The 53780-nt window shown below is 70.1% G+C and carries 43 protein-coding genes; 25 read left to right on the top strand and 18 right to left on the bottom strand.

The features are described from left to right. Nucleotides 1-289 precede the first annotated feature (289 nt). The 6 genes from glnII to G5C60_RS18690 all read left to right on the top strand — a co-directional run bounded on the left by glnII (nt 290) and on the right by G5C60_RS18690 (nt 7217). Nucleotides 290-1318 carry a glutamine synthetase gene (gene glnII / locus G5C60_RS18715; RefSeq protein ID WP_165260669.1) on the top strand — a complete coding sequence of 343 codons (1029 nt, stop codon included), beginning with the start codon at nt 290-292 and terminating at the stop codon, nt 1316-1318. Between the two features lie 358 nt (nt 1319-1676). Continuing rightward, nucleotides 1677-2237 (top strand): winged helix-turn-helix domain-containing protein, encoded by a 561-nt coding sequence (locus tag G5C60_RS18710; protein WP_165260667.1) that lies wholly within the window; start codon nt 1677-1679, stop codon nt 2235-2237. Nucleotides 2238-2315: 78 nt separating this feature from the next. Further along, a complete protein-coding gene (locus G5C60_RS18705) occupies nt 2316-3308 on the top strand; it encodes an SDR family oxidoreductase (RefSeq protein ID WP_165260665.1) in 993 nt (330 codons plus the stop codon). A gap of 186 nt (nt 3309-3494) precedes the next feature. Further along, nucleotides 3495-4778, top strand: coding sequence for a sensor histidine kinase (locus tag G5C60_RS18700; protein WP_165260663.1), 1284 nt, complete (start codon nt 3495-3497; stop codon nt 4776-4778). After that, entirely contained in the window at nt 4763-5416 is a 654-nt protein-coding gene (locus G5C60_RS18695) for a LuxR C-terminal-related transcriptional regulator (RefSeq protein ID WP_165260661.1), read from the top strand. The genes G5C60_RS18700 and G5C60_RS18695 overlap by 16 nt, the downstream gene beginning before the upstream one ends. 250 nt (nt 5417-5666) lie before the next feature. After that, entirely contained in the window at nt 5667-7217 is a 1551-nt protein-coding gene (locus G5C60_RS18690) for a DUF1996 domain-containing protein (RefSeq protein WP_165260659.1), read from the top strand. A gap of 88 nt (nt 7218-7305) precedes the next feature. Here G5C60_RS18690 and G5C60_RS18685 read toward each other — a convergent pair whose 3' ends face one another. Continuing rightward, complete coding sequence (locus G5C60_RS18685; RefSeq protein WP_206439688.1) at nt 7306-7761, bottom strand: hypothetical protein; 456 nt, start codon at nt 7759-7761, stop codon at nt 7306-7308. A 217-nt stretch (nt 7762-7978) separates the two neighbouring features. On the opposite strand from G5C60_RS18685, the gene G5C60_RS18680 reads away from it, so the two are divergent. From G5C60_RS18680 to G5C60_RS18665, 4 genes are all read left to right on the top strand, one after another. After that, a complete protein-coding gene (locus G5C60_RS18680; RefSeq protein WP_165260681.1) occupies nt 7979-8509 on the top strand; it encodes a tetratricopeptide repeat protein in 531 nt (176 codons plus the stop codon). Continuing rightward, nucleotides 8506-9048 (top strand): MOSC domain-containing protein, encoded by a 543-nt coding sequence (locus G5C60_RS18675; protein WP_165260657.1) that lies wholly within the window; start codon nt 8506-8508, stop codon nt 9046-9048. The genes G5C60_RS18680 and G5C60_RS18675 overlap by 4 nt, the downstream gene beginning before the upstream one ends. Nucleotides 9049-9122: 74 nt before the next feature. Next, on the top strand, nt 9123-11054 hold the full coding sequence (locus G5C60_RS18670; protein ID WP_165260655.1) for a hypothetical protein: 1932 nt from the start codon (nt 9123-9125) through the stop codon (nt 11052-11054). 86 nt (nt 11055-11140) lie between these two features. After that, a complete protein-coding gene (locus G5C60_RS18665) occupies nt 11141-11836 on the top strand; it encodes a TetR/AcrR family transcriptional regulator (protein ID WP_206439687.1) in 696 nt (231 codons plus the stop codon). Nucleotides 11837-11883: 47 nt separating this feature from the next. Here the strand turns inward: G5C60_RS18665 and G5C60_RS18660 are convergent, their stop codons facing one another. The 7 genes from G5C60_RS18660 to G5C60_RS18630 all read right to left on the bottom strand — a co-directional run bounded on the left by G5C60_RS18660 (nt 11884) and on the right by G5C60_RS18630 (nt 20758). Then, complete coding sequence (locus tag G5C60_RS18660) at nt 11884-12240, bottom strand: 5-carboxymethyl-2-hydroxymuconate Delta-isomerase (RefSeq protein ID WP_165260653.1); 357 nt, start codon at nt 12238-12240, stop codon at nt 11884-11886. A gap of 28 nt (nt 12241-12268) precedes the next feature. Beyond that, nucleotides 12269-13942 carry a fused response regulator/phosphatase gene (locus G5C60_RS18655; RefSeq protein ID WP_165260651.1) on the bottom strand — a complete coding sequence of 558 codons (1674 nt, stop codon included), beginning with the start codon at nt 13940-13942 and terminating at the stop codon, nt 12269-12271. A 195-nt stretch (nt 13943-14137) separates the two neighbouring features. Further along, on the bottom strand, nt 14138-15514 hold the full coding sequence (locus tag G5C60_RS18650) for an alpha-amylase (protein ID WP_165260649.1): 1377 nt from the start codon (nt 15512-15514) through the stop codon (nt 14138-14140). 132 nt (nt 15515-15646) lie between these two features. After that, nucleotides 15647-17341: a glycoside hydrolase family 13 protein gene (locus tag G5C60_RS18645; protein ID WP_165260647.1), complete on the bottom strand. Its 1695-nt coding sequence runs from the start codon at nt 17339-17341 to the stop codon at nt 15647-15649. A 74-nt stretch (nt 17342-17415) separates the two neighbouring features. Further along, complete coding sequence (locus tag G5C60_RS18640) at nt 17416-18327, bottom strand: sugar ABC transporter permease (RefSeq protein ID WP_165260645.1); 912 nt, start codon at nt 18325-18327, stop codon at nt 17416-17418. Nucleotides 18328-18340: 13 nt separating this feature from the next. Further along, complete coding sequence (locus G5C60_RS18635) at nt 18341-19345, bottom strand: carbohydrate ABC transporter permease (RefSeq protein WP_165260643.1); 1005 nt, start codon at nt 19343-19345, stop codon at nt 18341-18343. 141 nt (nt 19346-19486) lie between these two features. Continuing rightward, complete coding sequence (locus tag G5C60_RS18630; protein ID WP_165260641.1) at nt 19487-20758, bottom strand: extracellular solute-binding protein; 1272 nt, start codon at nt 20756-20758, stop codon at nt 19487-19489. 380 nt (nt 20759-21138) lie between these two features. Between G5C60_RS18630 and G5C60_RS18625 the strand changes: the two genes are divergently transcribed. The 3 genes from G5C60_RS18625 to G5C60_RS18615 all read left to right on the top strand — a co-directional run bounded on the left by G5C60_RS18625 (nt 21139) and on the right by G5C60_RS18615 (nt 24035). Beyond that, a complete protein-coding gene (locus tag G5C60_RS18625) occupies nt 21139-22173 on the top strand; it encodes a LacI family DNA-binding transcriptional regulator (protein WP_338145861.1) in 1035 nt (344 codons plus the stop codon). A gap of 108 nt (nt 22174-22281) precedes the next feature. Next, nucleotides 22282-23160: a phosphatase PAP2 family protein gene (locus tag G5C60_RS18620; protein WP_165260637.1), complete on the top strand. Its 879-nt coding sequence runs from the start codon at nt 22282-22284 to the stop codon at nt 23158-23160. A gap of 101 nt (nt 23161-23261) precedes the next feature. After that, a complete protein-coding gene (locus G5C60_RS18615) occupies nt 23262-24035 on the top strand; it encodes a hypothetical protein (protein WP_165260635.1) in 774 nt (257 codons plus the stop codon). Between the two features lie 15 nt (nt 24036-24050). Here G5C60_RS18615 and G5C60_RS18610 read toward each other — a convergent pair whose 3' ends face one another. Then, nucleotides 24051-27047, bottom strand: a complete 2997-nt coding sequence (locus G5C60_RS18610) for a bifunctional [glutamine synthetase] adenylyltransferase/[glutamine synthetase]-adenylyl-L-tyrosine phosphorylase (RefSeq protein ID WP_165260633.1) — start codon at nt 27045-27047, stop codon at nt 24051-24053. A 147-nt stretch (nt 27048-27194) separates the two neighbouring features. Here G5C60_RS18610 and G5C60_RS18605 point away from each other — a divergent pair, with 147 nt between their 5' ends. Continuing rightward, a complete protein-coding gene (locus G5C60_RS18605) occupies nt 27195-27698 on the top strand; it encodes a pyridoxamine 5'-phosphate oxidase family protein (protein ID WP_165260631.1) in 504 nt (167 codons plus the stop codon). Between the two features lie 32 nt (nt 27699-27730). After that, the gene (locus tag G5C60_RS18600) at nt 27731-28180 is read left to right on the top strand and encodes a VOC family protein (RefSeq protein WP_165260677.1); all 450 of its coding nucleotides are present in this window, start codon (nt 27731-27733) and stop codon (nt 28178-28180) included. 56 nt (nt 28181-28236) lie between these two features. On the opposite strand, the gene glnA is transcribed toward G5C60_RS18600, so the two are convergent. Continuing rightward, nucleotides 28237-29598, bottom strand: a complete 1362-nt coding sequence (gene glnA / locus G5C60_RS18595) for a type I glutamate--ammonia ligase (protein WP_165260629.1) — start codon at nt 29596-29598, stop codon at nt 28237-28239. A gap of 384 nt (nt 29599-29982) precedes the next feature. Between glnA and G5C60_RS18590 the strand changes: the two genes are divergently transcribed. From G5C60_RS18590 to G5C60_RS18570, 5 genes are all read left to right on the top strand, one after another. Further along, complete coding sequence (locus G5C60_RS18590) at nt 29983-30645, top strand: DUF3105 domain-containing protein (protein ID WP_165260627.1); 663 nt, start codon at nt 29983-29985, stop codon at nt 30643-30645. A 26-nt stretch (nt 30646-30671) separates the two neighbouring features. Then, nucleotides 30672-31295 carry a DUF305 domain-containing protein gene (locus G5C60_RS18585; RefSeq protein WP_165260675.1) on the top strand — a complete coding sequence of 208 codons (624 nt, stop codon included), beginning with the start codon at nt 30672-30674 and terminating at the stop codon, nt 31293-31295. Nucleotides 31296-31499: 204 nt separating this feature from the next. Continuing rightward, nucleotides 31500-33437: a S53 family peptidase gene (locus tag G5C60_RS18580; protein WP_165260625.1), complete on the top strand. Its 1938-nt coding sequence runs from the start codon at nt 31500-31502 to the stop codon at nt 33435-33437. Nucleotides 33438-33526: 89 nt separating this feature from the next. Next, entirely contained in the window at nt 33527-35281 is a 1755-nt protein-coding gene (locus G5C60_RS18575; RefSeq protein WP_338145860.1) for an NAD+ synthase, read from the top strand. A gap of 210 nt (nt 35282-35491) precedes the next feature. After that, the gene (locus G5C60_RS18570) at nt 35492-36100 is read left to right on the top strand and encodes a DUF4232 domain-containing protein (protein WP_165260623.1); all 609 of its coding nucleotides are present in this window, start codon (nt 35492-35494) and stop codon (nt 36098-36100) included. A gap of 59 nt (nt 36101-36159) precedes the next feature. On the opposite strand, the gene G5C60_RS18565 is transcribed toward G5C60_RS18570, so the two are convergent. The 4 genes from G5C60_RS18565 to G5C60_RS18550 form a co-directional block, all read right to left on the bottom strand. Next, complete coding sequence (locus G5C60_RS18565; RefSeq protein WP_165260621.1) at nt 36160-37377, bottom strand: MFS transporter; 1218 nt, start codon at nt 37375-37377, stop codon at nt 36160-36162. A gap of 91 nt (nt 37378-37468) precedes the next feature. Then, complete coding sequence (locus G5C60_RS18560; RefSeq protein WP_165260619.1) at nt 37469-38509, bottom strand: endonuclease/exonuclease/phosphatase family protein; 1041 nt, start codon at nt 38507-38509, stop codon at nt 37469-37471. Nucleotides 38510-38705: 196 nt separating this feature from the next. Beyond that, nucleotides 38706-39260 (bottom strand): TetR/AcrR family transcriptional regulator, encoded by a 555-nt coding sequence (locus G5C60_RS18555; RefSeq protein WP_420907384.1) that lies wholly within the window; start codon nt 39258-39260, stop codon nt 38706-38708. Nucleotides 39261-39368: 108 nt separating this feature from the next. Next, nucleotides 39369-40961 (bottom strand): MFS transporter, encoded by a 1593-nt coding sequence (locus G5C60_RS18550; RefSeq protein ID WP_165260617.1) that lies wholly within the window; start codon nt 40959-40961, stop codon nt 39369-39371. A gap of 200 nt (nt 40962-41161) precedes the next feature. Here G5C60_RS18550 and panB point away from each other — a divergent pair, with 200 nt between their 5' ends. Continuing rightward, the gene (gene panB / locus G5C60_RS18545; RefSeq protein WP_165260615.1) at nt 41162-42040 is read left to right on the top strand and encodes a 3-methyl-2-oxobutanoate hydroxymethyltransferase; all 879 of its coding nucleotides are present in this window, start codon (nt 41162-41164) and stop codon (nt 42038-42040) included. A gap of 336 nt (nt 42041-42376) precedes the next feature. On the opposite strand, the gene G5C60_RS18540 is transcribed toward panB, so the two are convergent. From G5C60_RS18540 to G5C60_RS18525, 4 genes are all read right to left on the bottom strand, one after another. Continuing rightward, nucleotides 42377-44143 (bottom strand): ABC transporter transmembrane domain-containing protein, encoded by a 1767-nt coding sequence (locus tag G5C60_RS18540; protein ID WP_165260613.1) that lies wholly within the window; start codon nt 44141-44143, stop codon nt 42377-42379. Next, nucleotides 44140-45921: an ABC transporter transmembrane domain-containing protein gene (locus G5C60_RS18535; RefSeq protein WP_165260611.1), complete on the bottom strand. Its 1782-nt coding sequence runs from the start codon at nt 45919-45921 to the stop codon at nt 44140-44142. The genes G5C60_RS18540 and G5C60_RS18535 overlap by 4 nt, the downstream gene beginning before the upstream one ends. Nucleotides 45922-45991: 70 nt before the next feature. After that, entirely contained in the window at nt 45992-47860 is a 1869-nt protein-coding gene (locus tag G5C60_RS18530; RefSeq protein ID WP_165260609.1) for an ABC transporter ATP-binding protein, read from the bottom strand. After that, complete coding sequence (locus G5C60_RS18525; protein ID WP_165260607.1) at nt 47857-49827, bottom strand: ABC transporter ATP-binding protein; 1971 nt, start codon at nt 49825-49827, stop codon at nt 47857-47859. Before G5C60_RS18525 ends, G5C60_RS18530 begins: the two co-directional genes overlap by 4 nt. A gap of 341 nt (nt 49828-50168) precedes the next feature. On the opposite strand from G5C60_RS18525, the gene G5C60_RS18520 reads away from it, so the two are divergent. Genes G5C60_RS18520 through G5C60_RS18505 form a run of 4 tightly spaced genes read left to right on the top strand, consistent with a single transcriptional unit; the run spans nt 50169 to nt 53742 of the window. Beyond that, complete coding sequence (locus G5C60_RS18520; protein WP_165260605.1) at nt 50169-51080, top strand: ABC transporter ATP-binding protein; 912 nt, start codon at nt 50169-50171, stop codon at nt 51078-51080. After that, nucleotides 51077-51814, top strand: a complete 738-nt coding sequence (locus G5C60_RS18515; RefSeq protein WP_165260603.1) for an ABC transporter permease — start codon at nt 51077-51079, stop codon at nt 51812-51814. The genes G5C60_RS18520 and G5C60_RS18515 overlap by 4 nt, the downstream gene beginning before the upstream one ends. 25 nt (nt 51815-51839) lie before the next feature. Continuing rightward, on the top strand, nt 51840-53117 hold the full coding sequence (locus tag G5C60_RS18510; protein WP_165260601.1) for a sensor histidine kinase: 1278 nt from the start codon (nt 51840-51842) through the stop codon (nt 53115-53117). Continuing rightward, nucleotides 53107-53742, top strand: coding sequence for a response regulator (locus tag G5C60_RS18505; protein WP_165260599.1), 636 nt, complete (start codon nt 53107-53109; stop codon nt 53740-53742). Before G5C60_RS18510 ends, G5C60_RS18505 begins: the two co-directional genes overlap by 11 nt. Nucleotides 53743-53780: the final 38 nt, after the last annotated feature.

Raw genomic sequence — 53780 nt, 5'->3', positions numbered from 1 at the left:
AAACTGGGGGCGCAGCCCCCAGTTTCGGGAAGGGGCGGGGCTGGGGAAAGAAAACCCTCCCCACCCCCACCGCCTCCTTGTATACGGCGAAACCTGATCACAAGAGAGCCCGCTCTCAAGGGGTGGAGCCCGACACAGGGGCACCAGGTAACACGGGGTTCACAGTCGGGCAATGATCGGGAAACCGCCTGTTGACAGGCTGCGCCCATCCCCGTGGCGTTCCAGTGCCGCTGCGCCGCGCACCCGCATCGACCTGCGCAATCGAGACCCACCCCGAAGGATGTGGCCCGTGACCTTCAAGGCTGAGTACATCTGGATCGACGGCACCGAGCCGACGGCCAAGCTCCGTTCGAAGACGAAGATTATGGCCGACGACGCCAAGGGTGCCGACCTGCCGATCTGGGGCTTCGACGGGTCCTCCACGAACCAGGCCGAGGGCCACGCCTCCGACCGCGTGCTCAAGCCGGTCGCCTCCTACCCGGACCCGATCCGCGGCGGCGACGACGTCCTCGTCATGTGCGAGGTCCTCAACATCGACATGACGCCGCACGAGTCCAACACGCGTGCCGCGCTGGTCGAGGTCTCGGACAAGTTCGCCGCGCAGGAGCCGATCTTCGGCATCGAGCAGGAGTACACCTTCTTCAAGGGCTCGCGCCCGCTCGGCTTCCCCGAGGGCGGCTTCCCGGCCGCGCAGGGCGGCTACTACTGCGGCGTCGGCGCCGACGAGATCTTCGGCCGCGACATCGTCGAGGCGCACCTTGAGAACTGCCTCAAGGCGGGTCTGGCCATCTCCGGCATCAACGCCGAGGTCATGCCCGGTCAGTGGGAGTTCCAGGTCGGCCCGGTCTCCCCGCTGGAGGTCTCCGACCAGCTGTGGATGGCCCGCTGGCTGCTCTACCGCACCGCCGAGGACTTCAACGTCTCCGCGACCCTGGACCCCAAGCCGGTCAAGGGCGACTGGAACGGCGCCGGCGCGCACACCAACTTCTCCACCAAGGCGATGCGCGAGGGCTACGACGCCATCATCACCGCCTGCGAGTCGCTGGGCGAAGGCTCCAAGCCGATGGACCACGTCAAGAACTACGGCGCCGGCATCGACGACCGTCTGACCGGTCTGCACGAGACGGCCCCGTGGAACGAGTACTCCTACGGTGTCTCCAACCGCGGCGCCTCGGTCCGTATCCCGTGGCAGGTCGAGAAGGACGGCAAGGGCTACATCGAGGACCGCCGCCCGAACGCCAACGTCGACCCGTACGTCGTGACGCGTCTGATCGTCGACACCTGCTGCACCGCCCTGGACAAGGCCGGCCAGGTCTGATCCCGCTTCTCTCTCTGAAGGGGCGCCCACCGATTCGGTAGGCGCCCCTTCGGCGGTTGGGTGGTTGTTTGGGTGCGGGTGGGTGAGGGCTGGTCGCGCAGTTCCCCGCGCCCCTAAAGGGGCGCGCCCCCGACCCCGTCTGCTTCAATGGGGTCATGGCCAGCTTTCGGAAGTACCTCGCGACGGGTCGTCATGACCTCAAGCCCTTCTGGCCTTCCCGTCAGCATCACGACTTCGACCGGGTGTGTCGCCGCGCGATGAACGCGCCGGCCCTCTAAAGCCGTACACCCCCGGCCTTCGGCCAGCGCGCACGACGTACGTCCCTCGACGACCTCTCGCGCGAAAGAGCTGACCTCTCATGGCGAACACCCGATCCTTCTCCACCGCCACTCCGTCCACCGGTTCGGCACGGCACCGGCTGCGTGCCGTCGACCGGGACGAGACGGTGGACGTCGCGGACTTCCTGCCGCCGGGCGCCACCTGGCTGCCCGCTCCCCCGCACACCCTGCCCACCCTGCCGGGCCGGCCGCCGATGGTCGGCTACCTGGTGCTCGTACCGGCCGACCAGCAGCCCGTCCTGCCGGTCGCCGTACCGGACGGGGGCCCGGAGGAGTCCGAGGGCGGTGACTCCCTCGTACGCGTCGACACCGTGCGGCGTACCGCCGAGGTCGACGGGCGGCCGCTCGACCTCACCTACCTGGAGTTCGAGCTGCTCGCGCACCTCGTGGCGCATCCGCATCGCGTGCACACCCGCGACCAGCTGGTGACCACGGTCTGGGGCTACGGGCATGTGGGCGACGGCCGGACCGTGGACGTCCACATCGCCCGGCTGCGCCGCAAGCTCGGTGCGGAGCACCGGCGGGCGATCCAGACGGTGCGGCGCGTGGGCTACAAGTACGCGCCGCCGACCGGGCGTTGACCGGCGGCGCCCGGCTGCGGGTCTTCTGTCAGCAGATTCCCGTTCCGTCCCGTGGCCGGGCCGTGCAGAGTCACTGGCATGAGACTTCTGATGCTCGGTGGTACGGAGTTCGCGGGGCGTGCCGTCGTCGAGGCCGCGCTCGCCCGCGGCTGGGACGTGACCGTCTTCCACCGAGGACGCCACGAACCGCCTGCGGGCGTACGGTCGTTGCACGGCGACCGCACCGCCCCCGACGGGCTCGCCACACTGGCCGAGGGCGACTGGGACGTCGTCGTCGACACCTGGTCGGCGGCACCGCGAGCCGTACGGGACGCCGCGCGACTGCTGAAGGACCGGGTCGGGCGGTACGTCTACGTGTCCAGCTGCTCCGTGTACGCCTGGCCGCCGGCCGCCGGTTACACCGAGGACGCTCCCTTGGTGGACGGCGCGTCGGCGGACGCGGAGCAGACCGACTACGCGCGGGACAAGCGCGGCGGTGAACTCGCCGCCGTCGACGCCTTCGGCGAGGGGCGCTCGCTGCTCGTACGGTCCGGACTGATCCTCGGCCCGTACGAGAACATCGGGCGGCTGCCGTGGTGGCTGACCCGGATTGCCCGCGGCGGCCCGGTCCTGGCGCCCGGCCCTCGTGAACTGCCGCTCCAGTACGTCGACGTCCGCGACCTCGCCGAGTGGCTGCTCCAGGCCGCGGAGCGGGAGTTGAGCGGGCCGTACAACCTCATCAGCCCGCAGGGGCATACGACGATGGGGGCACTCCTCGCCGCCTGCGTCCACGTCACGGGCAGCGGGGCGGAGCTCCGCTGGACCGAGCCCGAGGTGATCCTCGACGCCGGGATCGAGCCCTGGACACAGCTGCCGGTATGGGTACCGCCGGCGAGCGAGCTGCACGGTGCACTCCACAGTGCGAACGTCTCACGAGCGGTGACGGCCGGGCTCCGCTGCCGCCCCGCCGAGGAGACGGTGAGCGATACGTGGGCGTGGTTGCAGTCTCTCGGCGGGGTCGCGCCCCAGCGCCCGGACCGACCGGTGCTGGGGCTCGACCCGGCGGCGGAGGCGAAGGCACTGGGGCTCTGAGCTGAGGGGACCGCGCCGCGAAGAGAGGGGCCGCGCCCCTTTAGGGGCGCGGGGAACTGCGCGACCAGCCACAACGAACCCGCAGCTTCGAACCGTCCCTCCAGCGGAGCGTGGTGCACCTACCCCCACCCCCCTCCGGGTGCTGAACCCAGTGACCACCCCCAGTAGCTCCGCGAGACTGAAGCCATGGACACGAAGAGCACGACCGAGACCGCCAAAGCCCCCGGCAGGGCCCGTGCCGTCGCGCTGGACGGACTGCGGGCCCTGGCCCTGACCCTCGTGTCACTGCCAGGGGCCGTCGTGCTCTTCGTCCTGTCCGTCGTATCGATCGTCCTCGTCCCCCTGGGCATCGGCATCGTCACGACTCCCTGGGTACTGACGGGCGTACGCGCCTTCGCGAACTGGCGGCGCATGGTGGCGGCCGAGTGGAGCGGGGTGCGGATCCCGCCCGCGTACCGGCCCGTCCCCCAGGACGCCAAGCCATGGAGCCGCTGCTTCCGCATGCTCGGCGATCGGGCCACCTGGCGGGATCTCCTCTGGCTGCCCGTCGACATGATCGCGGGCTTCGTCACGGCCCTGATCCCCACCGCGCTGCTCCTCTATCCCTTCGAGGGGTTCGCGCTGGCCGCCGGGCTGTGGCGGGCCTTCACCGACGGCACGCGCGTCGGCTGGTGGTACGGGTTCGTGCCGGTCAGCGGGCAGGGGACCGCTCTGGCCGCGGCCGCGCTGGGCGGCGCGCTCCTGGCCGTCGGCTACTACACGGTCCCGCACCTCCTGCGCTTCCACTTCCTGCTGACCCGCTCCGTACTGGCGAGCGGTCAGGGCCAGCTGGCCGAGCGCGTACGGGTGCTCACCGAGACCCGGCGGGACGCCGTCGACACCTCGGCGGCCGAACTGCGGCGTATCGAAAGGGACTTGCACGACGGCGCCCAGGCGCGGCTGGTCGCCATGGGCATGGACCTGGGGACCATCGAGATGCTCATCGAGAAGGACCCGGCGAAGGCCAAGCAGTTGCTCGCACAGGCCCGTAAGTCCTCCGCCGACGCGCTGACCGAACTGCGCGACCTCGTCCGCGGCATCCACCCGCCCGTGCTCGCCGAACGCGGCCTTGGCGACGCCGTACGGGCGTTGGCGCTGCGGCTGCCGATCGCCACCGAGGTGGACGTGGACCTCCCGGGGCGCGCGGGCGCCCCCGTCGAGTCGGCCGCGTACTTCGCCGTCAGTGAAGTCCTCACGAACGCCGTGAAGCATGCGGGCGCGGACCGGATCTGGGTCGACGTGCACCACGCGGACGGCATGCTGCGGATCGCCGTCACCGACAACGGCAAGGGCGGTGCCAGGATCGGCGCCGGTTCCGGACTCTCCGGAGTCGAGCGGCGACTCGGTACATTCGACGGCGTCCTGGCCGTCAGCAGCCCCGCGGGCGGTCCCACCATGGTGACCATGGAGATCCCTTGCGAGTTGTCCTAGCCGAAGATCTCTTCCTGCTGCGCGACGGACTGGTGCGGATGCTCGAAGCGTACGACTTCGAGATCGCCGCGGCCGTCGAGAGCGGACCCGAACTCACCCGGGCGCTCGCGGAGTTGAGACCGGACGTCGCCGTCGTCGACGTACGGCTGCCGCCTTCGCACACGGACGAGGGGCTGCAGTGCGCGCTGCAGGCGCGGCGGGAGAGACCCGGGCTGCCGGTGCTGGTGCTGTCGCAGCACGTGGAGCAGTTGTACGCGCGCGAGCTGCTCGCCGACGGGACCGGCGGGGTCGGCTATCTGCTGAAGGACCGGGTCTTCGACGCGGAGCAGTTCATCGACGCCGTACGCCGGGTCGCGGCGGGCGGCACCGCGATGGATCCGCAGGTGATCCAGCAGCTCCTGTCGCGGCGCCAGGCGGAGAGCCGGCCGCTGGGCCGGCTGACGCCGCGCGAGCGGGAGGTGCTGGAGCTGATGGCGCAGGGCCGCTCGAACGCGGCGATCGCGGAGCGGCTGGTCGTGACAGAACGGGCCATTGCGAAACACACGTCCAACATCTTCGCGAAGCTGGACCTTGAGGTGTCGGATGACGACAATCGCCGCGTTCTGGCCGTTCTCGCCTATTTGGACCAGGGGCGCTGAAAACGTGCCCGGATAAAGATCGGCTCTCCATCGAAGATTCACGAGGATTCACTGACCGAGATTCAGTATTCCCCCCTCAACTGCCGTTGAAACAGGGGCTTCTGGGCCCCTTGCGCCGGAATTGCTCCACCAATCTCTCACCAATTTCTGAGGCCGCTGAACACCCCATGAGCCCCTTGCGTACTGAACGACGCCGCTTCACCTCCTGTCGGGCGCCTCGATGCCCCCGCAAGGAAGCCAGAGGAGTTCCATGGGACGCACAAACCGAAAACGCCGCTCAACGCTCGCCAACCGGGCGATAGCCGCATCGGCGGCTCTCGCGCTGGGTGGCGGCGGCTTGCTCGCGGCGAATATCTACGCTTCGGCGGGTGAGGAGAACTCACAGCAGAACGCGCAGACAACCGCCGCCGCAGGGGTGGCAACGATCAAATGTCCGGACGTCGGCCAGCAGTTGACCGATGTGCCGGACGGCGCCCGCCAGGGTGTCGACCAGGAGCTGGCGAAGCTCGACCAGCAGGTCACGGAGGCCTACAAGCGCCTCGCGGACACGCGCCAGGCTCAGGCCGGGGACTCCGGCTACGTCGACAGCTCCATCCTCGGCCCGCTGAAGGCCAAGCGGACGGCCGCCATCGACCGGATGAGCATCAACATCCGGAACGCGGGCGGCCAGCCTCCGCAGAACGCCGAGCAGATGGCCCAGTGCGAAGGTGTGCCGGCCGACCAGCCGGACACCGCCGCGGGTGACGGTCAGGACCAGGCCGATGGCCAGGACCAGGGCCAGGACCAGGCCGATGGTCAGGACCAGGGCCAGGACCAGGGCGATGGCCAGGACCAGGGTCAGGAACAGGACAACGGCGGCCAGGCCGGCAACGGTCCGGTGGCGGACGACTTCCAGGACATCACCCAGGCCGAGCCGACCGGCGGCCCGCAGGGCGTGGACGGAAACGGGCTCGCCGCGAACGGCGACAGCGGTTCGACGGGCAGCTTCACCACGAACTGTGGCACCAACGAGAACGAGAACCGCAACTCGGACAACGTGATCGTCGCCCCCGGTGTCAGCAACGGTGCGCAGCACCAGCACGACTACGTCGGCAACCAGGCCAACAACGCTTTCGCGAGCGACGAGGACCTGGCGAACGGTGACACCACCTGCGAGAACCAGGGCGACAAGTCGTCGTACTTCTGGCCGGTGCTGCGAGTGCAGGACGGTCAGGACGACATCGACGCCAACGCTCCCGGTGGCGGTCAGGACGGCAACGTCGGCACGATCATCCAGGCCAGCGAGGCCCAGCTGAAGTTCGTCGGCAACAAGCAGAGCGATGTCACCGCGATGCCTGAGGCCCTGCGCATCATCACCGGTGACGCCAAGGCCTTCGTGAACGGCAACGCCAACGCCAACACGAACTGGAGCTGCACCGGCTTCGAGGACACGCAGCTGACGGACAAGTACCCGATCTGCCCCGAGGGCAGCTCGGTGGTCCGGACGACCAACTTCCAGAGCTGCTGGGACGGTCAGAACATCGACAGCGCCAACCACCGTGACCACGTGGACTTCGTGGAGGAGGACGGTTCCTGCTCGAACGGTTTCGAGGCCATCCCCCAGCTCCAGGTCCGCCTGGTCTACGACGTTGACGCGCCGCAGATCCAGAACGGGCAGGTCCAGAACGCGTTCGCAGTGGACTCCTTCCCGGACCAGCTGCACAAGCCGATCACCGACCACAACGACTTCATCAACTTCTTCAACGAGGAGACGATGAACCAGGTGGTCGACTGCATCAACAGCGGCCAGGACTGCCAGTAGTCCTGAAGCACTAGGAAGCCGGCGGTGGGATTTCCCACCGCCGGCTTTCGCTTGCCCCCGAATCGATGCGGTCGGCGAACCGGTGCGGTCAGCCGTGGTGGCCTCCACTCTTGCCACTGTCGCTGTTGCCGCTGTTGTGACTGCCACCGGGGTTCATGTGCTCGGACCCCTCTTCCATGGTCCCGCCGAGCGAGCCGCGCAGCGCCGTGACCGTCTTCTCGTCGCCGCTGGCGACCCACTTGCGGCCGACGAGGTAGTAGCCGCCGTAGTCCTTCGCCCCGTTCAGCCACTCACGCTGACCGCGATCGGTGGCGAAGGTCGCGAGGACGTACTTGCCGTCGGAGCTCTTGCAGAGGGCCTGGCGGATCGTGTCCGCGTCCGTCTGCATGTTCGGCTTGCAGCCGGCCTCACTCGCCAGGTGCTCCAGACTTCCGGTCGCGGTCTCGGGGACCTTCTCCCCACCGTCGTCCGAGCCGCAGCCGGTCAGCACCAGCAGGGCGGCCGCCATTCCGGCCACGGCCGTCTTCTGTCGCGTCAACCTCATCTGTTCCTCCGGTCGCTCTCCGTCGGCCTCGGGACCACCCTGAGGGTGGCGGTCCCGGCCCACGCCGCTGAGAGCCCTGGCAAGGGCCCTGCCTTCGATACGGCTCCCGCACGCTCCGCACTCAATCGACGCCGAATCCGCCCAGCTCCATGGTCACGTAAATCGGAGGTGGTCACGGGCACACTCGTGCGAGGGTGTGCCCGTGACCTCTGTGGACATGGAATGGGAAGAGCGCGTGGCGGCGGCCTGGGCCACGTTCGACGCCTCCGATGAGCCCGGTGAGGAGCACGCGGCGGACTTCCGCGCGGTGATCGACGCGCTCGTCGCCGAGCTGCCCGCCGACAGCCCCGTCGCCCCCTTCGAGCGGGCCTGTGCCTGGGACTCGACGGGCCACTCGGACCGGGCCGTGCCGCTGTACCGGGAGGCGCTGGCACGCGGGCTGGGCGGGTACAAGGGCCGGCGCGCGAAGATCCAGCTGTCCAGCTCGCTGCGGAACATCGGGCAGCCGGAGGAGGGCGTCAAGCTCCTGACACCCGAACTCGACGCACCGTCCGACGAGTTGGACGATGCCGTACGCGCCACCCTGGCGCTGTGCCTTGCCAGTCTGGGCCGGGAGCGCGAGGGTCTTGCCCTGGTGCTCGGAGCGCTCGCCCCGCATCTGCCGCGCTACCAGCGCTCCATGGCGAACTACGCGCGGCTGCTGGTGGAGCCGGAGGAGTTGTCACCGAGGAGGGGGACCCGAGGATGAGCGCGACAGTGACGACGGTCAGCAGCAACGGCGAGTACTCGTTCACCAAGCCGAACCGGGACAGCATCACGCTGCTCGCCGGGCTCGGTGTGGAGGGCGACGTACATGCCGGCGTGACGGTCAAGCACCGCTCACGGATGGCACAGGACCCGACCCAGCCGAACCTTCGCCAGGTGCACCTCATCCATGAGGAGCTCTTCGCCGAGGTCGGTACGGAGGGTTTCGTGGTGGTGCCCGGTGACCTCGGCGAGAACATCACCACCCGCGGCATCGATCTGCTCGGCCTGCCGGTCGGCACACTGCTGCGCATCGGCGACGACGCGGTGCTGGAAGTGACCGGCCTGCGCAACCCGTGCCTGCAGATCGACAACTTCGAGGACGGGCTGCTGAAGCAGGTCGTCGGCCGCGACGAAGCCGGGAACATCGTGCGCAAGGCCGGAATCATGAGCATCGTGCGGGAGGGCGGTGTGGTGCGCCCGGGCGACACGGTCAAAGCGGAGCTCCCCAGCGGGCCGCACCGGCCCCTGGAGCGGGTCTGACATCTCTCCGCCCGCCCGTGGATTGCTCCCTCCGGGCGAGGTGACCAACCAAGGATTCGCTCGTTCTGCTGAACGTGCAGTCACAGGATGTCGCCCCGCGCCAAGCAGCCGCCCCCTCCGCCTCCGGACCGGTCGTCGACGTCGAGCAGGCCGAGGCCGCGCTCGTCGAGCACTACCCGCGGCTGGTCCGGCTCGCCTATCTGGTGTTGCCGCCGAGCCTCGGCCGCACCCGCCGCGTGCTCACCGCGCACGCGCTCTCCCAGCGCGCGCTGCCCCGGAGCCGTAGGACCGGCGACGCGTCCGTCGTCCCGGCCCAGAAGACGGCCGGCCACGACACCGGGTACGCGTACCTGCGCCTCCAAGTCCTGCGTACGGCCCTGGAGGCCGGCCGCCCGCTGAAGCGCTCGTCCTGGCCGAAACGGGCCCAACTGCCGCCGCTGCTCCCCCAGGTGTGGGGCCTGCGGCTCTTCCCGTGCTCGGGCGGCGCCGACGAACTCGCCCTGGACCAACGGCTTTCGGCCCTCTCAGGACCGGCCCGTGCCGCCTACGTACTGCACGGCCTGGAGCAGCTGCCCGACACGGACGTACGCGAGCTGCTTGCCGCGGCAGGCGCGGAGGACCCGGCCGCGGCGCTCGTGGAGGCCGACGGAGTCGAGGCGCAGTACGCGCTGTTGACGTCCCCCGAGTTCGATCCGTGCTCCCTTCAGGCCCGGCCCACCGACCTGATGCGCCGCCGCCAGCACAGAAAGGCCGCACTCACCGCGGCCGCCGTCCTCGCGGTGTGCGGCGCGCTCCTCGCACTGCCCGGCGACGGCTGGGGTCCTGACGGCGCCGCGGCACCCCCGTATGCGCAGAACCCGGCGGCCCAAGCAGCCCTGGATCCGGGCAGGTTGACCTTGGTGGCCCCGGCCGTGTGGAAGTCCTCCGCGCGCACCGACTTCTCCGTGTGGCCCGCACGAGGCAACCTCACCGACGACAGGGCACTGTTGCGCCGCGCGCTCGCCGTGTGGGCGCGCCCCGGCGAGTCCGTGCGGGTCTCGGCCACCCCCGGCACCCCGGCGGGCGCCCCGCCCGGACCGCCCCAGCTCCTGTACGCGGGCGATGTCGACCAGGTCCGGGTCGTGCTGCTCTACGACGGTCTGCGCATCGCGCGCTACGCCGAGCCGAAGGACGGCACGCAGGGCGCCGCCCTCGACTTCGCGCGGGTCGACGGCGCCACCGGTGCCGGGGCGAACGCGGTGGTCCTGAACCGGACCGACGGCAACGTCCGTTATCTGACCGCGCCTTGGGTGCGGCAGGCCGCCGTACTCGACCTGCTGAAGCCCTCGGCGAGCACGGCTTCGAGCACGGCCTCGCTGAAGCTCTCGAAGGACGGCGTGACCGAGCCGTCCGCCAGTCCCGTGCAGCAGACCGGCGCGTGCCGCTCCTGGAACGTGCTCCGGCTCACCGACGACACGGACACCCGCCTGATGACCGACCTCGGCGAGCTGGCCCCGGCGCGCCTCACCTCGGGCCACCCCGCCAAGCCCCAAGAAGCCTCGGCATCGGCCTGGTCCTCGTCGGCCTGCTCTCTCGGCGCCGTGCGCGGCCGGGGCGTGCGCTCCGTGAACGCCTGGCAGTACGCCCGGCAGCCGCTGCCCGAGGCGAGCAGTTCCGCCGGCTGGCTGTGCATGCGCGCCGAGACCTGGCGCGGCACGGGCACGCGGGTCCTCGCCCAGTTCCACGTCCCCGGGCAGGCCTCCGGGGCGGTCGTGGCGAAGGCGGAGAACTCCCCCGCGTGCGGCGTCCGCGATCCGCATGTCCTGGCCGGCGTGAAGTGGAAGTCGGACAGCGGCGAGTGGTATCTGCTGGCCGCCGGAAGCAGGGACACGGCGTCCATCAGCGCCACGGGCGAGGTGAGCGGCAGCGCCCAGGACAGACTCCTCGCCGTACCGACCGAGCGGGGCGCGCAGGTGGAGTTGAAGGGACGCCTGGCCGACGGAAGGCCGGTCGCAGGACTCCGGTAGGCACACACGGAGTTCGGCACTGGACATGTGAACACCCGTGCGGCACCGTCCCGTTGAGGGCCGGATCCGATCGGTAAGGTGTTCGTATGACAACCGGGGTGCAGGTACGCCGCAGGATGGGCGTCGAGGAGCGGCGGCAGCAGCTGATCGGCGTCGCGCTCGAACTGTTCAGCCGACGCTCGCCCGACGACGTCTCCATCGACGAGATAGCGTCGGCCGCCGGTATTTCCCGGCCCCTGGTCTACCACTACTTTCCCGGCAAACTCAGCCTGTACGAGGCGGCGTTGAAGCGGGCTTCGGACGATCTGGCGGCCCGGTTCGTGGAGCCGCAGGAGGGGCCACTGGGGGCGCGGCTGCTGCGCGTGATGCGCCGGTACTTCGACTTCGTCGACGAACACGGGCCCGGTTTCTCGGCGTTGATGCGCGGCGGCCCGGCGGTGGGCTCCTCGAACACCAACGCCCTCGTCGACGGCGTACGGCAGGCCGCGTACTACCAGATCCTCGCGCATCTGGACATCGACCGGCCGCCCGCCCGGCTGGAACTCGTCATCCGCTCCTGGATCTCGCTCGCCGAGTCGACAGCGCTGATCTGGCTGGACGGGCGCCGCATTCCGCGCGCCGAGCTGGAGGCGCAGCTCGTCCACGACTTCGCGGCGCTGACGGCGGTGAGTGCCGCCTACGACGACGAGATGGCCGCGCTGCTGCGCCGCATGCTCAAGGACGAGCCGCCCGAGGGACCGTTCACGGACCTCCTCGGACGGCTGATCACGCTGGCGTCCTAGGCTTCCCCCGCACTCCCGGGCTTCGCCTCACTCCCGGACTTCCCGTCTCACTCCACGAACTTGCGGTACGAGGCGTCGAGGTCGCGCACCTCTGCGGAGGCGTGCAGTTCGACCCCGTCGGCGATCTTCACATGGGCCCGCAACAGCTCCAGCGTCGCCTCGGTCAGCGCGGCCTTCGTCTCGTCGGTGCGGCCGGGCAACAGCGCGATCATGACGTGCACATGAGCGTGCCCCTCCGTCCCCGCGCCGATCACGATGTCCTCGGTCGGCCGGAACCGCGTCTTGCACGCCTCGATCCTCGCGGCGGCCGTCTCCACCACCATCGGATGCAGCGCGAGCGCGAAACCCTTCCGGTCGAAGGCGTCGGCGAGCGGCACCGAGTACTCGACGGTGATCTGCGGCATGGGCACTCCTGTTCTACGGCTCTTGCCCTCACCCTAGCCGCAGGGCGAGCAGCGCGATGTCGTCCTCCCGTTCGTGGCCGAAGCAGTTCAGGAGTGTGTCGCAGAGAGTGGACACGCCGGGCGGGGCGTCGGCGGCGACCGTGCGGAGGTGTTCCAGGGAGACCGCCAGGTCCGTGCCGCGGGTTTCGATGAGGCCGTCGGTGACCAGGAGGAGCCGGTCCGCGGGCGTCAGCGTGATCTCCGACGGCGGCGGCCGGTCCAGGCCGAGGCCGAGGAGCGGGCCGTGGGCCTCGGCGTACTCGGCGGTGCCGCCCCCCGAGCTCCCGGCCGTGCTGAGGCACGAGGAATCCGCATCGCGCACGACGAGCGGCGGGATGTGGCCCGCGTTGGCGATGCGGGTGCGGCCGGTGTCCGGGTCGACGAGGGTCAGACAGACGGTGGCCGTGACATCCGGGTGGTAGTGCACCAGCATCCGGTCGAGCCGCTCGACGAGCACGGCCGGATCGGGGTCCTCGACGCAGTAGGCGCGCAGCGCGTGCCGGATCTCGACCATGACGGTGGCCGCGTCCAGCGAGTGCCCCACGACGTCGCCGACCGCGGCGAGCACCCCGTCCGAGGTGCGCAGGGCCGCGTAGAAGTCGCCGCCGATCTCGGTCTGCCGGGAGGCCGGTACGTACCGCACGACGACATCGACGCCCGGCAGCTCGGGCAGCCGCTGCGGCAGGAAACTGCGCTGGAGTGTCAGCGCGACATGACGTTCCACCTGGTACATCAGCAGCGGCTCCGCGGCCAGAGAGGTGGCCTGGGCGAGCCGGGCGACCATGCTGTCGGTGTCCGGCTCCGGGGTCCGGGCCGCACGAACGGGGGTCGCGAGGCACACCAGCGCGCCGCCGTCCTGGGTACGGACCAGCCTGAGGCGCGCGTCGTCGAGTCCGTCGAGTCCGGCCGGCCGGAAGAAGCCCCGGGGCCACAGCGGCGCGGGCACGACGATGCTGCGCACCTCGATCCGCCCCGCCGTGCAGCGCCGCATCAGCCGGATCACGGCCTCGTACGCGCTGCCGTCGGGCGGCGCGAGCCGCCTCCCGGAGGGTGAGCCGGCCCGGGACGTGCCCGTGTACAGCTCGCCGTCCTCACCGAGGACGAAGGCCGCGGCAGGACCGCAGGTCAGCCGTGCGGCGCCGGCGGCAGCGGCGGTGGCGAGTTCTTCGAGGCAGCGTGCGGCCTGTACCGACACGATCGCCTCGGAGAGCAGGGTGAGGCGCTGTACTCGTGTCTCGGCCCCGCTGCGGATCCGTGCGCCACGCACCGCGGCACGGACGACCGCCTGGATCTCCTCCGGCTCCGCGGGCACCGTCAGATACGCCTCGCCGCCCGCGTCCAAGCCGCGGCACCGGTCGCCCGCCGCCACGGCCGCGGCCGAGAAGTGCACGACAGGCAGGCCGGCCATGGGCGGCAGCGCCTTGAGACGGCGGCACAGGTCGAAACCGCTCATGTCGGGCAGCCCCACGTCGATGAGCGCCACGTCCGGCAGGGCGCCCTTCCGCAGCCGTACGTCGAGTTCGACGAGCGCCTCCGAGGCGCTGGCGACGGGCACCACGCTGTGCCCGGCACGACGCAGCACGGCACCCATGGCGTATCTGCCGGCCGCCGCGTCGTCGACCACCATCACGGTGGCGTCTGTGTGATTGCCGTTGGCGTCCATGACCACCGCCTCTCGGAGGCAACGTGCCGAGGCAGACCCAGGGTGTCCAGGCCTGCCCCACCAAGTTAGTGCGCCACCGGACGACCCGGTAAAAAAAACGGCGACGCTGGGCCCAGGAACGGCGAACGTGCCGGATTCCCGCTTGCAGGACGAGGACTTGACGATAGGGTCCGCGCCCGAGGCCGTTGCCGTCGGTCAGCAGCTCGTTTTGCCCGCGTGGAGGGCGAGCGCGGTGTTGGAGCCGAGCGTCGCCGTGAACTGGCCGGAGCCGTTCACCGTGACGGTGGTGTTGCTCTGGATGTCGCAGTACGTGCCTGCCGCCAGCGACGTCTGGTAGGTGCGGGTCAGGGACGCGGACTCGTGGTTGATGGCCACGAAGCCCTTGCTGCCGCGGCCGAAGGCGATGGCGTCGGCGTCGTTGTCCCACCAGTTCGTGACGGATTCGCCGCGGGTGGTGTTGCGGAAGGCGACCATCGACTGGATCTCCGGCCAGGCGTGCTGGCACTTCCAGCCGTCCTGCCAGCAGGCGCTCACCGTGCCGCCGTTGGGCGGGCCCGCTTCCGTCGACGAGAACTCGTAACCGGAGTTGATGTCCGGGGCGCCATAGGGGTACGCCAGCATGAAGACGTTCGCGAGCGTGTAGTCGGCGTTGTCCTTGTAGCTGAGCGTGGAGCCGTTGCGCTCGGTGTCGTGGTTGTCGACGAAGACGCCCGCGACGCCGCTGCTCAGGTAGCCCCAGCCCTCGCCGTAGTTCTTCAGGTAGGCGAGGTTCTCGTTGTCGAAGACCCGCTTGAGGCCGGTCGCGTACCGGAACTCCTGGACATCACCGTTGCCCGTGTACTCCGTGGGCTGGACCGCTTCCCCCGCCCCGTGGATGACCTCCTGCTTCCAGTACACGGACGGACTGCTCAGCCGGGACTTGATGTTCGCGAGGTCCGCCGCGGGCATGTGCTTGGCCGCGTCGATGCGGAAGCCGTCGACGCCGAGCGAGAGGAGGTCGTTCATGTACCCGGCGATCGTCTTGCGGACGTACTCCTCACCCGTGTCCAGGTCGGCGAGGTCGACCAGCTCGCAGTTCTGGACGTCGCCCCGGTCCTGGTAGTCGCTGATCCGGGAGGTGCAGTCGTCGAAGTCGTACGAGGAGTACAGGCCCGGGTAGTCGTACTTCGTGTACGCGGAGCCGCCGGTGCCGGTGCCCGAGCCCGCCGACATGTGGTTGACGACCGTGTCGGCGATGACCTTCACCCCGGCCGCGTGGCAGGTGTTCACCATGTCCTGGAAGGCGCTGCGGTCACCCAGCCGTCCGGCGATCTTGTAGCTCACCGGCTGGTACGAGGTCCACCACTGCGGGCCCTGTATGTGCTCGGCGGGCGGCGAGACCTGGACGAAGCCGTAGCCGGCGGGGCCGAGCCGGTCGGTGCACTCCCGGGCGACCGAGTCGAACTTCCACTCGAACAGGACCGCGGTGACGTCCTTCGTGCCGGGCGGCGACGCGGACGCGTTGCTCGCGGGGACGACGATCGCGGCGGCCGCAAGTGCGAGCGCGCAGGGCAGAGCTGTTCTCCTGGCCATGTGGGGGTTCCTTCTCCGTTGAAGGTTCTTGCTGCAAGACTTGCAAGCCGTGCGGTGCCGCAGATGGTAGAGGCCCGCCTTCCACTGCGGAAGGCGGGCCTCTGAAAATGCCGAAACTTCTTGCAGGGCCTGTCAGTTAGCGGTCCACCACACCGTCGTGTCCGCCGGCAGCTTCGCCTCGCCGTCGTCCGTGACGGTCACCTCGCCGCTGGTGAGCAGCACCCGCCCGTACGCCGGGACGGTCACCGCGTCGCTCCCGGTGTTCGCGGTGCAGGCGAACTCCCCGCGGCGGAAGGCGAGGACGCCCTCGGGCGACTTCAGCCACTCGACCCGGTCGCCGGCGCCGAGGTCCGGCTGCTCACGCCGTACGGCGAGCGCCGACCGGTACAGCTCCAGCGTGGAGCCCTCGGCCCCGGTCTGCGCCTCGATGCTCAGCTCGGCCCACTCGGCGGGCTGCGGCAGCCAGCTTCCGCCGCTGCCGAAGCCGTACGAGGAACCGTCACGCGTCCACGGGATCGGCACCCGGCAGCCGTCCCGGAACCCGTCCTGGCCTGCGCCCCGGAAGTAGGCGGGGTCCTGGCGCACCTCGTCCGCCAGGTCGACGACGTCCGGCAGGCCCAGCTCCTCGCCCTGGTAGACGTACGCCGAACCGGGCAGCGCCAGCATCAGCAGGGTCGCCGCCCGCGCCCGGCGCAGGCCCAGGTCGCGGTCTCCGGCGGTACGGATCTGGGTGCCGAGCCCGGCCGGGTTGGCGAAGCGGGTCGCGTGCCGGGTCACGTCGTGGTTGGAGAGCACCCAGGTGGCCGGGGCGCCCACCGGGCGCATCGCGTCGAGGGTGCGGTCGATGCAGTCGCGCAGCTCGGTGGCGTCCCAATAGGTGCTCAGGTACTGGAAGTTGAAGGCCTGGTGCAGCTCGTCGGAGCGTACGTAGTTGGCGGTGCGCTCGATGGTCGGGGTCCACGCCTCGGCGACGAAGATGCGATCGCCCGCGTACTCGTCGAGGACCGTGCGCCACTGGCGGTAGATGGCGTGCACGCCGTCCTGGTCGAAGAACGGCATGACATCGTTGCCCAGCAGTTTCACCTGCTCGTGCGCGCCCAGGTCGGGCAGCCCGTCGGCCTTGACCAGGCCATGGGCGACGTCGATGCGGAAGCCGTCCACGCCCATGTCGAGCCAGAACCGCAGGATCGAGCGGAACTCGTCGCCGACGGCCGGGTGGTCCCAGTTGAAGTCGGGCTGCTCGGGGGCGAAGAGGTGCAGGTACCACTCGCCGGGGGTGCCGTCCGGCTCGGTGACCCGCGTCCAGGCGGGCCCGCCGAAGATGGACTCCCAGTCGTTGGGCGGGAGCTCGCCGCCCGCGCCCTTCCCCGGCCGGAAGTGGTAGCGGTCCCGCAGCGGGGAGCCCGGTCCCTCGGCGAGCGCCCGCTTGAACCACTCGTGCTGGTCGGAGGAGTGGTTGGGCACGAGGTCGACGATGATCCTCAGGCCCAGCTCATGGGCGTCACGGATCAGCGCGTCGGCGTCGAGCAGGCTGCCGAACATGGGGTCGACGGCCCGGTAGTCAGCGACGTCATAGCCGGCGTCGGCCTGCGGGGAGGCGTAGAAGGGGCTGAGCCACACGGCGTCGACGCCGAGGTCGCGCAGATAGGGCAGACGGGAACGTACGCCCTCCAGGTCGCCCATGCCGTCGCCGTTGCTGTCGGCGAAGCTGCGCGGATAGACCTGGTAGATCACCGCGTCCCGCCACCAGTCGTGGTGTCTGGCGACGGTGGCGAGAGCCGACGTCGAAGCGGGGGCCGGGGCCGGATCGGTGGAGTGCTGGCTCATGGCGTCCTTGGTGCGATGCGTACGGGGGTCGGGTCGTGTTCGGTATGCGCGGGCGGGGTCGTGACGGGCGGGCGTCACCCCTTTGTGCCGCCCGCCGTGAGGCCGGTCACCAGGTTCTTCTGGACAAGGTAGAAGAACGCGGAGACGGGGATCGCGACCAACACCGCGGTGGCGGCCATGAGGTTGCGCTGCGCGTCGTGCTCGCTGACGAAGGTCTGCAGGGCGACCGCGAACGTGTACTTCGAGTCGTCCAGCATGAACGTGGAGGCGAAGGCGACCTCACCGAAGGCGGTGATGAAGTTGTAGAAGGCGGCGACTGCCAGGCCCGGCTTGGCGAGCGGCAGGATCAACCGCGCGAACGTGCCGAACGGGGTCAGTCCGTCGACGCGTCCCGCCTCGTCGATCTCGAAGGGGATGGTGTCGAAGTATCCCTTGAGCAGCCAGGCGCTGTAGGGCACGGCGGTCGAGCAGTTGACGAGGACCAGCCCAAGGTAGCTGTCGATGAGCTGGAGTTCCGACATGATCTCGTACATCGGCACGATGAGTACGGCTATCGGGAACATCTGGGTGACCAGTAGCACCCACATGAACTTCCTGTAGCCGGGAAAGCGCATGCGGGAGACCGCGTAGCCGGTGGTGGCGGCGACCAGTACGCCGATGAGCGTGGTGCCGAGCGAGACGACGAGCGTGCTCTTCAGCCAGTCGAAGAAGTTCGTCTCCTGGAGCACGAAGACGTAGTTGTCGAGCGTCATCTTGCCGAAGATGCGTCCGGGGTGCAGATAGTCGTCCTTGTCCGGGCCGAGGGACAGGAAGACCAGCCAGGCGATCGGGAAGAGCGCGATCAGGCTCGCCACGATCAGGATGCCGTGCGAGGTGAACGAGGCGGCGGCGCTGCGCTCGCCGCGCCGCCGGACCTTGCGCGGCGGGGCGGTGTCCGCGGGGGTCCGGTCCGCCGGGGCGGAGCTCTTGACGGTCGTGGTGCTCATGGGGACTCCTGCCTCAGATCGCGAGCTGCTGCTCGTTGCGGGCCAGCCAGCGGCGGTAGACGGAGGTGAAGACGATCAGGATGGAAAGCAGCAGGACGCCGTATGCCGCCGATTGCGCGTAGTCGCGCGGCTGCTGGCCGAAGCCCAGGTAGTACGCCCAGGTCACGAGGATCTGCGCGTCGGGCGCGGTGTCGCCGAAGAGCAAGAAGATGATCGTGAACTGGTTGAAGGTCCAGATGACGCCGAGCAGTACGACAGTGGAGCCGACCGGCCTGAGGCCCGGCAGCGTGACGTGCCGGAAACGCTGCCAGGCATTGGCCCCGTCCATCTCGGCAGCCTCGTACAACGCCGTGTCGATGGACTGCAGGCCGCCGAGCAGCGAGACCATCATGAACGGCACCCCGCACCAGGTGTTGACCATGATCGCGGCCGTCCGCTGCCAGAAGGAGTCCTCCAGCCACAGGGGCGCCGGCAGGTGCAGTGCTTCGAGCGCCGAATTGATGACGCCGCCGTCGGCGAGCATGAAGCGCCAGCCGAAGACGGTGACGAAGGTGGGCACGGCCCACGGCAGGACCAGGACGAGCCGGTAGAAGGTGCGGCCGCGCAGCTTCTGGTTGAGCAGCAGCGCGAGGCCGAGCCCGATGACGTAGTGCAGCGCGACGCAGAGCGCCGTCCAGACGATCGTCCAGACGAAGTGCGACCAGAAGCGGTCGTAGGCGGTCGGACCCCACAGGATGTCGGCGTAGTTGTCGAGGCCGATGAACTTGTAGGTGGCGTCGATGTGGTTGACGCCGATCTGGCGGGCCGAGTTGAGGCTGTTGGCGTCGGTGAGCGTCAGATAGAAGCCCCGCACCAGCGGGTAGCCCACCAGGACGCCGAGCACGACGATCACGGGCGCGATCATCGCGTACGCGTACCAGTACTTGTGGTACGCGCGCTTCAGGCGCTGCAACGGACCGGGCCGTGGCTCTCGGCCACCGCGACGCTTGCCGGTCGCTCGATCGATGGCGACTGTCATGGGTTCGACACCTTCGGGAAGATCAGAAGATCAGGGGTGACCTGGGAGTTCAGAGGACCTGGGAGTTCAGAGGTTCGGCACGCAGGCCGGTGGCCGCCGTCCACCCCCTGTCAGGTCGGGGCGGACCGGCGGCCACTCGGGTCACTTGGTGAAGTCCGGGACCAGCTTGGCGATCGCGGTCTCCGCGTTGCTCAGGCCCTTGTCCAGCGACTCGTTGCCGCCCGCGACCTTGTTCAGCTCGGCGTCGAGCGGGGTCCACAGCGAGCTGTACTCGGGGAGTGCCGGGCGCGGCTGGGCGGCGGCGAGCACCTTCTGGTAGCCGGCGATACCCGGGTCGGCCTTGACCTCCGCGGTGTAGGCGTCGTCGCGGGTCGGCAGGGTGGAGTTCTTGAGGGCGATCGTCTCCTGGGACTTCGCCGAGGTCATGAACTTCAGGAACTTCAGCGAGGCCTTCTGATGGGCCTGGTCCGAGCCGGCGTACACGGAGAGGTTGTGACCGCCGGTCGGGGCGCCCGCCTTGCCGGTGGAACCGGCCGGGACGGTGGCGATGCCGAGGTTGTCCTTGTCCTTGAAGGCCGAGCCCTTGTAGAAGTTCGTGATCTCCCAGGGGCCCTGGACGATCGAGGCGACCTTGCCGCTGACGAACGCCTCCTGGATATGGGCGTACGCGTCGGCGGTGGTGTCGGCCTTGTGCAGGCCCTTGCCGTCGAAGAGGCTCTCCCAGGTCTCGTACCCCTTGACCGCGGCGGGCGACCTGACGGTGATCTTCTTGGCGTCGGCGTCGACCGTGTCGGCACCTTCGCCGTAGAGGAAGGACTGCGCGTAGTAGGCCTGGGTGGAGCCCCAGTAGCCGTCGACGCCCGTCTTGTCCTCGATGGTGGCGGCGGCCTTCTTCAGGTCGTCCCAGGTGGCGGGCGCCTCGGCGATGCCCGCCTTCTTGAAGAGGTCCTTGTTGTAGACCAGCGCGAGCGTGTCGGTGACCAGCGGCACGCCGTACGTCTTGCCGTCGTACTTGGCCTGCTCGATCAGGCTGGGCTGGAACTTGTCCTGGTCCGCGAGGGCCTCGGTGCCGTCCAGCGGCAGGAAGAAGCTCTTCTTGGCGAAGGCGGGGGTCCAGCCGACCTCGGAGCGCAGGATGTCCGGGGCGCCCTTGGATCCGGCGGCGGTGTCGAACTTGTTCTGCGCCTGGTCGAAGGGCACGTTGACGTACTCGACCTTGATGCCCGGGTTGGCCTTCTCGAAGTCCTTGGCCAGGGCCTTGTACGTCGGTGCCTCATTGGTGGCGTTGGAGGTGTCCCACCAGGTGATGGTGACCGGGCCGTCCGCCTCGCCACTGTCGCTGTCGCCGCCGCAGGCCGTCGCCGCGAGGGCGAGGGACGCCACCAGTGCGGTGGCCGCTATGCCACGCCGCATGAGTTCTCCTTGAGGGTGAAAGCCCGTGTGGTCGAGGAAACGGCCCCGTCCGCCGTCCCTGCCGACTTGGCGACTGCCTCGTTGCCGCCGCCGGGCGACGCCGAACGTAACAGCGCTGAAATGGTTTCGAAAGAGCTTGCAGCAAAAAACTGCAAGGTATCTTGGAAGTTATTCGGACGTGACCCCAGAGCGACCGTCGTGAGACGCTTGTTTACAGCCCTGAAGCAGGTGGGACCGCCTGTGCAAGACTCTGCAAGCCCTTGCCATCACTTTCTTGAGGGAGCGCGATGACCCAGCAGCCCGGACCGGGCCGGTCAGCAGGTCGCCCACGGCGCCGGATCGGTGTGCAAGGCGAGAACCGGCCGGTACAGTCCACCCCTGTGACCACACGGCTTGCCGACATCGCAGCCCAGGCAGGGGTGAGCGAAGCGACCGTCAGCCGCGTCCTGAACGGGAAGCCGGGTGTCGCCGCCGCCACCCGCCAGTCCGTACTGGCCGCACTGGACGTCCTCGGCTACGAACGCCCGGTACGGCTGCGGCAGCGCAGCGAAGGTCTGGTGGGCCTGATCACGCCGGAGCTGGAGAACCCGATATTCCCGGCTCTCGCCCAGGTCATCGGCCAGGCACTGACCCGGCAGGGCTACACCCCGGTCCTCGCGACCCAGACCCCGGGCGGCTCCACCGAGGACGAGCTGACGGAGATGCTCGTCGACCGGGGCGTCGCCGGGATCATCTTCGTCTCGGGCCTGCACGCCGACACCTCCGCGGACATGCAGCGCTACGAGCAGCTGCGCGGCCAGGGCGTCCCCTACGTCCTCGTCGACGGTTTCTCGCCGAAGGTCCAGGCACCCTTCATCTCGCCGGACGACCGCGCGGCCATGACGCTCGCGGTGACCCACCTCGTCTCGCTCGGTCACACGAACATCGGGCTCGCCCTGGGTCCGAAGCGGTTCGTGCCCGTACAGCGGAAGATCGAAGGCTTCGTGCGCACGATGCAGGATCTGCTGGGCCTGCGTACGGACGACATCGAGCAGCGTCTGGTGCAGCACTCGCTGTACACCCTGGAGGGCGGCCAGGCCGCGGCCGCCGCTTTGATCGACCGCGCGTGCACGGCCGTCGTCTGCGCGAGCGACATGATGGCGCTCGGTGCGATTCGCGCGGCGCGGCAGCGTGGCCTGGAGGTCCCGCGGGACGTCTCGGTCGTCGGTTTCGACGACTCACCGCTCATCGCCTTCACCGACCCGCCACTCACGACGATCCGCAAGCCGGTGCCGGCCATGGGCCAGGCGGCCGTGCGGACGTTGCTCGAGGAGATCGGCGGGACGCCGGCTCCCCACAGTGAGTTCGTGTTCATGCCGGAGCTGGTGGTGCGGGGTTCGACCGCTTCGGCCCCTGGGGACCGGAATCGTCCCTAAGGAGTAGAAACGCCGTTCCCCACAGGTCCCTCAGGCGTAGAACGTGCGAGCAGGACCAGACCGACGGATGATCGGTGGGGGAGGGATTCTCTGGCAGACTCTGACCCTATGGGTGAGACGACCGTGACGACACTGGATGGCCGTCAGCAGGCCGGTCCAACGCCCGTCGCGGACGAGAGCGCCGGCCGCGCGGGCCAGAACCTCCTGCGCCGGCTGCGTGCGCCAAAACGCCCCCGGCTCTGGTTCGAAATCCTTCTGATCGCGGTGAGTTACTGGACGTACTCGCTCATCCGCAACGCCGTCCCGGAGCAGAAGGCCGAAGCCCTGCGCAACGCCGACTGGATCTGGAAGGTGGAGCACAACCTCGGGCTCGCCTTCGAGGAGTCCGTCAACCGCGCCGTGAACTCGGTGACATGGCTGATCGTCGGCATGAACTACTACTACGCGACACTGCACTTCATCATCACGCTCGGTGTCCTGGTGTGGCTCTTCCGTAGCCATCCCGGCCGTTACGCGGCGACCCGCATGGTGCTGTTCGCGACCACGGGTGTGGCCCTCGTCGGCTACTACCTGTATCCGCTCGCCCCGCCCCGCCTGATGAACGGCAACGACTTCATCGACACGGTCGTCGTCCACCAGACCTGGGGCTCCATGGCCTCCGGCGACCTGAAGAACATGTCGAACCAGTACGCCGCGATGCCCTCCATGCACATCGGCTGGTCCCTCTGGTGCGGCCTGACGATCTTCGCCCTCGCCTCGGTCCCCTGGGTCCGCGTCCTCGGCCTGCTGTACCCGACGACGACGCTGGTGGTCATCGTCGCCACGGCCAACCACTTCTGGCTGGACGCGGTGGGGGGCATGCTGTGCCTGGCGTTCGGCTACACGGTGGCGCGGGTCTGGTACGGGGTACTGCCGTACGGCTTGCCGCGACTGGTACCGGCACCGACCCGCGGCCGGGAGCCGCAGCTCCTCCCGACCAGAACCTGACTCCCACGGCCTGAACGGCCTCGCCGCCCTCGGAAGGAACCATTCGGCTCGCATGCGCGTGGCCGCCTGGGGGTGACCGGTGAGGGGGGACGGTCGTGGTCGTGGAGGACAGGAGGCCGGGGCTCGGCGGGGTCGTGCAGCGGGGTCTCGGACTGAAAGAGAAGCTGCGGTCGGTGCTGTGGCTGCGTGTGCCCGTCACCGTGGTTCTCTTATGCCTGGCCGGCTACCTCGCCGTGCCGATTGCGCACGAGTACCAGGATCGGCAGACCTACCGGCACGCCCCCGCCTGCCCGGCCGGGCAGAGTCGTACAGCCGCCGCCGATGCCGACTGCCTCGTGCATGCCACCGGGCTGATCACGGACAAGAAGGCCTGGGAGAGTTGCTCGTCGGATTCATACGGCCGACGCTGCGGAACGGTCTACCGTCTGTGGGCTGGCACACGGGTCCACGAGGAGCAGCGCACCGAGTCGATCCGCGTGGAAGAGGACACGTACGAGTACATCCACCGCCGCGACCACGCTGAGCTGCGCTTCTGGCATGACGAGCTGGTGCGGATCACCGTGCGCGACCATACCGAGCGACTCGACCCCTATTTCGGCTTCCGGGAGGGGAAGCTGCTGTGGTGGCTGATGGGAGCCTGGTTCGCCCTGGGAGCCGCCGTCACCGTGGCGACGGGCTACGTCCGACGGGTACTGTCCCACTGGAAGGGCCTGTGGGTCCCGGCGTACTACTTCCTCCCGTACGCAGCGGTCGCCTCCACGATCGAGGGCGTGCTGTTCGACGCGCAGCCCATGTGGGCGTGGATCATGTTTGCGGTCGTGATGGGGCCACCCGGCATCGTCATGATGTGGGTCTTCCTGACGGAAAGGGACTAGTAGGGAGACGGGACGCTACCCCCCGTAGAAAAGCTCCTCCACCACACCCCGAGCCCGACGCGTCGTCCGCCGATAAGCGTCCAGCATGTCCCCCACATGCCCCGGCCCGTATCCCAGATACCGCCCCACCGCCGCCAGCTCACGCCCGTCCGACGGGAACGTGTCGCCGGCCCGCCCCCGCACCAGCATCACCGCGTTCCGCACGCGTGTGGCGAGCACCCACGCCTCGTCGAGTATCGAGGCGTCCTCGCCGGAGATCAGCCCGGCGGCACACGCGGCGGCCAGGGCCTCACGCGTCCGGGTCGTACGCAGCCCCGGCTCCGCCCAGCCGTGCTGGAGCTGGAGGAGTTGCACGGTCCACTCCACGTCGGACAGCCCGCCACGCCCCAGCTTGGTGTGGAGCGTCGGATCGGCGGCACGGGGCAGGCGCTCGGACTCCATACGGGCCTTCAGCCGCCGGATCTCCCGTACGGCATCGTCACCGAGTCCTTCCGCGGGGTACCGCAAGGGATCTATCAGCTCGATGAACCGCCGCCCCAGGTCCGCGTCCCCGGCGACGGGTTCGGCCCGCAGCAGGGCCTGCGACTCCCACCCCAGCGACCACCGCCGGTAGTACGCCTCGTAGGAGTTCAAGGTCCGCACCAGCGGACCCGACTTCCCCTCCGGCCGCAGATCGGCGTCGATCAGCAGCGGCGGGTCGGAGCTCGGGATCTGCAGCAGTCGCCCCATCTCGGCCACCACGGCCTGGGCGGCCTGCGAGGCCTCCTGCTCGGCCACGCCCTCGCGCGGCTCGTGCACGAACAGGACGTCCGCGTCCGAGCCGTAACCCAGCTCGTGCCCGCCGAAGCGCCCCATCCCGATCACCGCGAACCGGGTCGGCAACGTGTCGCCCCACTTGTCGCGTACGACGGCGCGCAACGTGCCTGCGATGGTCGCGGCCGTGAGGTCCGACACCGCACCGCCGACGAGATCGACGAGCGCGCCCTGATCTGCCGCGGCGGGCGACTCCTCCGTGCCGTACGAGCGGACGATGTCGGCGGCGGCCGTACGGAACAGCTCACGCCGCCGCACCCCGCGCGCGGCGGTGACCGCGGCCTCTCCCCCGTCGGCCCGCCCCACCGCGGCGAGGATCTCCTGCTCCAGGTGGGCGCGGTCGCGCGGGCCGAGGCCGCCCCCGTCTCCGTCGCCGAGCAGCGCCACCGCCTCCGGGGCCCGCATCAGCAGGTCGGGCGCGAGCCGCCCGGCGGACAGCACCCGGGCCAGGTTCTCGGCGGCGGCTCCCTCGTCCCGGAGCAGCCGGAGGTACCAGGGGGTCTTGCCCAGGGCGTCGGACACCTTGCGGAAGTTGAGCAGCCCGGCGTCGGGGTCGGCTGAGTCCGCGAACCAGCCGAGCAGCACGGGCAGCAGCGTCCGCTGGATCGCGGCCTTGCGCGTGACCCCGGAGGCGAGCGCCTCCAGGTGGCGCAGTGCGGACGCCGGGTCCGCGTAGCCGAGCGCGACCAGCCGCTCCCGTGCCGCGTCCGCGCTCAACCGGGCCTCGCCGGGCGCGAGTTGGGCGACGGCGTCGAGCAGCGGCCGGTAGAAGAGCTTCTCGTGCAGCCTTCGTACGACGGACGCGTGCCGCCGCCATTCACGGTTCAGCTCGGTGACGGGGTCGGTGCGCAGGCCCAGCGAGCGGCCCATGCGGCGCAGGTCGGCGTCGTTCTCGGGCACAAGGTGCGTACGCCGCAGCCGGTAGAGCTGGATGCGGTGTTCCATGGAGCGCAGGAACCGGTACGCCTCGTCGAGCTGTACGGCGTCGACACGCCCCACATAGCCGCCGGCGGCCAGGGCCTTCAGCGCCTCAAGCGTGGTCCGGCTCCGCAGCGACGTGTCGGCCCGGCCGTGCACCAGCTGAAGGAGCTGTACCGCGAACTCGACGTCCCGCAGCCCGCCGGGACCGAGCTTCAGTTCGCGCTCGATCTCGCTCGCGGGGATGTTCTCGACGACGCGGCGGCGCATCTTCTGCACGTCGGGGACGAAGTTCTCGCGTTCGGCAGCCTGCCAGACGAGGGGGGCGAGCGTGGCGACGTACTCCTCGCCGAGTTCGATGTCCCCGGCGACCGGCCGCGCCTTGAGCAGGGCCTGGAACTCCCAGGTCTTGGCCCAGCGCTGGTAGTAGGCGAGGTGGCTGGACAGCGAGCGGACGAGCGGACCGTTTCTGCCCTCCGGCCGCAGATTGGCGTCGACGGGCCAGATCGAGCCCTCGACGGTGGTCTCGGAGCAGATCCGCATCAGGTGGGAGGCGAGCCGGTTCGCGGCCTGCAGGGCCTTGGCCTCGTCGGCCCCGTCCATGGCCTCGGCGACGAAGATGACGTCGACGTCGGATACGTAGTTCAGCTCGTGGCCGCCGCACTTGCCCATCGCGATGACCGCGAGCCGGCACAGCGCGGCGTCCTCGGGGGCGGCGGCCCGCGCGATGGCGAGCGCGGCGCGCAGCGTGGCGGTCGCGAGGTCCGCGAGCTCGGCGGCCGTCTCGGCGAGGTCCGTGGTCCCGCACACGTCACGCGCGGCGATGGACAGCAGACAGCGCCGGTAGGCGACCCGCAGCGCGACCGGGTCGGAGGCCTCGGCGAGCCCGCGCTCGAACTCCGCGATCCCGGGGTGCAGGTCCTGCGGCTCGTACATCGCGAGGACGTGCCAGTCGAGCGGATGCCGCGCGAGATGGTCGGCGAGCGCGGCGGACGCGCCGAGCACTCCGAGCAGCCGGTCGCGCAGCGGCTTCGACGCGATCAGCGTGTCAAGCAACTCACGCTGCCCCGCGTGATCCTTCTGCGCCTCGACGAGACGCCCGAGCCCGAGCAGCGCCAGATCCGGATCGGCGGTCGCCCCGAGGGCGTCGAGCAGCACCGGATCGTTCCTTATGGGCGCCAGCTCCGTGCTCTCCAGGAGCCGCTCGGCGGCCGACGGATCGGTGAAGCCGTGCCGCAGCAGCCGCGTGAAGGTACTGCTTCTGCGCCCCGGCGTCGCCATGCCCGGCCTCCCCTCGGATCAAGGTCGTACGGCCCTGAGCCTAACCGGAGTACCTGAGGGAAGCGCCCGGGCGGGACCAGGCCTGTCTCGTGCCGCGATGAGTTCGGGCGGGCCGCGGAGTCTGTTCTGGTGAGGAGGAGAAAACGTATGGAACCACGAGCAGAACTCGACACCCGCTACAGCAGCGAAGGCGCCACCGCACCCCCCTGGCCGGAGGCCGAGGCGCTGATCTCCGAGGCCGAGCTCTTCTGGATCTCCACCGTGCGGCCCGACGGACGGCCGCACGTCACGCCGCTGCCCGCCGTGTGGGCGGACGGCGCGCTGCACTTCTGCACCGGTCCGGAGGAACGCAAGGCGAGGAATCTCGACAGCAACCCGCACGTCGTGCTGACCACCGGCACCAACACCTGGAACAAGGGCTACGACCTGGTCGTGGAAGGCGAGGCGGTCCGGATCACCGACGACGGCAGGCTGCGCGAACTGGCCGACGCCTGGGAGCGCAAGTACGGCAGCTTCTGGCATTTCGAGGTGCGCGACGGCCGCTTCCACCACGGTCCGGGGGCCGCTTTTGTCTTTTCTGTGGCGCCCCGGACTGTTTTCGGCTTCGGTAAGGGGGAGCCGTTCAGCCAGACCCGCTGGCGGTTCGGGTGACACTCCCACGGGGCGAACTGGAGGACCAGTACATGGAGTACACGCTCGAAGTGATCCCGCTGCCTGTCAGCGACATCGACCGGGCCCGCGACTTCTACCGGGACAAGGTCGGCTTCCATGTCGACGTCGACCGGGAGGTCATGCCGGGCATGCGCATCGTCCAGCTGACGCCTCCGGGCTCCGGCTGTTCGGTCGCCCTGGGTGACAGCATCTGGGAGACCATGGACGGACCGCGGCCGGCACCCGGCTCGTACCAGGGCCTTCAGCTGTGCGTCACGGACATCAAGGCGGCCCACGCCGAACTGACCGAGCGGGGCCTGGAGGTCTCCGAGCCGATGCAGCTGGCGCCGGACGACGGCGCCACGTTCATGTACTTCAAGGACCCGGACGGCAACGGCTGGGCGATCCAGGAGTACCGCCGCCGCGCCACCGAGCCGCTGCACGAGCTGCTGGCCGAGCAGAAGAGGCAGCGGGAGAGCTGAGCGGGAACGGGGAACGGTCGGGGGCGCCGATCCGGCGCCCCCGACCGCCCACGCGCCTACAGAACCGGCAGGTTCTTCCGCAGCTCGAAGGCCGTGACCTCGCTGCGGTACTCCTCCCACTCCTGGCGCTTGTTGCGCAGGAAGAAGTCGAAGACGTGCTCGCCGAGCGTCTCGGCGACCAGGTCGCTGCGTTCCATCAGGGACAGGGCCTCGCCGAGGTTCTGCGGGAGGGGCTCGATGCCCATCGCGCGGCGTTCGGGGTCGGTGAGGGCCCAGACGTCGTCCTCGGCGCCCGGCGGGAGCTCGTAGCCCTCCTCGATGCCCTTGAGGCCGGCGGCCAGCAGGACCGCGTACGCCAGGTACGGGTTCGCGCCCGAGTCCAGGGAGCGGACCTCGACCCGCGCGGAGCCGGTCTTGCCGGGCTTGTACATCGGGACGCGGACCAGGGCCGAGCGGTTGTTGTGGCCCCAGCAGATGTACGAGGGGGCCTCGCCGCCGGCGCCCGCGGTGCGCTCGGCGCCGCCCCAGATGCGCTTGTAGGAGTTGACCCACTGGTTGGTGACGGCCGCGATCTCGGCGGCGTGCTTCAGCAGGCCCGCGATGAAGGAGCGGCCCACCTTGGAGAGCTGGTACTCCGAGCCCGACTCGTAGAACGCGTTCCGGTCACCCTCGAAGAGCGAGAGGTGCGTGTGCATACCGCTGCCGGGGTGCTCGGAGAACGGCTTCGGCATGAAGGTCGCCTGGACGCCCTGCTCCAGCGCCACCTGCTTCATGACCAGGCGGAACGTCATGATGTTGTCGGCCGTGGACAGCGCGTCCGCGTAGCGGAGGTCGATCTCCTGCTGGCCCGGCGCGCCCTCGTGGTGCGAGAACTCGACCGAGATGCCCATCGACTCCAGCATCGTGATCGCCTGGCGGCGGAAGTCCATGCCGACGTTCTGCGGGGTGTGGTCGAAGTAGCCGGAGTTGTCGGCGGGCGTCGGGCGCGAGCCGTCCAGCGGGCGGTCCTTCAGCAGGAAGAACTCGATCTCCGGGTGGGTGTAGAAGGTGAAGCCCAGGTCGGAGGTCTTGGCGAGGGCCCGCTTCAGGACATAGCGCGGGTCCGCGAAGGACGGCGAGCCGTCCGGCATGAGGATGTCGCAGAACATGCGCGCCGTGCCGGGGGCCTCCGCGCGCCACGGCAGGACCTGGAAGGTCGACGGATCCGGCTTGGCGATCATGTCGGACTCGTACACCCGGGCGAAGCCCTCGATCGCGGAGCCGTCGAAGCCGATGCCCTCGTCGAAGGCCTGCTCCAGCTCGGCCGGGGCCACGGCCACGGACTTGAGGAAGCCCAGCACGTCCGTGAACCACAGCCGTACGAACCGGATGTCGCGCTCCTCCAGCGTCCGGAGCACGAACTCCTGCTGCTTGTCCATCTTCCGCTTCCACCCATCCTTGCTGGTCAGGCCACCTGCTCCGCGCCCACGGGAGGCGGTCGAGCACCTGAGCATCACACCACAACACCATTTCGTGCGCGTTGCCGACCTTGATCGGGCGGCCGACCACGGTCTGAACGCCTCGCGTACGTCAGGTGTCCTGCTCTGCTGCCCATACTGCCTGCTCACCCGAGTCCCTGTAATGCCCGGCCCCCACACTTTCTCCATGGAGGCCGTGAGAGGCCGGGGGCAGGCGGGGCGGGAGGCCGGGCCTGGGCGCGAAATGTGCGGCCGTCGGACAGGGGCCCTACATATGCCCCGTCCGGCCGGACTACGATCAATCCCACCCGACCGTCCCTCCCCCAAGGCCCCTAAGGACTCACCATGGGTTCCGCGAAGAAAACCGGCTCCGCGTCGCGCAAGGCGCGAATAGAGGAGATGCGCCGCGCCGAGAAGTCCCGCGAGCGCCGCAACCGGATCCTCACGATCACCGCGAGCGTGGTGATCGTCGCCGGTCTCGTGGCCGGCGGCGCGTACCTGATCAGCTCGCAGTCCGACGACGACAGCAGCAGCTCGTCGAACAGCGCGAAGGGGAAGTTCGTCGCGGGCACGGACGGCGTGAGGTCCTGGAGCGAGAAGCTGTCCCAGACGCACGTCAGCGGTGACGTGAAGTACCCGATGAACCCGCCGGTCGGCGGCGACCACAACCAGGTGTGGATGAACTGCGACGGCGACGTCTACACCGAGGCGATCAAGAACGTGAACGCCGTGCACTCGCTGGAGCACGGCGCGGTCTGGGTGACGTACAACAACAAGGCGTCGGACGCCGATGTGAAGGCGCTCGCGGACAAGGTCGAGAAGACGCCGTACTCGCTGATGAGCCCCGTCGAGGACCAGAAGGACCCGATCATGCTCTCCGCGTGGGGCAAGCAGCGCACGGTGACGAGCGCGAGCGACCCGAACGTGAACAAGTTCTTCGAGACGTACGTACAGGGCAAGCAGACCCCTGAGCCGGGTGCCGCCTGCACGGGCGGGCTCTCGAAGTAGGAAGCCGTCAGGAAGCCGTGAGGACGATGAAGCACCTGGGCTGGATCGCCGGAGCCGCAGCGGCCGTCCTCGTGGCGGCCGGGGGGATCACGTACGCGGTCGCCGACGGCGACGACTCCGCCATGAAGGCCCCGTCCGCGGACTCCGCGGACGCGGGCTTCGCGCGCGACATGGCGGTCCACCACCAGCAGGCCGTCGAGATGTCGTACATCGTGCGCGACCGCACCAAGGACGAGGACGTACGCCGCCTCGCGTACGACATCGCCCAGACGCAGGCCAACCAGCGCGGCATGATGATCGGCTGGCTGGACCTGTGGGAGCTGCCGAAGGTGTCGGCGGACCCGCCGATGACGTGGATGGGCATGGGCGACATGGCGTCCGGTGAGGACGGCGCGCTGATGCCGGGCATGGCGACCGACACCGAGCTGAAGTCCCTGAACGAGGCGAGCGGCAAGGACGCGGAGATCCGCTATCTCCAGCTGATGTACGCCCACCACATGGGCGGCGTGCACATGGCGGAGGGCTGTGTGAAGCGGTGCGAGGTCGGTGTCGAGCGCCGCCTCGCGCAGGGCATGGTCGAGGCCCAGGAGTCGGAGATGGGGCTGATCACCGACCTCCTCAAGGAGCGCGGGGCGAAGCCTTCTGCGTAGCGCCCCGCAGGGCGGCAACCTCCCCCAAATCGCTTGAACGTCCCCCGAATCCCTTGTGGTTACGGTTCTTTGGGGCCCCATACGTTTGCATGGGAGCTTCTTGGCCCATCCCATGCCCCGGCATTCCCCTGGCATGAACGGTTCATCGGGAGAGTGATCACCGGCGGGTGATCCACTCGCACGAACCGCATCGCAGGGGGCTTCATGAGATCCAAACGCGCCACCGTGCGCGCCGGTGTGAGCATGGCGGCGACACTGCCTCTGCTCGCCGGCGCACTGGCGCTCGGTATACCCGCGGCCCACGCCGCCGGCCCGGACAGCCGTGACCCGCTCCAGGGCACCAGGCCCTTGTGGGCCACGGCCAAGGCGGACAAGGGAGCCACGGCCGACGGCTCCCGGGTCTCCGCCCGGGTCTACCTCGCCGGCCGGAACGCGGCGGGACTGACCGCGTACGCCAAGGCCGTGTCCGACCCGCAGTCGGCCTCGTACGGGAAGTACCTGAGCGCCGGGCAGGCGCAGGAACGCTTCGGAGCGACCAGGACCCAGGTGGCCGCGGTGAAGGCCTGGCTGAAGTCGGCGGGCCTGAAGGTCACCGGCACCACACGGCACTACGTCTCGGTGACCGGTGAAGTGGCCGCCGCCGAGAAGGCGTTCGGCACGCAGCTGCACAACTACACCAAGGGAGCGAAGACCTACCGGGCGCCGGCGTCGGCGGTCTCGGCCCCGGCGGACCTGAACGGCGCCGTCCTCACCGTCACCGGCCTGGACAACGCCCCCCACAAGGCGAGCCACCAAGACCAACTGCCGCCGCCGGACGCGGTGTTCCGCAACTCCGGGCCGTTCTCCTCGTACCACGGCTCGAACGTGGCGAGCACCCTGCCGGACGCGTACGGCACGAAGATCCCGTACGCCGTCGAGGGCTACACGGGCAGGCAGCTGCGGGCCGCGTACGGCGCGGGCACCCGCACCGGCAAGGGGGTGCGGGTCGCCATCACCGACGCGTACGCCTCGCCGACCATCGCCTTCGACGCGGCCACCTACGCGAAGAAGCACGGCGACGCGGCCTACGGCAGCGGTCAGCTCAGTCAGGTGCTGCCCGGCAAGTACACGAGGACCAAGGAGTGCGGCGCGGCGGGCTGGTACGGCGAGGAGACCCTCGACGTGGAGGCCGTGCACGCGCTCGCGCCCGCCGCGGACATCACGTACGTGGGCGCCGCCTCCTGCTACGACGACGATCTGCTGGATTCACTCGGCAAGATCGTCGACAGTCACCTCGCCGACATCGTCTCCAACTCGTGGGGCGACATCGAGGCCAACCAGACGCCGGACCTCGCGGCCGCGTACGACCAGGTCTTCGAGCTGGGCGCGGTCCAGGGCATCGGCTTCTACTTCTCCTCCGGCGACAATGGCGACGAGGTCGCCCACACCGGTACGAAGCAGGTCGACACCCCGGCCAACTCGGCGTGGGTGACGGCGGTCGGCGGCACCTCCCTCGCTGTCGGCAAGGACGACGCGTACCTCTGGGAGACCGGCTGGGGCACCGAGAAGGCCACGCTGTCGGACGACGGCAAGAGCTGGACGGACTTCCCCGGCGCGTTCACCTCGGGCGCGGGCGGCGGCACCAGCAGGACCGTGCCGCAGCCCTTCTACCAGAAGGGTGTCGTGCCCGACTCGCTCGCCGGGGCGAACGGTGCCACGCCGATGCGCACGGTGCCGGACATCTCGGCGGTCGCCGACCCCAACACCGGCTTCAAGGTCGGCCAGACGCAGACCTTCCCGGACGGATCGCAGCAGTACAGCGAGTACCGCCTCGGCGGCACCTCGCTGGCCGCGCCGGTGATCGCGGGCGTCCAGGCCCTGGCCCAGGAGGCACGCGGCGGCAAGCCGATCGGCTTCGCCAACCCGGCCATCTACGGGAAGTACGGCTCGAAGGCGTACCACGACGTGACGGACGACCCCACGGGGTCCCCTCTCGCCGTGGCGCGCGTCGACTTCGTGAACTCCTTCGACGCGTCCGAGGGGCTGGCCACCTCGGTCCGCAGCCTCGGCAAGGACAGTTCACTGACGGCCGTACGCGGCTACGACGACGTCACGGGGGTCGGCACTCCTGCCTCCGGTTACGTGCGGTCGTACCGCCGCTGATCCCGGCACCCCACGCCCGTCCCTCGCGGAGGGGCGGGCGTGGGGCTTGCCACAGCCATCGCGTCGCTCTGACGATTACACTGGACCGCGTGCCTCAACTACGCCTCGCTCTGAATCAGATCGACTCGACCGTCGGCGATCTCGCCGGGAACGCCGAGGCGATCGTCCGCTGGACCCGGCACTCCGCCGAGCAGGGAGCGCATCTGGTGGCGTTCCCTGAGATGGTGCTGACCGGGTATCCCGTCGAGGACCTGGCCCTGCGGTCGTCCTTCGTCGAGGCGTCCCGCGCGGCGCTGAGGAACCTCGCCGCGCGGCTCGCCGACGAGGGCTTCGGGGAGCTGCCGGTGATCGTCGGCTACCTCGACCGGTCCGAGGCCGCCCAGCCGAAGTTCGGTCAGCCTCCCGGGGCTCCGCGCAACGCCGCCGCCGTGCTGCACGGCGGCGAGGTTGCGCTCACCTTCGCCAAGCACCACCTGCCGAACTACGGAGTCTTCGACGAGTTCCGCTACTTCGTGCCCGGCGACACCCTGCCGATCGTGCGGGTCCACGGAATCGATGTGGCCCTCGCCATCTGCGAGGACCTCTGGCAGGACGGCGGCCGCGTGCCGGCCACACGGACCGCCGGAGCCGGGCTGCTGATCTCCGTCAACGCCTCCCCGTACGAGCGCGACAAGGACGACACGCGCCTGGAGCTGGTGCGCAAGCGCGCCCAGGAGGCCGGGTGCACGACCGCGTATCTCGCCATGATGGGCGGGCAGGACGAACTCGTCTTCGACGGGGACTCGATCGTCGTCGACCGGGACGGTGAAGTCGTCGCGCGGGCCCCGCAGTTCGCCGAGGGGTGCATCGTCCTCGACCTCGAGCTGCCCGCCGCCGCGGCCGAGGCCCCGTCCGGCGTCGTGGACGACGGGATGCGGATCGACCACCTCGTCATCTCCGAGGAGCCGGTGCCCGCGTACGAGCCCGAGCACGCCGGTGGATACGCCGAGCGGCTCGACGACGACGAGGAGGTGTACTCGGCGCTCGTGGTGGGCCTGCGGGCGTATGTGGCGAAGAACGGTTTCCGCTCCGTGCTGATAGGGCTCTCCGGCGGCATCGACTCCGCCCTCGTGGCCGCGCTCGCCTGCGACGCGCTCGGGGCGCAGAACGTGTACGGGGTCTCGATGCCGTCGAAGTACTCCTCGGAGCACTCCAAGGGCGACGCGGCCGAGCTGGCGCGGCGGACCGGGCTCAACTTCCGGACCGTACCGATCGAGCCGATGTTCGACGCCTACATGGGGTCGCTGGGGCTCACCGGTCTCGCCGAGGAGAACCTCCAGTCGCGGCTGCGCGGCACGATGCTGATGGCGATCTCCAATCAGGAGGGCCACATCGTGCTGGCGCCGGGCAACAAGTCCGAGCTCGCGGTGGGGTATTCGACCCTCTACGGCGACTCGGTGGGCGCGTACGGCCCCATCAAGGACGTGTACAAGTCGTCGGTCTTCCGGCTCGCGAAGTGGCGGAACCGGGCGGCGGCCGAGCGCGGCCAGACCCCGCCGATCCCCGAGAGCTCCATCACCAAGCCGCCGAGCGCCGAGCTGCGCCCGGACCAGGTCGACACCGACTCGCTGCCGGACTACTCCGTCCTGGACGCGATCCTGGAGCTGTACGTCGACCGTGACGCGGGCGCCGACGCGATCGTCGCCGCCGGCTTCGACCACGACCTGGTCACGAAGACGCTCCGGCTGGTCGACACGGCGGAGTACAAGCGGCGCCAGTACCCGCCGGGCACCAAGATCTCGGCGAAGGGCTTCGGCAAGGACCGCCGGCTGCCGATCACGAACCGGTGGCGCGAGAACGTGTGAGCCGAGAACGCGTGAGCCGAGAACGCGTGAGTCGGGAGCGTCGGTGAGAGGCGTCAGCGCACAGTTGCGGGGCGTGTGCGTTTACATGCGCGTTTAAGCGTGTGTGTTTAGAAGTGGCGTTTCGTGAGACTTATGGCCGGGTCCGTGAAAGGGCCGGTCCGGTGATGACGCCGGCCGGTCAACCGCCGATCCCGTCAGGGGAGATCGCCCATGAGTGTCACCGCTTACCGTCGCGGCCGTACCGTCCGCACCGTCTCCGCTTCCGTGCTGACTGTCGCCGCCCTGACCCTGACCACCGCGTTCAGTGGGAGCGAGGCCACCGGCAGCACAGCCGGAGACAAGGCCGACGCCGCAGGCTTAAGCAGCACGGCCGGCAGCAACACGGCCGACGGAAGCTCGAAGGGAGAGCCGATCGGAGACTGCGACATCAACAAGACGGTGTTCTCCGTCCAGAGCGTCGAACGGCCCGTCAACCATCTGCTGCTCACGGCGACCAACGGGGCCGGGGTGGACTGCAAGCTCTCGGGCTTCCCGTTCCTGAAGTTCGGCGACTCGCAGGCCGCCACCCCGCAGATCGAGGCGAGCAAACCGCAGTCCGTCCCCGTCCTCGCCCCGGGAGAGAGCGCGTACGCCGGTATCACCACGTCCGCGGCCGACGGCTCGGGCTCCCACGGCCGCGTGGAGAACTCCCTGGAGGTGTTCATCCAAGGCAACGAGGACGGCACGGACGTCGAACTGCCCGGCGGTTCCGTCTTCGTCGACAGCAGCGCCGAGGTGACCTACTGGCAGACCGATGTGGAGGACGCCCTCGCCTGGTGACTCCGGCGAACACGCGGTGCGGCCCGGCGGACGGTTGTCCGCCGGGCCGCGGCCAGCGGTCAGCGGCGAGCAGCCGTCTGCGCCCGCTGCGGCACGTGGGTGGCCACCAGGCGACCGGCGCGGACGGTTCCCCGGCGCAGGTCGACGCCGTACGCGACCGCCGCGACCCCGAGGCCCAGCACGGCGAGGACCGCGCCCGCGAGCGCCGGGGAGGTCACGCCGAAGCCCGCCGCGAGGGCGAGGCCGCCGATCCAGGCGCCGCCGGCGTTGGCGAGGTTGAAGGCGGCCTGGTTGGCCGAGGACGCCAGCGACGGGGCCGAGGACGCCTTCTCCATGACCATCAGCAGGAGCGGGGAGCTGGTGACGAACGCCGCCGTGCCGAGCAGCACGACCGCCAGGGCCGCGCTCCACGCCGTGCCCATCAGGACCGGGAAGAGGGCCAGGACCGCGGCCAGCGAGACAAGGCCGCCGAACAGCGTGCCCCGCATCGAGCGGTCGGCCAGCCGGCCACCGAGCAGATTGCCCGCCGTCGCGCCGACGCCGAACAGCGCGAGCAGCAGCGTCACGCTGGAGTCGGCGTACCCGGCGGAGTCCGTCAGCATCGGCGTGATGTAGCTGTACGCCGAGAACAGCGCGCCGAAGCCCGCGACCGTCGTACCAAGGGCCAGCCAGACCGGGAGCGACCTGAGCGCGGCCAGTTCGCCGCGCAGCCCGGCGGAGGGAGCGTGCGAGCCGTCGCGGGGCAGCAGCAGTGCCAGGGACACGATGGCCGCGAGGCCGATCACGCTGACGCCCAGGAACGTCGACCGCCAGCCGAGGGCCTGGCCCATCAGGGTCGCGACGGGCACACCCGCGATGTTCGCGACGGTCAGGCCGAGGAACATCAGCGAGACCGCGCGGGCCTTGCGCTCGGAGGCGACCATGCCGGTGGCGACGACGGCTCCCACACCGAAGAACGCGCCGTGCGGCAGACCGCTCAGGAAGCGGGCGGCGAGCAGCCAGTGGTAGTCGGGGGCGAGTGCGGAGAGCGCGTTGCCCGCGACGAACAGGACCATCAGGCCGATCAGCACCTTGCGGCGGGACATCTTCGCCGTGACCGCGGCAAGGAGCGGGGCACCGATGACGACGCCCAGCGCGTACGCGGAGACGAGATACCCGGCGGTGGGGATGGAGATGTGCAGGTCTTCGGCGACGTCGGGCAGCAAGCCCATCATGACGAATTCGGTCGTACCGATGCCGAAGGCCGCCACGGCGAGGGCCAGCAGGGCCAGGGGCATGAGAGGGCCTTTCAAGGGAGAGCGAGCGGGGTTCCGTACATCATATGTTCACGTGCGGAACAAACTCTCTCAGGCCCAGTATTCCCACGGGTTACGAGCCGGTTGCCGCAACCTTCACGCGGGCGGCGATCGGGAGATGGTCACTGCCCGTCTCCGGCAGCGTCCACGAGGTGACCGGCTCGACGCCCTTCACCAGGATCTGGTCGATCCGCGCCATCGGGAACGACGCCGGCCAGCTGAACCCGAAGCCGCTGCCCGCCGCGCCCTGCGTGGAGCGCATCTGCGCGGTGACGGCGTTGAGGGAACGGTCGTTCATGGTGCCGTTCAGATCGCCGAGCAGGACGACCCTCGACAGCTTCTCGTCGGAGATGGCCTCACCCAGCGCGTCGGCGCTCTTGTCGCGCTGCCGCGCGGTGAACCCGGCCTCGATCTTCACCCGCACCGAGGGCAGGTGCGCGACGTACACCGCGACCTGCCCGCCCGGCGCGGTGACGGTCGCCCGCATGGCGCGCGTCCACCCCAGCTTGATGTCGACCTCGTTGACACCGCTCAGCGGGTACTTGCTCCACAGGCCGACGGTGCCCTGCACGGAGTGGTACTTGTACGTCGCGGCGAGGGCCTTCTCGTACACCGGGACCGCCGTCTCCGTCAGCTCCTCCAGAGCCACCACGTCGGCGCCGGACGCGGCCACGTCGCGGGCGGTGCCGGACGGGTTCGCGTTGTCCGCGTTGACGTTGTGCGTGGCGACGGTGAGGTCGCCGCCGCCGCCGGTCTTGTCGCCGATGAGCCCGCCGAAGAGGTTGAGCCAGACGATCGCGGGCAGGAGCACGGCGATCAGGGCGGTCGCGGACCGGCGGATCAGCGCGAGAACGAGCAGCACCGGGATGAAGACGACGCCCAGCCAGGGCAGGAAGGTCTCGTTGAGACTGCCGAGGTTGCCGAGGGCGTTCGGGATCTGCGCGTGCAGAATCATCACGAGGGCGAGGAGGACCGCGAACACGGCGAGCACGATGCCGCGACGCCAGATACGGCGGTCGCTGCGCACGGAGTCGAACAGGCGCCGAAGCCGGGTCCCTCTGCGGTCCGGCCCCTGGCCGCCGCTTCCCGTCTCCGTCACATACGCCTGCGCCATACCGTCGCCTCACTACATGCCGTTCACACCATCCCCGCGCCTAAAACCCTAGGGGATGATCGCGTCCATTCCCGCCGTCCCACGACGGCCGTACTGGGACGTTGACGTACTGGCCTGCATACGGAGTTCCGAACCCCGGCCCGGCGGAAGCCGTCTGTGACGAAACACGCACATTCACTCAGGGGCCGGCCGGGTTTCACTCCTTGGCGGGGCGCAGTCCCTCCAGAACGGTGTCGACGATCATCGCGGCGAGGTCGTCGGGGAGTTCGGCTTCGGGGCGCATGACGGTGCGCAGGAGCATGGGACCGGCGACCAGATCGCCGATCAGCTCCAGATCGACGTCGGAACGGATCTCGCCGCTCTCCTGCCCGCGGCGCAGCACCTCGAAGGTGAGCCGGCGCCGCGGCTCGACGACGTTCGCGTGATACGCCTTCCACAGCTTGGGGCTGCTCTTCATCTGGGCGAAGACGTTGTGCACGAGCGCCGAGGTGCGGTTGGCCAGGCCGCGCCTGCGCAGCGACTCGAGGAGGGCGATCAGGTCGTCGCGCACCGAGGTGCCGGGCAGCTCCGTCTCGGACTGCTCGGCGACACGCATGACGTCGCAGAAGAGCTCCTCGCGGCCGCTCCAGCGGCGGTAGATGGTGGCCTTGCCCACACCGGCGGTGCGGGCGACCCGCTCGATGGAGATCTCCGCGAGCGGGACGCCGTCCTCCAGGAGCTTCATGACGCCGTCGATGATCGAACGCTCCACGCTCTCACTGCGCGGACGCCCTCTCACCGGCCCGTCACGTCCGGATTCCTGCGCCGCGAGGTCCACGCCAACTCCGTTCGTCCGCCGCCCGATACGGGATCGATTCTCTCAGTGTTCGGCGCCCACCAGCTCGGTTCCCTCGTCCTTAGGCTGGGGCGGGGCCGGGTTCCGGCCCGGCAGGAACAGCGCCACGACCAGGGTGCCGACGAGGGCGACACCGGCTCCGCACAGGGCGGTGACATGCATGGCGTGCAGGAAGGCATCGTTCGCCGGGCCGACCAGGGCCTTGCCCTCGGGGCCGAGTTTCGCTGCGGCACCGAGCGTGGCCTCGATGGACTCGCCCGCGTGGTGCCGAAGGCCTGCGGGCAGCAGGGTGAGCTTGTCCTCGATGCCCGAGCGGTACGCCGCGGAGAGGACCGAACCGAGTACGGCGATGCCCAGGGCGCCGCCGACCTGGCGGAAGGTGTTGCTGAGCGCGGAGGCGGAACCGGCCTTCTCCCGCGGCAGCGCCTGCATGATCACGACACTGGTGGGCGTCATGACGTGCGCCATCCCGGTGCCCATCAGGAAGAAGATGACCTCCAGGATCCAGATCGGCGTGTCCGCCTCCAAGAGGGTGAACGCGGCCAGCGTCGCAGTGAGGAGCAGCATGCCGCCGGCGGTCGTGGCCCTGTTGCCGAAGCGGTCGACGACCAGCCGGGCCCGCGGCGCGAACACGAGCTGCGCCGCGGCCAGCGGCAGCATCAGCAGCCCCGTCTGCAGAGGCGAGAAACCGCGCACCGTCTGCGTGTAGAAGACGGCGAAGAAGGTCACACCCATCAGCGCGAAGAAGACCAGCGCGATGGCGGAGATCGCCGCCGAGAAGACCCGGTTCTTGAAGTACCTGACGTCGATGGACGGATGGTCGCTGCGCTTCTCGTACCAGACGAAGCCGACGAGTACGGCGAGTCCTGCGCCCATGGTCGCCAGCACCGCGGCATCGGCGAAGTCGGCTAGCTGGCCGCCCTTGATGATGCCGTACACCAGCAGGACGAGCCCGACGACGGACAGCAGCACACCCACCGGATCGATCCGCCCCGGCTTCGGGTCGCGGGAGTCGGGAACGAGCACCACCATCAACGCGACCGCGATGATCACGATGGGCACGTTGACGAGAAAGACGGATCCCCACCAGAAGTGATCGAGAAGCGCCCCTCCCGTGATGGGCCCGATGGCGATGGCGAGCCCGACACCGCCCGCCCAGATACCTATGGCCTTCGGCTGCTCGTCCCGCTCGAAGACGTTCATGAGGACGGCGAGGGTGGCGGGCATCACGAAGGCGGCGCCGAGCCCCATCAGGGCGCGGAAGCCGATGAGCTGCTCCGGCGATCCCGAGAAGGCGGCGAGCGCCGAGGCACTTCCGAAGACGGCGAGCCCGCCGAGCAGCACCTTCTTGCGCCCGAGCCGGTCTCCGAGGAGCCCGGCCGTGAACAGCAGCCCCGCGAAGACGAGCGTGTACGCGTTGATGGCCCACTCGAGCTCGCTCTGCGTGGCGCCCAGGCCGGTCGGGGCGGGCGTGGAGATCGTCTTGATCGCGACGTTCAGGATCGAGTTGTCGAGCACGACGATCAGCAGGCTCAGCATCAGTACGCCGAGGATCGCCCAACGACGCCGATGCACGGCTTCCGGTACACGGGAGTCAGGAACGGCGGGAGTAGTCATGCTGTCGAGGCTAGCGAATAACGATACGAGACGGTCTCGTATCTAAAATCTTTTACCGAGAGCTTACGCAGCGCAAGTCGCAGCCGTCACAACGGGCCGCGGCGGGAGCCCCCTAGCCGTTCTGTGGCACGAGGTGCCACCATGGAGGGGATCCGGGGACGCCGTCAGGGCGCCTCGAGATGACAGAAGGAGCCGTTGCGATGACGCAGCTCTCGCCTGCACTGAATCAGTCCGCGGGACGATCCCCCGACAGCAGCAAGGCGCTGTACGGCGGGAAGGGCACTCGCCGCATCACTGTCCGCGACATCAGCGCCGCCAAGGAGCGCGGCGAGAAGTGGCCCATGCTCACCGCGTACGACGCGATGACCGCGTCCGTCTTCGACGAGGCCGGCATCCCGGTCATGCTCGTCGGCGACTCGGCGGGCAACTGCCACCTCGGGTACGAGACGACGGTACCCGTCACACTCGACGAGATGACCATGCTGTCGGCCGCGGTCGTACGGGGCACTTCGCGGGCCCTGATCGTCGGCGACCTGCCCTTCGGCTCGTACCAGGAAGGCCCGGTCCAGGCCCTGCGCTCGGCGACGCGCCTGGTGAAGGAGGCGGGTGTGGGCGCCGTCAAGCTGGAGGGCGGTGAACGCTCGCACTCCCAGATCGAGTTGCTGGTCGAGTCCGGCATCCCGGTCATGGCGCACGTCGGCCTGACCCCCCAGTCCGTGAACACCATGGGCTACCGCGTCCAGGGCCGTGGCGAGGAGGCCGCCCAGCAGCTCCTCCGCGACGCCAAGGCCGTCCAGGACGCCGGCGCGTTCGCGGTCGTCCTCGAACTCGTTCCGGCCGAGCTGGCCGCGGAGGTCACGCGCGTCCTGCACATTCCGACGATCGGTATCGGCGCGGGTCCCGACACCGACGCGCAGGTCCTCGTCTGGACGGACATGCTCGGCCTCACGGCCGGCAAGATGCCCCGCTTCGTCAAGCAGTACGCCGACCTCCGGTCGGTCATGGGCGACGCCGCGAAGGCTTTCGCCGAGGACGTCGTCGGCGGAACGTTCCCCGAGAACGAACACTCCGTCCACTGATTGCCTCCGGCGGTTGGGTTCGTTGTCGGCTGCAGCGCCGTCGTGGCTGGTCGCGCAGTTCCCCGCGCCCCTAAAGGGGCGCTCCCGGAGCCCTCAGCCACGACGTGCCCACCACTTGCCCACCGGCGGGAGGGGGCGTGGGTCGGTGCGTCGTATGCCCGTCGCGTAGGTTCGGTCTCAGGTCACCAGGGCCGTGTACCGACACCGGGCCGTATGCCCACCCTGCGACGGGCTGACGCACCGGCCCACGGCCCCGACCCCCAACGAACCCAGGGGCGCGGGGAACTGCGCGACCAGCCACCCACACACCCGCACAAGACAACGAACCCAAACCGCTCAACCGTGCCAAGACCGCCACAGCGCGGCATACGCCCCACCCCCCGCCACCAGACTCTCGTGCGTGCCCACCTCGCTCAGACAGCCGGCCTCCATCACGGCCACCCGATCCGCGTCATGCGCCGTATGGAGGCGATGCGCGATAGCGATCACCGTGCGGCCGGAGAGCACGGCCGCCAAGGCGTGCTCGGTGTGCCGCGCGGTGGCCGGATCCAACAGCGCCGTGGCCTCGTCGAGAATCAACGTATGCGGATCGGCCAGCACCACACGGGCCAGCGCCAGTTGCTGCGCCTGTGAACCGTCGGCGCGATGGGCGCCGCCGCCCAGCGAGCCCAACTCGGTGTCCAGACCGCCCGGCAGCTCCGCCACCCAGTCGGCGCCGACAGCCGACAGCGCCGCCCACAACTCGGCGTCCGTGGCGCCCGGTTCAGCGATCAACAGGTTGTCACGGACCGTGCCGAGGAACACGTGGTGCTCCTGGGTGACAAGAACGACCTGCCGCCGCAACTGCTCGGGGCCGAGCGCGGCGATCGGCACCCGCCCCACCGTCACCGTCCCGGAACTCGGCGCATCGATGCCGGCGAGCAGCCTGCTCAGGGTGGTCTTGCCGGCGCCGGACGGGCCGACCACAGCCAGCCGCTCCCCGGGCCGCACCGTCAGATCCACGCCGCGCAGAACCTCACCCCCGCGGTCGTACGCGTACCGCACCCCGACGACGTCGATCCGGTCGTCCACCGGCGCCGGCGTGGGAGAACCCCCTGCGCGGCCCGCGGCCCGCGGCGCCCGCCCGAGCCCCTCCACGCGGGCGAACGACGCGCCGCTGCTCTGCAACTGCTCGACCCGCATCAGGATCGTGTCGAGCGGCGACTCGAGCTGACGCAGATACAGGGCCGCCGCGACCACCGCGCCCAGGCTCATCAGGCCCCGCTCATGCAGGACGCTGCCCGCCAGCAGCACACCGACCACGGGGACGACGTACGAGACCTCCACGACCAGGAAGAACACGGAGCGCAGGAACAGCGTGTACATCCGGGTGCGACGGGACGTCTCCAGCGCCTCTCGGCTCGCGGTGATCCGCCGCCGCTGCAAGCCGAAGGCCTCGACCGTGCGGGCACCGGCGGCGGTGGCCGCGACGATCTCGGCGATCTCCGACGTGGCGGCGCCCTCGGCGAGATACGCGGTGCGCGCCCGGCGCAGATACCAGCGCAGGACGAACCAGATGCCTGCCTGACCGAGCACCGCGCAGGCGCCGAGCAGCGGATCGAGTACGAAGACCGCGCCGATGATGAACAGGCACTGGACCGAGGAGATCAGCAGCTCGGGACCGGCATCGCGCAGGGTGGTGCCGACCGCGGCGACGTCGGCGGTGCCCCGGGCCGTCAGATCACCCGTACCGGCCCGCTCCACGACCGAGGCGGGCAGCGACAGGGCCCGCTCGACGAAGTCCTCGCGCACGCGCGCCAGCGTCCGCTCCCCGAACCGGTGGCCCACATACCGGGCCCACCGCGCCAGCAGCAGCTGCGCCAGTGCGCACAGCAGGATGACGAACGCCAGCCGGTCCACGACGTCCACGCCACCGCCGGCCCGGACCTCGTCGATGATGCGGCCGAGCAGCCAGGGGCCGACGAGTCCGACGGCGGCGGCCAGCGAGTTGAGGGCGAGCACGGTGGCGAAGGCCCGTCCGTCCGCCCGGATCAGCCGTCCCACCGCCCGCCGCACATCGACCGGCTCGGCGACGGGCAGCTGACCAGAGGACCCGACGGTCACCGGACCACCTTCTCCACGTCCACGTCCACGTCCGTGTCCCGCTCCTCCACGCCCACGTCCACGTCCGCGTCCCGGGCCACGAGCGCCCGGTATCCGGGCTCCTCGTCGAGGAGCCGGTGATGGCTGCCGCTCGCCGCGACCTTGCCGTCGACCAGGTAGTACACGGTGTCCGCCCGGTCGAGTACGAGCGGTGAGGTGCTGGCGACGACGGTCGTACGGCCCGAGCGCGCGGCCCGTAAGCGGTCCGCGACGGCTGCCTCGGTGTGGGCGTCGAGCGCCGAGGTGGGTTCGACGGCGAGCAGCACCTCGGGGTCGGCCAGCAGCGCCCGTACGAGCCGTACGCGCTGCCGCTGGCCTCCGGACAGGCTGCGGCCCTGCGCGTCGACGGCCGAGTCGAGTCCGTCGGGAAGGCCTTGGACGATGTCGTCGGCCACAGCCGCGTGCACGGCACGCGCGATGTCCTCCTCACCACGGTCCCGCTCGTCGTGGTCCCGGCTGCCCGACACCAGCTCCCGCAGCGTGCCCGCGAACAGGTCGGCCTCGTTGTCCGCGACCAGGATCCGCTCGCGGATCTGCGCCAGTTCGATCTCGTCGAGGCGTACGCCGCCCCAGGTGGCCGACGACTCGGCGTACCGGCCGAGGCGGTCGATCACGGCCGCGGACTCGGCGGGACGGGCACCGGCCAGCGCGGTCAGCCGGCCCGGCACCACCCGCACACCGGACTCCGGGTCGTGCAGCACCGACGGCTCCGCGGGCGCGTCGAGCGTGCCGATGTCCGGCACCGGCTCCAGCCGCAGGAAGTCCACGACGCGTCGCGCCGCCACCAGGCCGCGGCTGATCCCATGGGCCCACTCGACGAAGACCGCCACCATCGGTACCAGGACGGCGACATAGCCGTATACCGACACCAACTCGCCCACGGTGAGCTTCCCTTGGGCGGCCAGCCGGGCCGCCAGCCAGGTCACCACGGCGAGGAACACCGTCGGCAGTCCGACGCCGAGGGCCTGGAGCCAACTCGTCACGGCCCCGACCCGGTACCCCTGTTCCCGCAGCCGCTGCGAGTCCCGGTGGAAGGCGTCGGCCATCAGGCCTTTGCCGCCCAGGCCGTTGAGGACGCGCAGGCCGCCCGCGAGGTCGCTGATCCGCGCCGTCAGCACGCTCTGCCGTTCGCGGTACGCGGTCTCCGCGCCCTGCAACCGTCCCAGGAGCGGACCGGCCACGACGGCCATCACGGGGATGCCGAGCAGGACGACCCCGGCCAGCAGCGGTGAGACCGACAGCAGCAGCCCCGCGACGACGAAGTACGTCACGACCGCGCCGACCCCGGGGCCGACCACGGTCAGGGCGTTGCTGATCGTGTGGACGTCGCCCACACCGATCGTGACGACCTCCCCGGCCCCGGCCCGGCGCGACAGCGCGGCGCCCAGCCGGACCGCGTGCCCGACCACGACCTTCACCGTGCGGAAGTTGGCGTCCATCCGGAGCCTGGTCATCGTGCGGTGCCGCATGATGCTCAGCCAGGAGTTGAACGCCCCCATGCCGAGCAGCGCGGCGGCCCAGCCGGTCAGCGCCGTCCGGTCGCCCGGCTCCAGGCCGTCGTCGATGGCACGGGACAGCAGGTACGGCGCGAGCGCCATCAGTACGAACCACACGCTGGCCAGCAGCGCACCGGCGGCGGACCGGCCGGGCTGGCTCCTGACCAGCCACCACAGATACCAGCCGCCGCCTCGACAGTCGGGCGTCCCCGGATCCCCGTACGTGTCGACCGTCCGCCCCACCCTCTGCCCGTCCTCCCCGTCGACCCTCTGTGAACCGCTGGGTGTCAGTGACCGCCCGTACGCCCCGTCGCTAGACCAGGCTGTCCCGCCACGCCTGGTGCAAATCCGCGAACCTGCCTGTCGCCGTGACGAGTTCGGCGGGGGAGCCGTCCTCCACGATCCGCCCGTGCTCCATGACCAGCACCCGGTCGGCGATCTCCACCGTTGACAGACGGTGCGCGATGACGACGGCCGTGCGGCCCCGCAGGACGGTCGACATGGCGCGCTGGACGGCCCGTTCGCCGGGTATGTCCAGGGAGCTGGTCGCCTCGTCGAGGATCAGGACCGCCGGGTCGGCGAGCAACGCCCGGGCGAACGCGACGAGTTGGCGCTGACCTGCCGAGATACGGCCACCCCGTTTGCGTACGTCGGTGTCGTAGCCCTCGGGCAGGGCGCTGATGAAGTCATGGGCGCCGATGGCCTTCGCGGCGTGCTCGATCTCCTCGCGGCCGGCGTCGGGACGGCCGATGGCGATGTTCTCGGCGACCGTGCCGGAGAAGAGGAAGGCCTCCTGGGTCACCATCACCACACCGCGCCGGAGTTCGGGTACGGCGAGCTCGCGCAGATCGACGCCGTCGAGGAGGATGCGTCCCGCGGAGGGGTCGTAGAAGCGGGCCAGGAGTTTGGCGAGCGTCGACTTGCCCGCGCCCGTCGAGCCGACCACGGCGACGGTCTGCCCGGCGGGCAGCGTCAGGTCGAAGCGGGGCAGCACCTCACCGCCCGTCCGGTAGGTGAACCGCACGCTCTCGAAGACGACCTCACGGCCCGGGTGTTCGGATGCGAGATCGGGCAGCGACCGCGGCTCGGCGGGCTCCGGCACCGTCGGGGTCTGGGCGAGCAGACCCGCGATCTTCTCCAGTGAGGCGGCCGCCGACTGGTAGGAGTTGAGGAACATGCCCAGCCGGTCGATGGGGTCGTACAGGCGCCGCAGATACAGGACCGCCGCGGCGAGGACACCCAGCGCGAGCGAGTCCTCGGCCACCCGGTACGCGCCCCACAGCACGATCCCCGCGACCGTCGTGTTGGCGACCAGCCGGGACTTGACGACGTAGCGGGCCATCTCCAGCAGCGCGTCGCCGTTCTTGCGCTCGTGCCGGTGGTTGAGGACCCGGAACTCCTTGTCGTTCGCATCCTCGCGGCGGAACGCCCGCACCGGCCGGATCCCGTTCATCGTCTCCGCGAACTTCACGATCACGGCGGCGATCGCGGTCGAGCGGACGGCGTAGATACGGCCCGCACGGCGCCGGTAGCGCCGTATGAAGAGGTAGAGCGGCACGAACGACGCCACGGCCACCGCGCCGAGGCCCAGGTCCAGCCAGAGCAGCATCGCCGAGATGTAGACGAAGGAGATGATGACGGTGACGAGTTCCTGCAGACCCTCGTCGAGCAGCTCGCGCAGGGACTCGACGTCCGTGGTGGAGCGGGAGATGAGGCGGCCCGAGGTGTAGCGCTCGTGGAAGTCGATGCTCAGCGCCTGCGCATGACGGAAGATCCGGCCGCGCAGGTCGAGCAGCACGTCCTGGTTGACGCGCGCGGACGCGGTGATGAACGCGTACTGGAGCCCGCCGGAGGCCAGCGCGCACAGCAGATACCCGACCGCCACCGCGATCAGCGGCCCGTGCCGGTCGTCCCGGAACGCGGGGACGGCACGGTCGATGGCGTACGCCACGAGCAGCGGGCCCGCCTGCACCGCCGCCTGCTGGAGCAGGAGCAGCAGGGAGGTGACGGCGACGCGGGCCTTCATCGGGGCGAGCAGGGAGCGCAGCAGGGCGGCGGTCGCGCCCGGGGGAGTGGGGAGGGCGTCGCGGTCGAAGGGGTCGTTGGTGTCCTGGGGGTCGCCTGCCGGCCGGTCCTTGCGCGGGTCCTGGTTCGGCGCGGTGGTCGTGGGCGCCGCGGTCATCGGTAGTCCTCCTCCTCGTCTGTGCCGTCCGCTTCTGGGTGCTCCGCCGCTCCCGGATGCCCTGTCTCTGGGTGTTCCGCGCCGGACATCAGATGGGCGTACTCGGCGTTCGTGCGCAGCAGCTCGTGGTGTGTGCCGGTCGCGGCTATCCGGCCGCCGGAGAGCAGGGCCACGCGGTCGGCGAGCAGGACCGTGGAGGGGCGGTGGGCCACGATCAGGGCGGTCGTCTCCGCGAGTACGCGGCGCAGGGCGGCCTCGACCGCGGCCTCCGTGTGAACGTCCAGGGCGGAGAGCGGGTCGTCGAGGACGAGGAAGCGGGGGCGGCCCACGACCGCCCTCGCCAGGGCGAGCCGTTGCCGCTGGCCACCGGAGAGGCTGAGGCCCTGCTCGCCGACCTGGGTGTCGATGCCCCGCGGGAGGGCGTGCGCGAAGTCGGCCTGGGCGATGGCGAGGGCACGCTCCACCTCCCGTTGCCCCGCGTCCGGTCGGGCGCCCATGAGGACGTTCTCCCTGACGGACGCCGAGAACAGGGTGGGCTCCTCGAAGGCCACGGCGACGAGTTCGCGCAGCGTTTCCCGGGGCATCTCGGTGATGTCCCGGCCGTCGAGCGTGATGCGTCCGGCGGTCACCTCGTGGAGGCGCGGGACGAGGGCGGTCAGTGTGGTCTTGCCCGTGCCGGTGGCGCCCACGAGGGCCATGGACTCGCCGGGGCGTATGTGGAGGTCGATCCGGTCGAGGACGGGAGGAGCGTCGGCGGGGGCGTCGGGGTAGCGGAACGACACGGAGTGGAACCGGAGACCGCCCTGGCCGCCCACAGGGGCGTCCGCGGCGGCGTCCACCGGGGCGTCCTTGGACAGTGACGTACTCCCCGAGGGCACAGCCGTACGCTCCGTACTCCCCGAGGACACGGCCGTACTCTCCGTACTCTCCGGCTCCGAATCCATCACCTCGAAATACCGTTCCGTCGCCGTCGCCGCCTCCTGGGTCATGGCCAGCAGGAACCCGATGGAGTCGACCGGCCAGCGCAGCGCCAGTGCGGTGGAGAGGAAGGCGACGAGCGTTCCCGCGGACAGCGCGCCGTCCGCGACCTGCACGGTCCCGAGGACGAGCGCCGCCCCGATGGCCAGCTCGGGCAGCGTCACTATGACAGCCCAGATCGCGGCGAGCAGCCGGGCCTTGCGCAGCTCGGTGCCGCGCAGGGTCCGGGACAGCTCCCGGAAGTTCCGCGCCTGGCTGCGGTGCCGCCCGAACCCCTTGATGATCCTGATCCCGAGGACGCTCTCCTCGACGACCGTCGTCAGATCGCCCACCTGGTCCTGCGCGAGCCGCGCCACGTCGGCGTACCGCTTCTCGAAGACGACGCACACGACGATCACGGGCACGGCGGGCCCCAGTATCACCAGACCGAGCGTCCAGTCCTGCGCCAGCATGATGAGGACGCCGACGACGATGGTCACGCCGTTGACCAGCAGGAACGTCAGCGGAAAGGCCAGGAACATGCGCAGCAGCATCAGATCCGTCGTGCCCCGCGACAGCAGCTGGCCCGAGGCCCAGCGGTCGTGGAAGGCGACCGGCAGCCGCTGAAGATGCCGGTACAGATCCGCTCTCATCGACGCCTCGACACCGGCCAGCGGCCGTGCCACCAGCCACCGCCGCAGCCCGAAGAGCAGCGCCTCGGCGAGCCCGAGCAGCAACAGGTACAGCGCGCCGAGCCACACCCCGCCCGTGTCGCGGTCGGCCACCGGCCCGTCCACGAGCCACTTCAGGACGAGCGGGATCACCAGCCCGGTGCACGACGCGACGATCGCGACGAACGCCGCCGTGAACAGCCGGGCCCGTACAGGCCGTACGTACGGCCACAGGCGCAGCAGAATCCGTACGACGGAACGGTCGCCGTCGGGAGGGCCGGCCGGCGTGGATGGGTCGGGGAGGTCCTTGTCCTTGGTGACTGCGGGTGTGGTGGCCATCATGAGTGAGCCTACGGATCGGCACTGACAGAGCCCACCGAGTTTTGGCCGGACCTGCGCTGGTCCGCTGGTCCTAGGACCGGCCCGGCCTGCGGAGACGCTCCGCTGGAGGTGCGGTGATGCTGTGGCGATATGCGGGCTCCGCCGCGGGTGCGGGCCGGTGGGGGCTGGTCGCGCGCCCACGCGGCGGAGCCGCACATTGATACAGCCCCGCGCCCCTAAAGGGGCGCGGTACCGCACCGGACCCCGCGGAGTCGTACTCCCGCATCAACCGATCGGTCGATGCCCCTTCGAGCGAGACGGCCGATGTGCGGCACCCCGGCGCCCGGGACCCTCGGAGCATGACCACCGAACCCGTCATCGAAGTCACCGGACTGCGCAAGTCGTACGGCGGCAGGGCCGTCGTCGACGGTGTCTCCTTCGCCGTGGAGGAGGGGGAGATCTTCGGCATCCTCGGCCCGAACGGAGCCGGAAAGACGACCACCGTCGAGTGCGTGGAAGGCCTGCGGATCCCGGACACGGGCCGCGTACGCGTCACCGGCCTCGACCCCGTCGCCGACCACGAAGCCGTCAGCCGCGTCCTCGGCGCCCAGCTCCAGGAGAGCGAACTCCAGGAGAAACTCACCGTCCGCGAGGCGCTGGAGCTGTACGCCTCCTTCTACCCGAGCCCCGCCGACTGGCGCCCGCTCGCCGAACGCCTGGGCATCACCGCCAAGTTGGACACCCGCTTCGGGAAGCTCAGCGGCGGCCAGAAGCAGCGCCTGTTCATCGCGCTCGCGCTGATCGGCGATCCGAGGGTCGTCGTGCTCGACGAGCTGACCACCGGCCTCGACCCGCGGGCCCGCCGCGACACCTGGGAACTCATCGAGGAGATCCGCGCGAACGGCGTCACCGTCCTCCTGGTCACCCACTTCATGGAGGAGGCACAGCGGCTGTGCGACCGGATCGCGGTCATCGACCAGGGCCGGATCGCCGCACTGGACACACCCCAGGGACTCATCAGCCGCGCCGCGAACTCCACCGTCATCAGCTTCACGCCCTCGGCGCCGCTCGACGAACACGAGCTGGCCGCGCTGCCCGCCGTGGCCTCCGTCGAGTCCAAGGACGGCCGGATCACGCTCGGCGGCACCGACGAGACCGTCAACGCCGTCATCACGATGCTCGCCCGGCAGCACATCACCGCCCATCAACTCCGCGTCACCGACGCCACGTTGGACGACGCGTTCCTCGATCTGACGGGAGTCGCACGATGAGCAGCACCGCCGTCCTGAAGGCCGAGGCCCGGCTCTTCAGCCGTGAACCCGGGGCCCACTTCTGGATCTTTGCGTTCCCCACCCTGCTGCTGGTGATCCTCGGGAGCATCCCGTCGTTCCGGACCGCCCAGGAGGAGCTCGGCGGCATCCGGCTCATCGACACGTACGTACCGGTGACCGTGCTCCTCGGCATGATCGTGGCCGGTCTGCAGTCCCTGCCGCCGGGCATCACCGGCTATCGCGAGCGTGGCATCCTGCGCCGTATGTCGACGACTCCGGTGCGCCCGAGCGCGCTGCTGTCCGCGCACATGGGGCTGCACGGCGCCGCCGCCCTGCTGTCGGCGCTGCTGGCGCTCACGGTGGGCCGGATCGTGTTCGACGTGCACCTGCCGCGCCAGCCCCTCGGTTACGTACTGGCGCTGCTGCTCGCCGTGGCCGTCGCCCTCGCCCTGGGCGCCCTGCTGTCGGCGCTCGCGCGCACCTCGAAGGTCGCGACCGCCGTCGGCACCGCGGTGTTCTTCCCGAGCATGTTCTGCGCGGGTGTCTACCTGCCCGTCCAGACCATGCCGGACGTCCTCGCCCGCGTCGTCGAGTTCACCCCGTTCGGCGCCGCCGCGCAGGCCCTGAACGAGGCGGCGGCGGGGGACTGGCCGAGCTGGGACCACCTGGGGGTGCTCGTCGCCTGGACGGTGCTGCTCACGGCGGCGGCCGCGCGCTGGTTCCGCTGGGAGTAGGCGGCGAGCCGTGCAGACTGGGGAGATGACCGCGGCGGACAATCAGGACCGGCAGATCGAGAAGCGGTGGGAGCAGTTCCACACCTGGGGTCCGTACGGGCTGCTCGGTATCTCCACAGCCCTCTCGGCCGTCACCGCCGAGCTGTTGGGCAGTCCCGTGGAGTGGGCCGTGGGCGGGGTCCTGGTCATCGCCGCTCTTGGGCTCCAGGTGTGGTGGGACCGGACCCGCCACCGCCGGCCCGACCGCGGACTGGTCCCCACCCGGACCGGGACGACGTACTACATCGCGCGCTGGGTGATCGCCTTCGTCCTCACCTGGATCAACCCGTTCTGCGCGTTCTACGCGGTCATGGGCTACTTCGACGCCGACAAGCTGATCCCGGGCAGACGTCGGCAGCGGCTCGCGCTGTTCCTCACCTCGATCGTCATGGCCGGCTCGCAGTCCGGCGGACTGCCGCCGAAGAACGGGATCCAGTGGGCGGTGTTCGCCGGGCTCCTGGTCGCCAACAACGCGATTCTGATGGTGTTCGCCCACCTCTCCGAACAGGAGGAGATCCGCTCCGAGGCCCGGGCCGCCACCATCACCGAACTCGAGCGCACCAACACCGCGTTGCAACAGGCCCTCGACGAAAACGCCGCCCTCCACGCCCAACTCCTCGTCCAGGCAAGGGAAGCGGGCGTCGCCGACGAGCGGCGGCGGCTCGCCGCCGAGATCCACGACACCATCGCCCAGGGCCTGACCGGCATCATCGCCCAACTCCAGGTCGTCGCGAACGCCCCCGACCTGCCGACCGCCCGCACCCACCTCGACCGCGCCTCCGCCCTCGCCCGCCACAGCCTCGGCGAGGCCCGCCGCTCCGTGCAGAACCTCGCGCCCGTCGCCCTGGAGCACGACGGGCTGCCCCAGGCGCTGAAGAAGACGGTCGCCGAGTGGGGCGAACGGACGGGCGTACGCGCCGAGTTCACGACCACGGGCACCGCCGAGCACCTGCACGAGGAGGTCTCGGCGACCTTGCTGCGCATCGTCCAGGAGGCCCTGTCCAACGCCTCCCGGCACGCCCGCGCCGGCCGCCTCGGCGTCACCCTCTCCTTCATGGGCAACGAGGTCGTCCTCGACGTACGCGACGACGGCTGCGGCTTCGACCCTCTCGCCCTCCCCTCCCGCAACGGCCACGGCGGCTTCGGCCTCGACGGAATGCGCGCCCGCGCCGAACGCATCGCCGGGTCGCTGACCGTCGAATCCGAACCGGGGCACGGTACGGCGGTGTCGGCTCGCGTACCGTTGGTGCGCCATGACCGATGACGCCGCCATCACCCTCCTCATCGTCGACGACCATCCCGTCGTACGGGACGGGCTGCGCGGCATGTTCGAGTCCGCAGCGGGGTTCGTGGTGCTGGGCGAGGCGTCGAACGGGGTCGAGGCCGTGGCCCTGGCGCGGTCCCTGGACCCGGACGTCGTCCTGATGGACCTCCGCATGCCCGGCGGCAACGGCGTCGAGGCCATCGCGGAGCTGGCCCGCCGGGGTGCTCGCGCGAAGGTCCTGGTCCTGACGACGTACGACACCGACTCCGACACCCTCTCCGCGATCGAGGCGGGCGCGACGGGGTACTTGCTGAAGGACGCACCGAGGGACGAACTGTTCACCGCGGTACGCGCGGCTGCGGAGGGCCGTACGGTCCTGTCGCCGGCGGTGGCGTCCCGTCTGGTCTCGGCGGTCCGGGCCCCGGCCAACGAGCCGCTGTCCGCACGGGAACGCGAGGTTCTCGCCCTGGTCGCCAAGGGCACGTCCAACCGAGAGATAGCCCGCGTCCTCTTCATCAGCGAGGCCACGGTCAAGACCCACCTCACCCACCTCTACGCCAAGCTGGGTGTCAAGGACCGGGCGGCGGCGGTGGCGGTGGGGTACGACCGGGGGATTCTGGGCTAGGGGGGCGCCTGCGGCGGGCTCCTTCCCCAGCCCCACCC

This window comes from Streptomyces scabichelini (genome assembly GCF_011045015.1).
In the GTDB taxonomy this organism is placed as follows: domain Bacteria; phylum Actinomycetota; class Actinomycetes; order Streptomycetales; family Streptomycetaceae; genus Streptomyces; species Streptomyces scabichelini.
Note: the sequence above shows the minus strand (reverse complement) of the source record. Positions and strands in the feature narration are given on the sequence as shown.

Excerpts from the sequence above, each read along its gene's own strand:
- G5C60_RS18710 (WP_165260667.1), top strand. The coding sequence starts at position 1,677 with ATGGCGAACACCCGATCCTTCTCCACCGCCACTCCGTCCACCGGTTCG.
- G5C60_RS18705 (WP_165260665.1), top strand. The coding sequence starts at position 2,316 with ATGAGACTTCTGATGCTCGGTGGTACGGAGTTCGCGGGGCGTGCCGTC.
- G5C60_RS18700 (WP_165260663.1), top strand. The coding sequence starts at position 3,495 with ATGGACACGAAGAGCACGACCGAGACCGCCAAAGCCCCCGGCAGGGCC.
- G5C60_RS18690 (WP_165260659.1), top strand. The coding sequence starts at position 5,667 with ATGGGACGCACAAACCGAAAACGCCGCTCAACGCTCGCCAACCGGGCG.
- G5C60_RS18685 (WP_206439688.1), bottom strand. The coding sequence starts at position 7,761 with ATGAGGTTGACGCGACAGAAGACGGCCGTGGCCGGAATGGCGGCCGCC.
- G5C60_RS18680 (WP_165260681.1), top strand. The coding sequence starts at position 7,979 with ATGGAATGGGAAGAGCGCGTGGCGGCGGCCTGGGCCACGTTCGACGCC.
- G5C60_RS18675 (WP_165260657.1), top strand. The coding sequence starts at position 8,506 with ATGAGCGCGACAGTGACGACGGTCAGCAGCAACGGCGAGTACTCGTTC.
- G5C60_RS18665 (WP_206439687.1), top strand. The coding sequence starts at position 11,141 with ATGACAACCGGGGTGCAGGTACGCCGCAGGATGGGCGTCGAGGAGCGG.
- G5C60_RS18660 (WP_165260653.1), bottom strand. The coding sequence starts at position 12,240 with ATGCCGCAGATCACCGTCGAGTACTCGGTGCCGCTCGCCGACGCCTTC.
- G5C60_RS18655 (WP_165260651.1), bottom strand. The coding sequence starts at position 13,942 with ATGGACGCCAACGGCAATCACACAGACGCCACCGTGATGGTGGTCGAC.
- G5C60_RS18650 (WP_165260649.1), bottom strand. The coding sequence starts at position 15,514 with ATGGCCAGGAGAACAGCTCTGCCCTGCGCGCTCGCACTTGCGGCCGCC.
- G5C60_RS18645 (WP_165260647.1), bottom strand. The coding sequence starts at position 17,341 with ATGAGCCAGCACTCCACCGATCCGGCCCCGGCCCCCGCTTCGACGTCG.
- G5C60_RS18640 (WP_165260645.1), bottom strand. The coding sequence starts at position 18,327 with ATGAGCACCACGACCGTCAAGAGCTCCGCCCCGGCGGACCGGACCCCC.
- G5C60_RS18635 (WP_165260643.1), bottom strand. The coding sequence starts at position 19,345 with ATGACAGTCGCCATCGATCGAGCGACCGGCAAGCGTCGCGGTGGCCGA.
- G5C60_RS18630 (WP_165260641.1), bottom strand. The coding sequence starts at position 20,758 with ATGCGGCGTGGCATAGCGGCCACCGCACTGGTGGCGTCCCTCGCCCTC.
- G5C60_RS18620 (WP_165260637.1), top strand. The coding sequence starts at position 22,282 with ATGGGTGAGACGACCGTGACGACACTGGATGGCCGTCAGCAGGCCGGT.
- G5C60_RS18610 (WP_165260633.1), bottom strand. The coding sequence starts at position 27,047 with ATGGCGACGCCGGGGCGCAGAAGCAGTACCTTCACGCGGCTGCTGCGG.
- G5C60_RS18605 (WP_165260631.1), top strand. The coding sequence starts at position 27,195 with ATGGAACCACGAGCAGAACTCGACACCCGCTACAGCAGCGAAGGCGCC.
- G5C60_RS18600 (WP_165260677.1), top strand. The coding sequence starts at position 27,731 with ATGGAGTACACGCTCGAAGTGATCCCGCTGCCTGTCAGCGACATCGAC.
- glnA (WP_165260629.1), bottom strand. The coding sequence starts at position 29,598 with ATGGACAAGCAGCAGGAGTTCGTGCTCCGGACGCTGGAGGAGCGCGAC.
- G5C60_RS18590 (WP_165260627.1), top strand. The coding sequence starts at position 29,983 with ATGGGTTCCGCGAAGAAAACCGGCTCCGCGTCGCGCAAGGCGCGAATA.
- G5C60_RS18585 (WP_165260675.1), top strand. The coding sequence starts at position 30,672 with ATGAAGCACCTGGGCTGGATCGCCGGAGCCGCAGCGGCCGTCCTCGTG.
- G5C60_RS18580 (WP_165260625.1), top strand. The coding sequence starts at position 31,500 with ATGAGATCCAAACGCGCCACCGTGCGCGCCGGTGTGAGCATGGCGGCG.
- G5C60_RS18570 (WP_165260623.1), top strand. The coding sequence starts at position 35,492 with ATGAGTGTCACCGCTTACCGTCGCGGCCGTACCGTCCGCACCGTCTCC.
- G5C60_RS18565 (WP_165260621.1), bottom strand. The coding sequence starts at position 37,377 with ATGCCCCTGGCCCTGCTGGCCCTCGCCGTGGCGGCCTTCGGCATCGGT.
- G5C60_RS18560 (WP_165260619.1), bottom strand. The coding sequence starts at position 38,509 with ATGGCGCAGGCGTATGTGACGGAGACGGGAAGCGGCGGCCAGGGGCCG.
- G5C60_RS18550 (WP_165260617.1), bottom strand. The coding sequence starts at position 40,961 with ATGACTACTCCCGCCGTTCCTGACTCCCGTGTACCGGAAGCCGTGCAT.
- panB (WP_165260615.1), top strand. The coding sequence starts at position 41,162 with ATGACGCAGCTCTCGCCTGCACTGAATCAGTCCGCGGGACGATCCCCC.
- G5C60_RS18530 (WP_165260609.1), bottom strand. The coding sequence starts at position 47,860 with ATGACCGCGGCGCCCACGACCACCGCGCCGAACCAGGACCCGCGCAAG.
- G5C60_RS18525 (WP_165260607.1), bottom strand. The coding sequence starts at position 49,827 with ATGGCCACCACACCCGCAGTCACCAAGGACAAGGACCTCCCCGACCCA.
- G5C60_RS18520 (WP_165260605.1), top strand. The coding sequence starts at position 50,169 with ATGACCACCGAACCCGTCATCGAAGTCACCGGACTGCGCAAGTCGTAC.
- G5C60_RS18515 (WP_165260603.1), top strand. The coding sequence starts at position 51,077 with ATGAGCAGCACCGCCGTCCTGAAGGCCGAGGCCCGGCTCTTCAGCCGT.
- G5C60_RS18510 (WP_165260601.1), top strand. The coding sequence starts at position 51,840 with ATGACCGCGGCGGACAATCAGGACCGGCAGATCGAGAAGCGGTGGGAG.
- G5C60_RS18505 (WP_165260599.1), top strand. The coding sequence starts at position 53,107 with ATGACCGATGACGCCGCCATCACCCTCCTCATCGTCGACGACCATCCC.